Raw genomic sequence first — 50,944 nt, 5'->3', positions numbered from 1 at the left:
TGCGGTGACACCCATCTAGGTAAACCACCCCAACCCGTCAAACCCTTTTTGCAACTTTCTTACACACACCCCCAAAACCAACGCTTTCCCACCGGTTTTGGGATCCGCAGTAGGGCCAACCGGCTTTGTCCCCCGCCCGAATCATACGAATCGGAGCCCTGGTCGAGGCGGCGTGTGCCGCTCACGCCCCGCAGAGGCAGCTTTGTGCCGCCCGTCGAGTTTGCGCTCAGGCACCACCTCGCTATCCGTGAGATTGCTCCGGCGTCTCACACGCCCGAGGTGGCCTATGGAGGAAGAACGATGATATCAGCGGAGGCTAAACATGCCTGAACCGCGCCGGCCGGCGGTGAGCACCTAGTTAACAGCCCGCAGGTGTGGACGCCGCGAACCACATCAGGGACGCACGGACGGATCAGCCATCCGTCTCAAAGCACATTCGCCAGCGATGGATCGCAATCGCTCGGGAAGACAGAGCCTAAGTCATCGATGCTTTGCTATTTGGGGCGCTCGCCAAAGCATTCAGTGCTGTATGGACGTCGTTTCTACGGCAGACGTGCATCCGTGCTCAAAGAGCCGGCGGCGAGCCTACCGCCTCCAACGACGCAAGCGGACTGGAACACTCTATATAGGGCGCGCTTGCTCCCGACTTGTGGAACGGCAACATCTACGACCGAACGGGAGCGGCGAACACGCAACCGGCGAGCCAGAACAGCATCGCGCCCGGCATCTCAATGTGTCTGACGGTCTCGCTAGATCGCCCGCACGTCGCGAGCAGCACGGCATATGGAAACACCGTGGCGGAGAGGGTGGGATTCGAACCCACGGTACCCGTAAAGGCACAACGGTTTTCGAGACCGTCCCAATCGACCACTCTGGCACCTCTCCGCGAGGCAACCGGGCGTGCCAGATGGCGGGCCCGGTGGATCGAGGGCGCGCCTCTAACGTGGTTGTGGTGGCGGCGCAAGCGGCTGCTTGTGCAGCGCGCAAGAGCAACTAGATTGGCCACATGTCCGCCGAACCCACCACCGCGATCCCCGCTGACGCGCCCGTCGCGCCGCCGATCGCCCATGCCCGCTTCACGATCGGCGATATCGTGCGGCACCGCATGCTCGATTTCCGCGGCGTCATCTTCGATATCGATCCGGTCTTCGCCAATACCGAGGAATGGTATCTGTCGATTCCCGAGGGGCTTCGCCCGCGCAAGGACCAGCCGTTCTACCATCTGCTCGCCGAAAACGCCGAATCGACCTATGTCGCGTATGTGAGCCAGCAGAATCTCGTCCATGACGAAAGCGACGAACCAGTGGATCATCCGGCGATCGCCGGTCTCTTCACTGGGCTCACCGACGGCCGCTATCGCCTGCGCCGCGAGCATCGTCACTGATAGATCAGGTGGAGATCGGGCCGGCAGCGCGATTCATCTTCGCTGCCGCCCCGCTCAACATTGACAAGCGACGGCGACTCTACTAGCTGCGCCGTTCCTCCTGGCCCGGTTTCCGGTCCGGGCACAGACATTTGGGTAGAGTGACAGGGCCATGTTCGCAGTCGTGCGCACGGGCGGCAAGCAGTATCGCGTTGCCGCCGGAGACAAGATCGTCGTCGAAAAGCTGGAGGGCGATGCCGGCGCCTCCGTTACGCTGAGCGACGTGCTCCTCGCCGGCGAAGGTTCGGAGCTGAAGCCGACCGACGGGCTGACCGTCGCGGCTGAAATCATCGCGCAGGCGAAGGGCGAGAAGGTTATCGTCTTCAAGAAGCGCCGCCGTCACAACTATCGCCGCCGCAACGGCCACCGCCAGAACCACACGATCCTCAAGATCGTGTCGATCGGCGCGTCGGCCTAACCGCGAAGCGTAAGGAGCAAGCACCATGGCACATAAGAAAGCAGGCGGCTCGTCGCGTAACGGTCGTGATTCGGCCGGTCGTCGTCTTGGCGTGAAGAAGTTCGGCGGTCAGGAAGCGATCGCGGGCAACATCCTCGTCCGTCAGCGCGGCACCAAGTTCTATCCGGGCCGCAACGTCGGCATCGGCAAGGACCACACCCTTTTTGCGCTCGTCGACGGCCGCGTGGTGTTCCACGAGGGCAAGCTCGGCCGCAAATTCTGTTCGGTCGACATGATTGCCGAAGCGGCAGAATAACATCGGGTAACCATCCGGGTTGCCCACCAGGGCGATCCGGAGCCTCCATCAGGGAGGCCAGCCAGAAACAAGGGAGCCGGGTCCGCCCAGGCTCCCTTTTTTCATGCTCCCTCAACACGCATGTCGCCGGCTCGTCATGACGAGCGGCTAACGGCGCACGGGAGGAGAGCGCACCATGTTCGCGCGGACGAAGAGACTGACGCTGCGGCCAAGCTGGCCGGAAGAAGCGGAGACGCTGACGCAAGCCATCGCCCATGAAGAAGTGGCGATGAAGCTCGCGCGGCTGCCGTGGCCCTATAGCGTGGGCGATGCCGAGGCCTTCCTCGCGGTGCCGCGGGGCCCCACCGACGCGCGCTTCTTCATCCTGGCGCATGACGGCTCCTATCCGCGGATGGTCGGCGGGATCGGCCTCAACGCCACCGGCCGCCACACCGCCGAACTCGGCTATTGGCTGACCCCCCAGGCATGGGGCCGCGGCTATGCCACCGAGGCCGGGCGCGCGGTGATCGACATGGCGCGGCACGCGCTGCCGCTGCGCCGGATCGAGGCGAGCCATCATCTCGATAACCCGGCCTCGCGCCGGGTGCTGGAGAAGCTCGGCTTCCGCGAAGTGCGGCGCCAGCCGCTCTATTCGCTCGCCCGTGGGGGAGAGGTGGACTGCGCGGTGCTCGCGCTCGATCTCGAGGGCGAGGCGGAACCGGCCCGAATGCGGATCGCCGCGTAGCATCGCAGGCCCCTACGCAACGGCCGGGCGCCTCCCCCGTCCGGCCGTTCGCATCCCTGTGCGCCCGCGTGCCACCCCGTGGCGCCGCGGATGTCGCGGATTGCAAAATCGTGGCGAACGGCCGACAGCGCGGCCATGTCCGTTGCCCCTCTCCGCCGTCGCCTCAGCCCGGAAGAATCGCGCGCCGCCGCGATGGAGGCGGCCAGCGAGCTGCTGGTCGAGGTCGGCCCGCAGGCGGTCACGCTAAAGGCTGTCGGGGCACGGATCGGCCGCACCCACGCCAATCTCCTGCATCATTTCGGATCCGCCGAAGGGCTGCAGAAGGCGCTGATCGAACACATGGCCTCCCGCATCGTCACCACGATCAAGGAAGCGGTGATTCGCTCGCGCGAGGCGGAGGATCCCGCCGAAGTCGTGGATCTCACCTTCGATGCGTTCGGCAAGAACGGCGCGGGCGCGCTGGCCAGCTGGATGATCCTCAGCGGCAATGAAAATGCGCTGGATCCGATCCTCACCGCAATCCACGATCTGGTCGAGGATCTCGCGCAGGACCAGCACGCCCCGGGCGCCCCGATCCGTGAAGAGACGCTGCAACTCGTCCTGATGGCGCTCGGCGATGCACTGCTTGGCGGCTCGATGGCACGCACGCTCGGCCTGCCGCGCGACACGGCCCGCCGCCTCGCCCGCGGCATGCTCCTCGCCGACCGGGGCAAGTAACCCGCCCGCGCACGCACAAATCAGTCGTCACCTCCGGCTCGATCCGAGGTCCCGCTTCTTCATCCTTGAAGACATGCCGTAAGCGCCCGCGGGCGAAACCAACGCGTCGCGATGGAATAGGGGGGAGGCAGGCGCGTCGCCCGTTTGGGCCGCGGCACCAGCACCGCTTCGCAGAACCGACACTGTCGGCGCGCTTTACACCTGCCGCTTGTGCGCGCGGCACGTTAACCTTCCGAACCCGCGCGTTTCCGCCGATCCTGCGCGGCTGGCACGCGCACTGCATCATGATCAGTGCACCGAGCGTGGTTACGCTTCAGCCGGGCGGGTGCGTCGCTTCTTCGATCTCGCGACGCCCCGCCCGCACCCGGTAATCTTCAGTGTCAGCCGGCCTTGGCCTGGTCCTTCAGCAGATCGGCAAGCTCGCCGCTCTCGTACATTTCCATCATGATGTCGGATCCGCCGACGAATTCGCCGCCGACATACAGCTGCGGGATGGTCGGCCAGTCCGAATAGGCCTTGATGCCCTGGCGGATCGCCTGGTCCTGCAGCACGTCCACGCTCTCGAAATCGACATTGAGGTGCTGGAGGATCGCCACCGCACGGCTGGAGAAGCCGCACTGCGGGAACAGCGGGCTGCCCTTCATGAACAGCACAACGGGATTGTTCTTCACCACCTCGTCGATGCGGGCGTGGGAGTCGTCGGTCATCTTCTTGATCCTCGCGGGGAAACTGCTGCGGACTATTTCGGTACCGACGTCGTCAACTGCAAGGCGTGGAGCACGCCGCCCATCCGCCCGCCCAGCGCGGCGTAGACGGCCTGGTGCTGCTTCACCCGCGGCATGCCGGCGAAGGAGGCGGACGTCACCTTCGCCGCATAATGATCGCCATCGCCGGCCAGATCAGTGATCTCGACCTCGGCGTCGGGGATGCCTTCGCGGATCAGCGCGGCAATCTCGTCCGCCGCCATCGGCATGTTACTTCAGCTCCATCAGCTGGCGGCGCGCGACGATCGTCTGCTCCTCCAGCGCGGCGCGCACTGCGGCCTCGTCGGTGTCGATCCCGGCGGCGGTCAGATCACCCACCACCTTGCGCACGACGTCTCCGTCGCCGGCTTCTTCCAGATCGGCGTGAACCACCGTCTTGGCATAGGCATCGGCTTCCTCGGGCGTCAGCTTCATCAGCTCCGCGGCCCACTGGCCGAGCAGGCGGTTCCGGCGTGCCACGACGCGGAACGCCATATCCTCGTCGTGCGCGAACTTGGCTTCAAAGGCGCGCTCGCGATCGTCGAAGGTAGTCATGGTTTTGCGTTGCTCCTGTTTGATGCCGGAATAGGTGGGCGGAGCACGCGACGCAACATGCGCCACATCGTTCGTGTCGCCTCATGCACCGACAGCGGATGCCGGGCCGCACCCGCGGTCCGCATCTGGCGATCCGCGGGACGGTCGATTGGCCGTCCCGCGTGCCGCTCAGTCGGCCACGCGCACCACGAGCTTCCCGATCGCGCCGCGGCCGGCCATCTTGGCGATCGCATCACCGCCCTTCTCGAACGGGAACACCTCGGTCACCTTCGGCGCGATCTTGCCCTCCCGCCATAGGTCGAACAGTTGCTTGATGCTGGCGCGGTTCTTCTCCGGCTCGCGCGCGGCATAGGCGCCCCAGAACACACCGCGAATGTCGCAGCTCTTCAGCAGCGTCAGGTTCAGCGGGATCTTCGGGATACCGGCCGGGAAGCCGATCACCAGATAGCGGCCTTCCCACGCCATCGATCGCAGCGCCGGCTCGGCATAGTCGCCGCCCACCGCGTCATAGACGAGGTCAAAGCCGTTCTTCCCCGCCTTCTCCTTGAACGTGTCGGCCAGCGCTTTGCTCTCGTCCTTGGAGAAGGGCGCGCGGCCATAGATGATCACGTCGTCGGCGCCCGCCTCGCGCACGGCCTGCGCCTTCTCTTCGCTCGATACGGCGCCCACCACGCGCGCGCCGAACGCCTTGCCCAGTTCCACCGCGGCCAGCCCGACGCCGCCCGCCGCGCCCAGCACCAGCAGGGTCTCGCCGGCCTTGATCTGCCCGCGATCGACCAGCGCGTGGATCGTCGTGCCATAGGTCAGCAGCAGCGCCGCGCCTTCCTCGAAGGAGCGCTCGTCCGGCACCGAATAGATATTGTCCGCCTTCATGGCGAGCTTCTCGACCAGCCCGCCCATGCCGGTGTTGCCCATCACCCGATCGCCCGGCTTCCATGCCGTCACGCCTTCGCCGACGCTCTCGACCACGCCGGCCACTTCGCCACCCGGGGCGAACGGGCGCTGCGGCTTGAACTGGTATTTGTCCTCGATGACCAGCACGTCGGGATAATTGATCGCGCAGGCCTTCACCGCGACGATGACTTCACCGGCCTTGGCGACGGGATCGGGAAGCTCCCCGATTTCCAGCGTTTCAGGTCCGCCCGGCGCTTTCGACAGCAGTGCTCGCATGTTTCTCTCCCGCGATCCACGGGCGATGCTCATCCAGCATCGCCTCGAATTTCGAAATCGCGGTATCCCTTGCCAGCGTCAGGCCGACTTCGTCCAGCCCCTCCATCAGGCACCGGCGACGGAACGCGTCCAGCGCGAAGACGAACCGGTCCTGATAAGGGGTGGTGACGGTCATTGTCTCCAGATCGATCGTGATCTCATCCGTCTTGGCGACCTCGATCAGCCGGTCCACCGCTTCCTGCGGCAGAACGACGGGTACGATTCCGTTCTTGAATGCGTTGCCGGAAAAGATGTCGGAAAAGCTCGGTGCGATCACCGCCTTGACGCCCATGTCGCCCAGCGCCCAAGCGGCATGTTCGCGGCTCGATCCGCAGCCGAAGTTGTCGCCGGCGATCAGGATCGGGCTGCCGGCATAGGCGGGATCGTCGAAGATGTTGCCCGGCTGCGCACGCACCGTCTCGAACGCGCCGCGGCCAAGGCCGGCGCGCGTGATCGTCTTCAGCCAGTGCGCCGGGATGATGACGTCGGTGTCGACGTTCTTCGCACCCCAGGGATAGGCCTTGCCCGAAACGTTGCGCACCGGCTCCATCAGCGGCCCCGCACCTTCGCCAGGACGGAGGGCTTGGCGATCGCAGCATAAGCCGCGACGCCGCTCAGCATCGATCCCGCGACCAGCAGCACCAGAATCTTCTTCATGTCGTCCTCCCCTTACGCCATCAGCTCGCGCACGTCTGCCAGCCGCCCGGTCACTGCCGCCGCGGCCGCCATCGCTGGCGACAGCAGGTGCGTGCGCGCCCCCGGCCCCTGCCGGCCGACGAAGTTGCGGTTGGAGGTGGAGGCGCAGCGCTCGCCCGCCGGCACCTTGTCCGGGTTCATCGCCAGGCACATCGAGCAGCCCGGCTCGCGCCATTCGAATCCGGCGGACAGGAAGATCCGGTCCAGCCCTTCCGCTTCCGCCTGCCGCTTCACGAGCCCCGATCCCGGCACCACCATCGCGCGCACGCCATCCGCCACGTGGCGGCCGTCGGCGACGGCGGCGGCGGCACGGAGGTCCTCGATCCGGCTGTTGGTGCACGATCCGATGAAGACATGCTGCACCGGCACGTCCTGCAGCCGGGTCCCCGGTGTCAGGCCCATATAGTCGAGCGACTTCTGCGCCGCTTCGCGCTTGGACGGGTCGGCGAAGCTCTCCGGCGCCGGCACGGTGCCGGTGATCGACACCACGTCTTCCGGGCTCGTGCCCCAGGTCAGGGCTGGCGCGATCTCGCTTGCGTCAATGATGACGGTGCGGTCGTACGTTGCGCCCACATCGCTCGCCAAGCTGCGCCACCAGGCGACCGCCTTGTCCCAATCCGCACCTTTCGGCGCCATCGGGCGACCTTTGATGTACGCGAATGTACGGTCATCAGGCGCGATCATCCCCGCCCGCGCGCCCGCCTCGATCGACATGTTGGCAACCGTCAGCCGCCCCTCGATCGACATCTCGCGGATGATGTTGCCAGTATATTCAATGACATAGCCGGTCCCGCCCGCGGCGCCGATGCGCCCGATGATCGCCAGGATCACGTCCTTGGGCGTCACCCCGAACCCCAGCGTCCCCTCGACCCGCACTTCCATCGTCTTCGACGGACTTAGCAGCAGCGTCTGCGTGGCGAGCACATGCTCCACCTCGCTAGTTCCGATGCCGAAGGCGAGCGCGCCCAGCGCGCCATGCGCCGACGTGTGGCTGTCACCGCACACCACCGTGGTGCCGGGCAGCGTGAAGCCCTGCTCCGGCCCGACGACGTGGACGATGCCCTGCTCGGCAGCGAGCGCATCGATGTAGGGGACGCCGAATTCTGCGACATTCTGGCGCAGCGCCGACAATTGCGTCGCGCTTTCCGCGTCAGCGATCGGCAGCTCGCGGCCCGCTGCGTCGACGCGCGGCGTGGTCGGCAGATTGTGATCGGGCACCGCCAGCGTCAGGTCCGGCCGGCGCACTTGTCGGCCCGCCGCGCGAAGCCCTTCGAAGGCCTGCGGGCTGGTGACCTCATGAACGAGGTGGCGATCGATGTAGATCAGGCACGTCCCGTCGTCGCGTCGTTCGACGACATGCGCGGCCCAGACCTTCTCATAGAGTGTGAGCGGACGGCTAGCCATGTTGCCGCGCCCTTACCCGAGATGGGCGTGGGAGGAAAAGGCCACTTTCCTCCTCGGGCAATAAAAGTTTTCTCCGCCCCGCCTCTCGAGACCGAACATTGCGTAACCGGACCCGAGGGCGCGCCCAAGGGACAACCTTAACCCAGCGCCACCTCGTAATAGGCCGTCGTCTTCGACGCGACGTCCTCCGCCGTCACCCCCGGCGCCAGCTCGATCAGCCGGAACGCGCTCTGGTGATCGGGACGCTGGAACACGGCGAGATCGGTGATGATCATGTCCACGACGTTCTTGCCGGTGAGCGGCAGCGTGCAGCTCGGGATGAACTTGGGGCTTCCGTCCTTCGAGACATGCTCCATCACCACGATGATCTTCTTCACCCCGGCGACGAGGTCCATCGCGCCGCCCATGCCCTTGATCATCTTGCCCGGGATCATCCAGTTCGCGATGTCGCCGTTCTCGGCCACTTCCATCGCGCCCAGCACGGTGAGGTCGATATGCCCGCCGCGGATCATCGCGAAGCTCTGCTCGCTGCCGAAATAGACGCTGTTGGGAAGTTCGCTGATCGTCTGCTTCCCGGCGTTGATGAGGTCCGGGTCCTCCTCCCCCTCATAGGGGAACGGCCCGATGCCCAGCATGCCGTTCTCGCTCTGCAGCGTCACCGTCATCCCTTCGGGGATGTTGTTGGCGACGAGCGTCGGGATGCCGATGCCCAGGTTCACATAATAGCCGTCGCGCAATTCTTTTGCGGCCCGGGCAGCCATCTGGTTGCGGTCCCAGCCCTTCGGCGTTTCAGACACGGGGGCAGTCTCGGGCATCAGTGGCTCCGTCCTTCGATCGGTGTGATGGTGTTGAATTGTTCGCGCAGTTCCTGGCCGACGCCGTCGACGATCGCCTGCAGCGCCTTGTTCTCGTTGACCGGCCAGACGGCGGCATAGGCCTTGGCGGCATGGCGGATGGTGTCGGCGATGAGATAGCCGAACACGCGCGGATCCTCGAGGACGCCGGGGTCGATCAGCACCGTGCTGCCGACCCCCTCGGTTACCCAGATCCGCGCCGCCTCGACCGAGCGATCGCCAAGCGCCGCCACGCCGTCGATATCAATTTCCCTCGGCTTGCTCATGGCCGCTCCGCCACCACCGCCGCGCCCGGGAGCGCGAACCAGGCAAGGCCGGTATAATCGCGCCGTTCCCCGCCGCCGCTCGCTACCACGCAGCCGCTGCGCGCGATCGGCCGCACCGCCGCCGCGGTCGAAACTTCGGCATCCGGCTCCGCCATTCCTGCGGCTGATAGGGCCTTCTTCGCCGCGACCGGATCGGCGGCGATGAAGGTCACGCTCGCCCCCATCGTGCGCAGTGCATTGAGCGAGGCAACCGCCGCATCCCGCTCCGCCGCTCCAGCCTTTGCGACGCTCGCATCAATCAGCACGGCAGTCTTGCCGTCGGGGCAGGACGCGCCCGACGTCATCGCCCGGGCGACATGGCGGATAAGGGCGCGCCAGCCAGCCTCAGGGGCCGGTGCGCCGGGCTTGCCGGACGTGCTGCCATCGGGGGCGGGAAGCGCGGAGCCGGCCGGCAACACCTGCAGCCTCGCGGTGGCGGGGATCTCGGTTCCCGGCAGCGGGGCGGCGGCCACCGCAGGCGCAGTGATCCGGGTGCGCTCCTTCTTGCGCTTGGGGCCATCCAGCTTGCGCTTTCCGATCGTGCCCGCTGCCGCGACCGGGATCACCGCCGCGACACAGCCGGACAGCATCCCGCCAAGCGCCAGCGCCGCCGCGATGGTCGCGTGCGGCCGGCCGGTCACGCTGTCACCTGCTCCGCTGCTTGGGCGGGCCGGGGGCGGGTCAGGCGGAACTCGATCTTCTTGTCGTACGGCGCGCCGACGATCATCCGCTTCACATAGATGCCCGGCAGGTGGATGTGGTCGGGATCGAGGCTGCCGACCGGCACCACCTCCTCGACTTCCGCGATGCAGACCTTGCCCGCGGTGGCCATCGGCTGGTTGAAGTTACGCGCCGTCTTGCGGAAGATGAGGTTCCCGCTCTCGTCCGCCTTCCAGCCCTTGATGATGCTGATGTCGGCCCGGATGCCCCGCTCGAGGATATATTCCTCCCCGTCGAACACCTTCACTTCCTTGCCCTCGGCCACCAGCGTGCCGACACCCGTCTTGGTGTAGAAGCCGGGGATGCCGGCGCCGCCCGCGCGGCAGCGCTCGGCGAGTGTTCCCTGCGGGCAGAATTCCACCTCCAGCTCGCCGGAGAGATACTGGCGCTCGAATTCCTTGTTCTCGCCGACGTAGGACGAGATCATCTTCTTCACCTGGTGCGACCGGAGCAGCTTCCCCAATCCCTCGCCGTCGATGCCGGCATTGTTGCTGGCGATCGTCAGGTCCTTCACGCCCGATGCCTGGATCGCGTCGATCAGCCGCTCCGGAATGCCGCACAGACCGAACCCGCCGGCGCAGATCGTCATTCCGTCATGCAGCAGGCCGTCCAGCGCCGCCGCGGCATCGGGATAAAGCTTGTTCATGCGGTGCCGCCTCTCGATTTCGTATCGGCGGTAACGATTAGCGGCTTGGCACCCGAGCTTCAAGCAAAGGTGAATGGTGGTTCAACTTTGCTCGTCCAGTCATTCCCGCCGTCAGAAGGTGGTTCGCGCCACCCCAAGGGCGTCGGCCAGATCGTCCAGCGCCTGCGCCTCGCCAGTAACCTTGATCGCGTGCATGCCCAGCGCCGCCGCCGGCTTGCAGTTGATCCCAAGATCATCGAGGTACACGCAGCTCGCCGCGGGCTTGCCGAGATAATCGAGCATCATCTGATAGATACGCGGATCGGGCTTGCGGATCCCCACCTTGCTCGATTCGATCACATGATCGAACCGCGCCAGCACCTCGGCCACCTTCGCCGCCTTCTCCGCGGAACGGGACATGCCCGCACCCTCCCCCGCCGGCACGTTGTTGGTGATGCACCCGAGGCGGTAACCATTGCTCTTCAGCCAGTCGATCGCGTGGACCATGCGCGGGCGGATATCGCCGGACAGCAGCGCCAGCACGTCCTCGCCGCGCAGCTCATGGCCAAGCGCACGCGCTTCTTCGGCAAACATCGTGTCGAAGCCACCAGCGTCGATCTCTGCGCGTTCAAACAAAGCCCAGGCGTTCGCGTCCGGGTTGGTGGCGTTGATCTGGCGGATCAGATCGTGCGGCAATCCGCGCTCGCGCTCCAGCCGATTGAACGCCTCGAACGGGGACGAGGTGACCACCCCGCCGAAATCGAAAATAACCGTGTCGCGCATCCGCTCCCGCTTTCTATTCTCGTGACAGGCGGCCATCGCCGTGCCTGCTGCGCCCGTCAATAGCGGCGCCAGCGATAGCGAACGTCCGGCAAGCGCTCCTCGTTGCCGCTTGTGCCGCGTGGTGGATCTGCGCCGCCTCAGCCAGGTCATCCTCGCGAAGGCGGCGCAGCGTGATCAATATTCCAGCTTCAGCCCCGGCCGGTTCCAGCGCGTCTTCACCAGCCGCCCGGTGCCCGACAACGTGAGGTACGCATCGCGCATGTCCTCGCCGCCGAAGCAGATGTTGGTGGTGAAGATATCGTCGGTCGCGACGAACTCGACCAGCTCGCCCTCCGGCGAGATCACGCTGATCCCGCATTCGCCGATCGTCGCCACGCACACGTTGCCCGACGCCTCGACGGCGAGGGAATCGAAGAACTTCCAGCCGGCAGGGCGATAGACCGGGATGCCCGGCCCGCCGACGCCGGCGGCCGCATCCACCTTGCCCGGCGCGGTCACGGCGAACTTCATCAGCCGGCAGGTGTAGGTTTCCGCCGCATAGAGCCACTTGCCGTCCGGCGAGAGGCCGCAGCCGTTGGGGTTGTTCGACGGGAAGACGACTTCTTCCAGATGGCTGCCGTCGGCCTTGGCGTAGAAGATGCCGACCACGTCATGGACGCGCTTCCTGTGGTCCACCTTGCCGTGGTCGGTGAACCAGAAGCCGCCGTGCTTGTCGAACACCAGATCGTTCGGCCCGCGCAGCACGCAGCCGAAATCGCCCGATTTGTACAGCACCTCGACCTGGCCGGTCGCCGGATCGATCCGCTCGATCCGCCCGCCGGAATAGTTGCTGGCGATCCCGCCCGGCGCCAGCATGCCGTTGTTCTCGTGCCAGTCGAACCCGCCGTTGTTGCAGCAATAGAGCATGCCATCGGGCCCGAGCGCGAGGCCGTTCGGGCCGCCGCCGGGCTCCGCGATCGTCTCCTTGCGGCCATCGGGATGGACCCGCGTGATCCGCCCCGGCTCGATCTCGACCAGCGCGATGCTCCCGTCGGGCATCATCACCGGCCCTTCCGGAAAGCGCAGGCCGTCCGCCACCAGTTCGAAATCCGCCATCATCCTCTCCCTCGCTGCCTGGCGCCTCCGCTCATCCGCGAATGTCCGCCGTGTCGACGGTTACATTCACGAGGGCGGCGCCAGAGGCAAGGGAAGGCGTGACGGGGGCCGTCAGTTGCGGAAGCTGGGATCGATCCGGTCGAGCTTGCGCAGCAGTGCCGGCCAGGCGAGCTTTTCGGCCAGCTTGCCCATGCCCGCCGGCGCGCTTTGCCCGGCGACCTTCTCCTCCACGCCCTGCGGCGGATTGTTGAGGTTCTCGCGCCCCGCCGACAGCATCAGCACCTGCGCCTCGCACGCGCGCTCGAGGAAGTAGAGCCGCAGGAAGCAGGACGCGACACTGTCGCCCACCGCCAGCGTGCCGTGGTTGCGCAGGATCATCGCGTGCTTGTCGCCAATGTCCGCCACCAGCCGCTCGCGCTCATCGAGGTCAGTCGCGATGCCCTCATAGTCGTGATAGGCGACATTGTGCTGCGCGATCATCGCCGTCTGGGTGTGCGGCAGAAGGCCGAATTCCATTGCCGACACTGCCTGGCCGTGCGGCGTGTGGAGGTGCATCACCGCCGCGGCATCCTCGCGCGCCATGTGGATCGCCGAGTGGATGGTGAAGCCCGCCGGGTTCACCGGGTGATCGGTATGGCCGACCGGATTGCCCTCGACATCGATCTTGACCAGGCTCGAGGCGGTGATCTCCTCGAACATCATGTCATAGGGGTTGATCAGGAAGTGATGCTCGGGCCCCGGCACGCGGGCGGACAGGTGCGTGAAGATCAGATCGTCCCAGCCGTACAGCGCGACGAGGCGGTACGCCGCAGCAAGATCAACCCGCGCCTCCCACTCGCCGGGGGCATATTGGGCGGTGTTGTCGACCGGTGCCAGCGTGGCCATGGCGTGCTCTCCTGATTGCGATTTGCGCGGGATCATAACGGCGCGCCGGGACAGGGGCAATCGAACCCGGATCGGGGCGCGAATCCCGGCGATAGCGCGACCGTTCGCGGACGATTGCAGAAAACGAATGTTGAGGAAGTTGAGGCGACAGCGCGTTTTTCTCCAACACCCTCAACATTGGCGGCGATCGGCAACAGGGCAGGCGTCAGGCGCATCATCATCGCCGCTTAGAACATGATCCGTGCCATGTAGGACAGACGCCGGCGGATCACTCCGGCGTCATCACCACCTTCAGCGCCTCGCGCCGGTCGAGGATGGCGTATGCCTCGGCGCCCTGCGACAGCGGCAGCCGGTGCGAGATGTAGCGTTCGGGCCTGAGCTGCCCCTTCTGCACCATCGGGATCAGTTCCTGCCACCAGTGCGGCACGGAGCAGGTGCCGGTGCGGAACGTCAGCCCGCTGGCGAAGGCGCGCTCCATCGGGAAGGGGAAGCGCCGCGTCTGGTTGACGCCAAGGCATGACACCGTGCCCCATTTGCCCACCAGCCGAAGCGACAGATCGATCGTCGCGTCGGCGCCCACCGCCTCGACGACGCTGCTGCACATCCGGCCCTTGGTGTCTTCGCGGATGAATTGCACTGCTTCTGCCGGATCGACGCCGACCGCGCCCAGCCCTTCAGCAATCGCGCGCCGCTCGGGCACCAGGTCGATCGCATAGACCCGCCCCGCGCCCATCGCGAAGCAGCCTTCCACCGCCATTAGCCCGATCGGGCCGAGCCCCACCACCGCGACGCTCGCGCCCGGCTTGATGTCGGCATTGCGCACCGCCATCCAGCTGGTCGGCAATGCATCGGTGAGCATCAGCGCCTGCTCGTCGCTGATTCCTTCGGGGATGCGTCGCGCATTGACGTCGCCCGCGGGCACGCGCACCGCTTCCGCCTGGCTGCCCTGCAGCGCCGCGGACAACCCGTAGCAGCCGGACCCGTTGTTTTCGCATTCGTGCACCCGGCCCATCAGGCAGCCGGGGCAGGCGCCGCAGCCGACCGCGGCGGAGATCATCACGCGGTCGCCTGATTTCAGGTTGCGCACCGCGCGGCCGATCTCGACCACTTCGCCCACCGCCTCATGACCGACGCAGAAGCCTTTATCCTCGGAAAAGCCGTGGCCGTGATAGATGTGGAGGTCGCTGCCGCAGATCGCGCAATGCTTCACACGGACCAGCACGTCGCGGTCGTCCTGCAGCGCTGCATCCTCGGTCGATCCGTACTGGATGTCGCGCGCGCCGAAATACCGCAATGCCTTCATGATCCGCTCCCTTATGCCTTCGCCCAAGGGGAGCGGAACGGCGGACGCGCGTCAACCGGCCTTCGGAAATCCCGGATAGCCGCGACGTGGCCCCCCTCCGACAAGGGTGGCGGAGTCGGGTGAATGAACGCCGGGCGTGTGCCTCTGGACGAGCCCGGGCAGCGTTGCCATCTTTCTTATAACGCTCTCTTGTGTGGCTAATCAGCAACACCACATGATGCTCGAAGGAAACAGGCACTACCCATGAACCTCGAGAAATTCACTGACCGCGCCAAGGGCTTCCTCCAGTCGGCGCAGACCGTCGCGATCCGCATGAGCCATCAGCAGATCGGCCCGGAGCATCTGTTGAAGGCGCTGCTGGAAGACGAGCAGGGCATGGCCGCCGGCCTCATCCAGTCCGCCGGTGGCGACGCCCGCCGCGCGGTGACGGAGACCGATGCCGCGCTCGCCCGCATCCCCGCGGTCAGCGGTTCGGGCGCGCAGTCGACGCCGGGGCTCAACAACGATGCCGTGCGCGTGCTCGACCAGGCCGAGCAGATCGCGCAGAAGGCCGGCGACAGCTACGTCACCGTCGAACGCCTGCTGGTCGCCCTCGCGCTGTCGCTCAACACCGCCGCCGGCAAGGCGCTGCAGGCCGCCGGCGTGCGCGCCGATGCGCTCAACACCGCGATCAACGACCTGCGCGGCGGCCGCACCGCCGACACCGCGACGGCCGAGGATCGCTATGACGCTCTGAAGAAGTTTGCCCGCGACCTCACCGAGGCGGCGCGTGACGGCAAGCTCGATCCGGTGATCGGCCGCGACGAGGAAATCCGCCGCACCATCCAGGTCCTCGCCCGCCGCACCAAGAACAATCCCGTACTGATCGGCGAGCCCGGCGTCGGGAAGACCGCCATCGCCGAGGGGCTGGCGCTGCGCATCGCCAATGGCGACGTGCCCGATACGCTGAAGAACAAGACGCTGATGGCGCTCGACATGGGCGCGCTGATCGCCGGAGCAAAATATCGCGGCGAGTTCGAGGAGCGGCTGAAGGGCGTGATCGACGAGGTGAAGGCCGCCGAGGGCGACATCATCCTCTTCATCGACGAAATGCACCAGCTGATCGGCGCCGGCAAATCCGAAGGCGCGATGGACGCGGGCAACCTGCTCAAGCCGGCGCTCGCGCGCGGTGAGCTGCACTGCGTCGGCGCGACCACGCTCGACGAATATCGCAAGTATGTCGAAAAGGACCCCGCGCTGCAGCGGCGCTTCCAGCCGGTGTTCGTCGGCGAGCCGACCGTTGAGGACACGATCTCGATCCTGCGCGGGCTGAAGGAGAAGTACGAGCTTCACCACGGCGTGCGCATCACCGATGGCGCGCTGGTCTCCGCCGCGACGCTGTCGAACCGCTACATCACCGATCGCTTCCTGCCCGACAAGGCGATCGACCTGATGGACGAGGCCGCCAGCCGCATCCGCATGGAGGTGGAATCCAAGCCCGAGGAGATCGAGACGCTCGACCGCCGCATCCTTCGCCTCAAGATCGAGCGCGAGGGGCTGCGCCGCGAGACCGACGAAGCCTCGCAGGACCGGCTCGAGAAGATCGAGGAGGAACTCGCCAATCTCGAGCAGCAGTCCGCCGAGCTGACCCAGCGCTGGCAGTCCGAGAAGGACAAGCTGGCCGGCGAGGCGAAGCTCAAGGAACAGCTCGACGCTGCCCGGCTGGAGCTGGAACAGGCGCAGCGCCAGGGCGATCTCGCCAAGGCGGGTGAGCTTTCCTACGGCCGCATCCCGGCGCTCGAAAAGCAGCTTGCCGAGGCGCAGGGCGCCGCGGCCAATGCGATGCTGCGCGAGGAAGTGACCTCGGAGGATATCGCCGGCGTCGTCGCCCGCTGGACCGGAATCCCGGTCGAGCGGATGATGGAGGGCGAGCGCGACAAGCTCCTCAAGATGGAGGAAGTGATCGGCAAGCGCGTGATCGGCCAGGCCGATGCGGTGCGCGCCGTCTCCACCGCCGTTCGCCGCGCCCGCGCCGGGCTGCAGGATCCGAACCGGCCTCTGGGCTCGTTCCTGTTCCTCGGCCCGACGGGCGTCGGCAAGACCGAGCTGACCAAGGCGCTCGCGGAATTCCTGTTCGACGATCCCAACGCGATGGTGCGCATCGACATGAGCGAGTTCATGGAGAAGCACGCGGTCGCCCGGCTGATCGGCGCCCCTCCCGGCTATGTCGGCTATGAGGAAGGCGGCGTGCTGACCGAGGCGGTGCGGCGCCGGTCCTATCAGGTCGTGCTGTTCGACGAGGTGGAGAAGGCGCATGGCGACGTGTTCAACGTCCTCCTCCAGGTGCTCGACGACGGCCGCCTCACCGACGGCCAGGGCCGCACGGTCGACTTCTCGAACACGCTCATCATCCTGACGTCGAACCTCGGCAGCCAGTATCTCGCCAATCTCGGCGAGGGCGAGGACGTCGAAACGGTCGAGCCGCAGGTGATGGAGATCGTCCGCGCGCACTTCCGCCCGGAATTCCTCAACCGGCTGGACGAGATCATCCTCTTCCACCGGTTGGGTCAGGCGCACATGGGGCCGATCGTCGACATCCAGGTGGCGCGCGTCGGCAAGCTGCTCGCCGATCGCAAGGTCACGCTCGACCTCACCGACGCCGCGCGCGCGTGGCTCGGCCGCGTCGGCTACGATCCGGTCTATGGCGCCCGCCCGCTGAAACGCGCGGTGCAGCGCTATCTGCAGGATCCGCTCGCCGATCTCATCCTGCGCGGCGAAGTGAAGGACGGCAGCACGATCAAGGTCGACGAAGGCGACGGGAAGCTCGTGCTTTCCGTTGCCGGCTGACATTGCAACTTTCTTTTGCTATGCAGCAATCGAACCCTTTGCAGGATCTTGCCTGATGCGCTTCGTGAACTTGGCTCTGGTTGCTTCGCTTCTTGCCACGCCAGTCGTGGCGCAAACCCAGCCGACGAGCGCGGCGCCGGCAACCGAGAAGGGCTCGAAGGACCCGAACCGAATGGTGTGCCGCACTGTGGAGACGACCGGCAGCCGGCTCGGCAGCAAGAAGATCTGCCGCACGGCGGCCGAATGGGTCGAGGTTCAGGCGATCGAACGGCGCGATATCGAGCGGATGCAGGCCGGCCGCGTCAAGAGCAACTGATCGTCAGCCGTCATAGCCCATCCGCTCCACCCACGGGCGCAGGATGGGCATGACGGGGGCGAGCTCGTCGCGATACCGCTGCCAGCGTGCCACCGCGCGCTGGTACAGCGGCTCGGTGACCTGCGCGTAGCTGGCGGTGCGCACCGTGCCGCGCTGCTGCGCCCCGGCGACATTGTCGATGAGCTCTGGCGTATAGTCCGCACCGATGAAGTCGAGCGCCGCGCGCAGCTCTGCCGCGGGATCGGCGACCAGCCGCTCGTAGCGGACGCGATGAACCGTCAGCGGCAACCGCGCCTCCGCCTGCGACCAGGCGGTGAACACCGCATCATAGGTGCGCGCCGCTTCCTCGAGATCGGTGAAGCTCAGCATTGCCTGGTTCGGGCGGAAATTCGCCATGAAGCAGCTTAGCACCACGTCATACGGGTGGCGTTCGACCAGCAGGATGCGCGCCTCCGGGAACAGCCGGTGGATCAGCGGCATGCGCGCCATGTGCAGTGGATGCTTGTCGACCGTGAGGTCCGCCGTCGCGCTCGCCCCCAGATCCTCCACCATCGCCCAGTAGCGCGCGCGCAGATCGGCGAGCGCGTCAGGCGCCAGCGCGGGCACGCTCGCCAGCCCCCCGATCGCCTGTTCCAGCGTCGGGATCATCGGCTGTTCTTCCAGCACCTGTGCGCCCGACAGGCGGCCGACCATCGTGTCGAGCAAGGTCGTCCCCGAACGCGGGAAGCCGACGATGAACAGCGGCGCCGGCCGGTCGGTGGCGGGGCCGTCGACCGTGGGCGGCGCCCAATCGCGCAGCGCCTCGGTCTCGCCGATGATCTTGGCGCGGTAGCTGCCCACCGCTGACGGCCGCGCCGTCTCCCTCACCTTCGCGTTCATCTCGGTGAACAGCGCGAAGGCCGCCTCTGTTTCACCCATTCGATCCGCGATCAGCGCCCGGATGTGTGCGCGGCGATGCGCGCTGATCGTCTCAGGGATGCGCTGCGCATGCGTGGCCGCTTCCTCCAGCCGCCCCCGCCGAAAGGCCGCCCACGCCTCGAGCAGCGCCAGCTCGTCCCCGATCCGCTGCCGCGCGACGGCAATCAGCGCGTCGAGCAGATCGAGCGCATTGTGGTTCTCCAGCAGCAGACCGAGCTCGAGGTAAGCGGCCGGGTCCTCCGGTGCGAGCGTGATCGCGCGGCGCAGCGCCTCCTCGGCGGCATTGACGTCCTCTGCGGCGGCTTCCGCCAGGCCGAGGGCCAGCTGCACCCGGGCATCGTCCGGCTCGATCCGCGCCACGTCGCGCGCCACCCGTCGACGCGCCTCCGGCCGGTCGAGCGCTTCGAGCACCTCGATCAGCGCAAGGTAAAAGTCCGTTCCCTGCCGCCGCTGGGTGATCGCCATCTCCAGCGAGGCGACGGCCGCATCGCCCTCACCCAGCTGCATCTGCGCCTGAGACAAATTTGCCCAGCTGTCCGCGTCCTCGGGCCATGCCGCCACCACGTCGCGGTACAGCGCCGCGGCCGCCAACGCATCGCCGCCTTGCAGCGCGACGAATGCCGCCAGCCGGTCGACCTTCGGTTCGCGCGGCAGCGGCGCGAGCAAATCGGTCACCCGCTCGAGCCGACCCGTCGCGATCAGCGCCTGCGCCAGGTTGAAGCGGGTGGCGCGATCGTCCGGGATAAGGGCATGAAGCGCCTCGAGATGCCCACGCGCAGCCTCCGGATCGCCTGCCCGGCTCGCCAGCATCGCGGCGAAGGCGAGCCGCGGCTCGCTCGGCTGGTCTACGACGGCAGCCTCGGCCTGCTCGCGAGCCTCCGCAATCCGCCCGGCTTGCGCCAGTTGCGCGATGCCGCGCAACACCGTCTCGTCATTGGTCATCGTATTCACTTCGGTTGCGCCACGTCGAACGCGACGGTCAGCCGCTCACCGGCAGCGAAAGGTCGCGTGCCGTGCCACATGGTCGAGGGAAACAGGACGAGCTGGCCCAACTTGGGTTCGATCTCGCGGAAGGGGGCAAGGTCCGGCACCAACGTGTCGCACGCCCCCAGCGTCAGCCATCCATCGCGCTGCTCGCCGCCAAGCGAGGGCGGCAGCGCGACGTAGAGCGCCGAGCTGATCCAGCCATGGCTGTGGACATGATCGGCATGATGCCCGCCATCGGTCAGCCGCACCGACCAGGAGCCGGCGAAGCGGATCGGCGCGCGCGGCCCGGCCAGTAGCGGATGCGCCGCATCGGCTGGCGGCAGTGCGGAGATATAGCGCGACACCGCGCCGCGGATCGCATCGCGCAGGCGAATGATCTCGGGCTCGATCCGCGCCAACAACGGCCCGTCAGTCTGCGTGCCACGCCGCACCGATTGGTCGAGCGGCTGCTCGGCGGCGATGTGCAGCGAACGCAACCGCTCGGCGAGTTCGGTGAGATCGCCGAGCTCGCGGCTGATATCATGCACCTGGACGAACGCGGGATCGCCCTCCAGCCACGCCCAGCGCGGGTCGTCCGTCATCCGCCAGCCAAGCGCCACGTACGGCCACAGGATCCGCCCCCCCGGCGCCCTGGTGCCACGATGCGCGAGCGCCGCCGCCTCGGTGATGCGACCGCGGCGGATCATCGATCGCACGCGCCGCACCAGCGTGCCGGCCTCGACGGTATCGGACAGGCCGTCGAAGTATGCGCCAGCCGCGGCATGATCACCGGCCTCGTCCGCCGCGATCGCCGCGAACAGATCCAGGAATGGCTGCGCGCCGATCGCGCGCCGCGCGGCGGCGACGGTGGCGGTCACGTCCTCGAAGCGCTCGGCGAGCAACAAGGTGGATAGCCAGGCCTGCCACAGTGACGGATTATCCGGCGTGCGCGCTACGGCCTCGCGATAGCTGCGCAGATCATCGGGATCGCCCATCATCCGCCGCAGCCGCGCAAGCGTCGCATGGCCGTCGAGCCACAAAGGCTGCTGCGTGACGATCTGCTCGATCCCGGCAATCGCCCCCGCGGCATCGCGCTCGGCGAACTGTGCGCCGGCCAGCCCGAGGAATAGCGCGCCATCCACGGCCGATAGCCGGCGCGCGAGCAGGAAATCCTCCACCGCCGGCAGCCCGGCCTCAAGCCTGGCGCGCGCCGCGCCATGCGCGATCAGCCCGTCGGTCGGCGCAAGGGATCGTGCGCGCGTCAGCGCGTCGACGGCGATCTTCAGGTCACCGGTATTTCGCGCTGCCAGCCCATAGACCTGCCACAGCCGCGCATCGCGGGAATGGCGTTCCGCGGCGCGACGAAGCAGCGGCACCGCGGCCTCGTCCTGACCCTCGCGCATGGCCAGCAGCCCGGCGCGATAGGCGCCCTCGGCATCATTCGGCACGGCGCGCCGAAGCATCGCAATCGCGTCCCCAGCCGGCGCTTGGGGTAAGGCGGACGTCACGCGCATCACCAGCGTCTTTAACGCCCCCGCCACAAAAGAAAACGGCGGGCATCGCTGCCCGCCGTTCGAGTTCCTGGTTGTGAGTGAGACTTAGAAGTCCAGCGTCACGCCCGTGTAGATGTAACGACCGATGGCGTCGTACACGCCCGGCCAAGTGTTGCCGTTGCACGGACCAGCCGGGCAGTTGGCAGCCGCGGTCAGGCGCGGCGACTTGTCGAGGATGTTGTTCGCACCGAGACGGAAGTTGAAATTGTCCCCAACCTTCGCGGTGAACGACAGGTCGAAGTAGCTCGTCTCTTCCAGACGACGGTTCACCGGGGTGACCGTACCGCCCAGCTCGACAGTGTCGAGCGTCACCGGGCCCATGTAACGCCAGCGGAGCGAGAGACCCATGCCGTTCGGCGCGGTGTAGCTCGCACGCGCCTGGTGGCGCCACTTCGGGTTCGGCGTGCCGCAGATGTTGCCGTACAGGTTCGAGCAGTCATACGGATCCGACACACCCGGATCGGTGATCAGCTCGTCCAGGTACGTACCAACGAAGCTGAGGCCGACGCTGCCGGCTTCGCCAAGCGGCACGGTGTAGCTGGCGTTGACGTCGATACCCTTGGTCGACAGGCCACCGATGTTCTGCGTCGTATCGACAACGTAACCGCCGTTCGACCGCCACAGCGAACCGAACTGGTCACGGTTGATCAGGCCGCAGAAGAACGGGTTCGCGGTCTCGGTGCAGATCTGCAGGGTGGTATCCTGACCGATGCTGCTGACGGCGCCCTCGAGCTTGATGCTGAACCAGTCGACCGACAGCGCGAACCCACGCAGGAAGCGCGGCTGGATGATCACGCCTGCCGTGTAGGTGTCGGCGACTTCCGGCGCGAGGTTCGAGTTGCCGCCGATCAGGCCGTTGTACTGCTCGGACGGATTCGGCGCGACCACCTGGCCAATGGTCAGGCCCTGCGCCAGACAGCCGACGTCAGCTGCCGTGATGGCGAAGCCGGCGCACGGATCAGTCGAGCCGTTCAGCGCGACGCGGTTCGGCGCGAACAGATCCTGGACGGTCGGCGCACGGACGGCGCGATTGTAACCGCCGCGGAAGCGGATGTCGCGGATCGGCGCGAATTCACCCTCGATCTTGTACGTGTCGGTGTTGAACTTGCCACCAGCCGAGTTCTTGTACGACGAATAGCGGTAGCCGCCGGTGAGCGACAGATCGTGGAAGAAGTTGTCCGAAACCAGCGGCAGGCGGACTTCGGTGAACACTTCCTTGACGTCGAAGCTGCCTGCGACCGGCAGCGTCGGCGCGCCCTGACCCGCGAGATCGCCGGTCTGGAACGTCACGTCCGAGAAGAAGTCCAGCTTCTCCTTGCGGTATTCACCACCGATCACAATGCCGAGCCCTTCGTCGGCCCACGGCGACTTCACGCCATACTCGCCCAACGAGCCGCTGATCGAAGCGTTGGCTACCTGCTCGGTGTTGATGCCGCGCTGGAAGCCCGGAACCTGCAGGTAATCGAGCGCCGCAGCGCTGACGCCGCCACCGAAGATGTTGTACGGCACGCAGTTCGGATCGCTGCCGCCAGCCTGAGCCGAACGGCAGATCGGGGTACCGTCCGGTCCCGTGATGACGTCGAGCGCGTTGGTCAGACGGCTCACCGAGAAGTCGTTGAAATACGTCTCGGCGAAGTTGGTGCGGCCATACTGGTAGTAAGCGTCATAGTTCCACGCCGAACCCAGATCGCCGCGAACGCCGGCCACGAAGCGGTAGCTGGTGTGCTGGAGATCGTCACGACGCGGGCCACCTTCAACGTTGCGGCGCAGGATCTGCAGCGCACCGCGATTGTAGGTCCCACCGCTCACCGGATCGGTGAATACGAACGGCGCTTCGCCCGCGATGACCGAATTGTCGGGACGCGTAAGCAGGTTGCCTGGTGCGCACACGATCCCGGCCTGCTGCGGGGACAGCAGCGGGTTGTCGCAGTTGATGGAGAACGTATTGCCGAAGTTGCCCGACGGCGCGATCTGCGCCACGGTACGATCGTCCATGAACATGAACTCGGCGTACGGCTTGATCGCCTCCGAGATCTCGTAGTTCGCGAAGAAACCGGCCGTGTAGCGCTCATCCGGACGCTGGAAGTAGTTCGTCGGCGCGAAGTTGTACGGCGTCGAGCCCGGGATGAAGGTGTTGCCGGGGCCGATCTGCAGGGTCGCATCGTTCGTGAAGAACGTGCCGTTGGCCGAGGTGGCCGAACCGCCGCAGTTGTACCGTCCGAGGCCGGCCGCCTGCTGCGCCGCGGTCGACTGACCGAGCGCGCACGACGAATAATCGCGGCGATCCTGCGTCACCGCGTCGATCTTGCGGTAGCCGGCATAGGCAGTGATGTGGCCGCGGCCGTCATCAAAGCTGGTGCCGAATGCGGCCGACACGTCGACCGTGCCGCCGTCCGCAACCTGCCCACGCGGCGCGCCGAAGCCGCGCGCACCAAGCGCATCACGCACGTCCGAGCCCGCGCGGTTCGTGTGGTTGTAGAACGAATACTGGCCGTCGAGGCGGAAGCCCTCGAAATCGGTATCCATGACGAAGTTGACGACGCCCGTCACCGCGTCCGCGCCGTACACCGACGAGGCGCCGCCCGTCAGCACGTCGACACGCTTGATGATCGAGCCCGGGATCGTGTTGATGTCGGCAGCCGACGAGCTCGGGTCGCCCGGCATCAGGCGGCGGCCGTTGACGAGGACGAGGTTACGCTCCGAACCGAGGCCACGAAGGTTAATCGTCGCGGTGCCGGTCGACGCGTTCGAATAGCCCGAGTTCTGGCCAGCGAACACCTGCGGCAGCGAGTTGACGAGATCCTCGACGCGGGTCGTGCCGGTCTGACGGAGCTCGGCGGAGGTCAGCACCGTGATCGGGCTGGCGCTCTCGAGGTTCGGCGAACGCAGGCGCGAACCGGTGACGACGATGTCGCTCGCACCACCCGAGGTGGCGGGCTCCCCGTCCGACGAGGCCTGATCCAGCTGGCCTTCGATCGGGCCGGTGCCGGCCTGTTCTGCAGTGGACTGGACTTCGGATTGCGCCAGTGCCGGGGTCGCAAGGATTGCGACACCGAACACGACCGGCGCAACACCGCGCAGCAATGCGCTCTTGGTCTTGCTAACCACGTTTCGATTCCTTCCCTCTTTTTCCTGTCCGGGGCCTCCCTCAGCCCAGATTACGGACAGAATAGGCTTTGCTTGCAACGCAGACCTGTCATTGTAAACGTGTGTCAGGGCGGGATGAGGCACAATCACTGTCGCATGTAGCACAATTGCAACAGCACCTAATTACGGGCAAGGAACGGGCGATGGCGGGGCGCTTCACGATCGGATTGTTGCTGGTTTCGCTGCTGGGCTGCGGCCCGGCCGCTGCGCAAGGGGACAAGCGGAAAAGTCCTCCCGAATCCGTGGCAAAGCTTGCGGCATGCCGCCAGATCACGGAGGATACTGCGCGGCTCGCGTGTTTCGACCGCGAAGTGGCTGCCTTCGACGTCGCGGTGCGTGACCGCAAGGTCGCGGTCGTGGATCAGGAGGAAGTGCGCAAGACGAGGCGCACGTTGTTCGGCATTGCCTTGCCCCGGATCAAGCTGTTCGATGATGCGGACGATGGCGAACCGGAGATCAAGCAGCTCACCGCGGTCATCAAGTCCACCAGCCAGGGCGAAGGGGGGCGGATCGTCTTCACGCTGGACGATGGCGCGGTCTGGGCACAGACGGATGACTATCCGGTCTATTATGCGGTAAAGCCCGGCCAGAAGGTGACGATCAAGCGCGGCGCCCTCAGCAGCTATTTCGCCGATTTCGAGAAGACCGTCACCGTTCGCGCCAAGCGGCTGCGTTAATGCACCCAGCCGAGCGCGAAGCAGACACTTTCGCGGCGCGCGGCGATCTTGCCGGGGCAGAACCGTTGCTGGAAAAGGCGCTGGCCGCACAGCCAAATCGCGCCGAAACCTGGTTGAAGCTCGGCTCCGTGCGCCGCGCGCTCGGCAACGCGAGCGGCGCCATGGCTGCCGTCTCCGAAGCGCTGCGGCTCGAACCGTTGAACTTCATGGGGCTGATGAGCCGCGCCCGGCTGAAGGAAAGTGCAGGCGACGCGGTGGAAGCCGCACGCGATTATCTCCGCGCCCTCGCCCAGCTACCGCCCGATCAACCTGTCTCGCCCCATCTGCGCGCGATGGTGGCCCATGCGCAGCGGCAGGGCGAGGCGTTCCGTGATCAGGTCGCGGCGCGGTGGGAGGCCGTGACGCAGGCGGTGCCCGGCCTCGATCCGGACATGCGCAAGCGCGCGCAGCGCTTCACCAGCAATGCGCTCCACCGTACGCGCGTCTACCATTCCGAGCCGACGCACTACCATTATCCAGGGCTCATCGAGCGCGAGTTCCACGATCGAAGCGCCTTCCCGTGGCTGACGCAGCTCGAGGCGCAGACCGACGCGATCCGCGCCGAATATCTCGCCATGCAGCAGCGCGGCGCCGGCGTCGGCCAGCCGTATGTCCAGTACGAGGCCGGCCTGCCGGTGCGGCAATGGGCAGCGCTCAACCACTCGCTTGACTGGACGGCGTTTCACCTGACGCAGAACGGCGGGACGATTTCGGTCAACGCCGATGCCTGCCCCGCCACCATGGCCGCCCTCGCCCCGATCGATCAGCCGCAGGTGAAGGGCCGATCGCCCAACGCAATGTTTTCGCTGCTGAAGCCGCGCACGCGCATTCCGGCGCACACCGGCGTCGCCAATACCCGGTTGGTCTGCCACCTGCCACTGATCGTGCCGGACGGCTGCTGGTTCCGCGTCGGCGCCGAGACGCGGCAGTGGCGGGAGGGCGAGGCATTCGTGTTCGACGACACGATCGAGCATGAGGCCGCGAATGACAGTGATGCGCCGCGCGTCGTGCTGATCTTCGACGTGTGGCACCCGGGCCTTGCTCCGCCCGAGCGCGAGGTCGTGGCCCGGCTGATGGAGGCGGGCGGTCTCGACGAGGGGACGCCGCTCTAGGCGCCTATTGCGGCATCGGCCCGGCGATCAGCAGCGGATCAATCCGCGCGTCGCGCCACTTCATCGCCCAGTGGAGATGCGGTCCCGAGGCACGCCCCGTCGCGCCGATCGCACCCACCACATCGCCCTGTCGCACCCGCGCGCCCAGCGGTACGTCGATCCGCGACAAGTGGAGAAAGGCGCTGTTCAGCCCCATGCCGTGATCGATGATCAGCAGATTGCCCTCGAGCGTGAAGGGCGACGCGGCGGCGAGCGCCACCACGCCATCCGCCGGCGCTTTGACGGGCGTGCCCGCCGGCCGTGCGACGTCGACGCCGGAATGATAGCTCCCCGGCTCACCGCGATAGATGCGCTGCGCCCCGAACAGGCCGGAAATGCGCCCCGTCACGGGCCAGGTGAAGCGCTGGCGCCATCCTTCCACATCCGATGATTGCGAGCGCGCCGCGGCGATCTGCGCCAGCTCGTCCGGTCGGCGGCGCTGGAAGTCCGCGCTCGGCACCGGATATTTCGCCACCCGGTCGAGCCGCTCGATCCGCCAGGCGCGCGGCGCGACGGAAATGCTGCGCGTGACGGTGCGGCCGTCGCGCAACACCGCTTCCAGTGTCGATGTCGGCCCGGCGTCCCGGTCAAATGCAACGACGAACCGGCCGTCCGCCGCCACCGGCACTGCCTCGCCATCCTTGCGCAGTTGCGTGGTTCCGGTGGGCGCCGCGCCGAGCAGCAGCCCGCCCTGGCTGGCGGTGCCGTCGATCCTGATCGCCGCGGGCGGCAAGGGAGCCTCAGGCGCGGGCGCGGCAGCCGGCAAAGCGCGAGGTGGTGGCGGCGGTGAAGCAGGCGCCACCGCCGGCGCCATCGCCGGGGGCGCCACGCAGCCCGCGATCATCACCAGGAGCGCGCCCGCCACCAGCGCCCGCACCGTCATTTCGGCGCCATCGCCTCCGATGCCAGGGCAGCGCTGGCGAAGGCACGCTGGGTCGCCACGTCCCAATAGCGCAGATCCTCGATCGGGATTCGCGCCCCGCTGATCGCGCAGGTCACATGGTCCCCCGGCGTTAGCACGCGAAAGCCATTGGCCATGTAATGAAGCCGCGCGGGGCGATCGGTATTCGACATCAGCATTCGTTCGTCTTTCACTCTAGCCGACTATAGCAACGTCGGCTGATCGGCTTTGGTGCCCGAATAGGCCCGCCCCCGGGCACCCTCAACCTTCGCATCGACCGTCCCGTCGGCGAACTTGAGCGTCAGCGCTCCTGCCGCGCGCGCCGCCGCCGCGCTGGTAAGCGTGCCCCCGCCGCGCGCCGTGACGCGGGCATAGCCGCGCGCCAGCGGCGCATCGGGATCGACCGATGCGAGCAGCCGGCCGAGATCCTCCAGCCGCTGCCGCGCGCCCTCGATGCGCCGCGCGAGCAGGGCGGGCCGAAGCACCGCCGCGGTACGATCCAGTTCGCCGCGGGCACGCACCACCCGACGCTCCAGACCGCGATCGAGCCGCCCGCCAAGGTCGTCGAGCCGCTGGCGTTGCGGACCCAGCAGCCGGTCGCGCGACGGCAGGTGCCGCGCCAGCGCTGCCAGCCGCTCCCCGCCACGCTCGACATAGCGCCGCGCGCAACGCTCCATTCGCTGCCCCTGCGCCGCCACCGCCAGCCGGATGTCGGCAAGCACCGGCACGGCAAGCTCGGCGGCAGCGGTGGGCGTCGGCGCGCGCAGATCGGCGGCATAGTCGCACAGCGTGGTGTCAGTCTCGTGCCCGACGGCGGAGATGATCGGGATCGAGCAGGCGGCGACGGCGCGCACCACGGCTTCCTCGTTGAACGCCCACAGATCCTCGATCGAACCGCCGCCGCGCGCGACGATGACGAGATCGGGCCTCAGATCCTCCGGCAGCGCATCGAACCCACGCACCGCCGCCGCGACTTCCGCCGCCGCGCCCTCGCCCTGCACCTTCACAGGCCAGACCAGCAGGTGGCTGGGGCAACGATCCTCCAGCCGGTGGATGATGTCGCGGATCACCGCCCCGGTGGGCGAGGTGACGACGCCGATCCGCCGCGGCAGGAAGGGCAGTGGGCGGCGCGTCTTGGATTTAGCGAACAGACCCTCGGCATCGAACCGCGCCTTGTTGCGCTCCAGCAGCGCCATCAGTGCGCCGGCGCCGGCCAGTTCCATCCGCTCGATGATGATCTGATATTTGGAGCGGCCCGGATAGGTCGTCAGCCGGCCGGTCGCGATCACCTCGATCCCGTCTTCCGGGCGAAAGGCGAGGCTTGCCGCCTGTCCCTTCCAGATGACGCCGTCGATCACCGCGGCATCATCCTTCAGGCACAGATAGCAATGGCCCGACGCAACGCGCTTGTAGCCGGAAATCTCGCCGCGCAGGCGCACATGGCCGAATTCGCCCTCCACGAAGCGCTTCAGCTTGGCCGACAGTTCGCCGACCGACATCGCGGCTGCGTTGTCCCCCGGGACAGGGTCCGCTACGAGCCGCGCCGGAACATCGAAGAAGGGGTCGGGCATGAACGTCCTGCTGATCGGATCGGGCGGGCGCGAGCACGCTCTGGCATGGAAACTCGCGCAATCTGAGCGTCTAGATACGCTCTATGCTGCCCCCGGCAACCCCGGGATCGCGCAGCACGCGACCATCGCGGCACTGGATACGGCGGATCACCGCGCCGTGATCGATTTCGTGCGCCGGAACGCCATCGGCCTTGTTGTCGTGGGGCCGGAGGTGCCGCTCGTGGCGGGGCTTGCCGACAATATCCGCACCATCGGCGTGCCGGTTTTCGGCCCGGGGCGTGAGGCCGCGCGGCTCGAAGGATCGAAGGGCTTCACCAAGGATCTGTGCGCCCGCGTCGGCATCCCGACTGCGCGCTATTTTCGCGTCACCTCACGCGATGGCGCGATCGCCTGCCTCGATGACTTCGCCACCGGCGCTGATCTTCGCTGCGTGATCAAGGCAGATGGCCTCGCCGCGGGCAAGGGCGTCGTCGTCGCGATGAGCCGCGCCGAAGCGGAAGAGGCGATCCACGCGCTGTTCGCCGAGGGCCCGGCCGAGGCGGTAATCGAGGAATTCCTGGAGGGCCAGGAGGCGAGCCTTTTCGTCCTGTCCGACGGCACGGTCACCGCCAGCTTCGGCAGCGCGCAGGATCACAAGCGCGTCGGTGACGGCGATACCGGGCCGAACACCGGCGGCATGGGCGCCTATTCTCCCGCCGCGGTGCTGACGCCCGAACTGGAAGAGCAGGCGCTGGGCGAGATCGTCCGCCCGACGATCGACGCGCTCGCCGCTGCCGGCACGCCGTACGTCGGCGTGCTCTACGCCGGGCTGATGCTGACCGCGGATGGCCCCAAGCTGATCGAATACAACGTGCGCTTCGGCGATCCCGAATGCCAGGTGCTGATGGCGCGCTTCGAGGGCGACCTCCTCGAAACGCTGCTGGCGGTGGCCGAAGGGCGGCTTGCCGACCTGCCGGAGCCGGCCTTCGCCGATAATGTCGCGCTGACCGTGGTGATGGCCGCCAACGGCTATCCCGGGACGCCGGAGACGGGCGGCACCATCACCGGCATCGACGCCGCGGAGGCGACCGGCGCAATCGTGTTCCAGGCCGGCACGCGCGATGACGGTGGCAAGCTCGTCGCCGCCGGCGGCCGCGTGCTTGCGGTGACGGCAACCGGCGAGAGCGTCGCCGAGGCACAGGCCGCCGCTTATAAGGCGGTCGACGCGATCGACTTCCCGACCGGCTTCTGCCGCCGTGACATCGGCTGGCGGGCGATCGGCTAGATGGCACCCGGCAATCCCTCACCCCCGTTGCGGGAACCATGTGCCGTCCCTAAGGCTTGGCGCTCGGCGTAGCGGAGCGTTTCATGGAGCCTACCTCAACGGACGGCACGTTGGTCACGATCGTGCTGGCGATCATTGCCCTGCTGGGCGTGCTGACAGTGGTCGCGATCATCGTCGGTGCGCGCAAGAAGCGGCTGCGTGCGGCCGCCGATCGCAGCGAACAGGAACGCCTGGCGCGCAGTGCCAAGCGGCCGACGCCGGTGCGCCCCTCTTCGACGCGCCCAGGCACGCGCGCTGCGCCGGCCCCCATTGCCGGTGCGCCGGATCAGCCGGCACCGGTGGCGCCGCCCCCCGTGGCGCCGACCGCGCTGGACAGCGCGGCGCTCGGCACTGCCCCCGCACCCGCGCCGGTCACGCCGCCCCCGCCGCCGCTCACCGATCTGCCGGAAGTGATGCCCGCCGCGCCGGAGCAGCCGGCCGAGCCGATGCCACTCGCCGACGAGCCGATCGCCGCCGCCGCGCCGCTTGATGCGTCGCCCGCCGCCGAAGCACAGCCGCCGCAGCAGAAACCGCCGGTCGAAGCGCCGCCTCCGCCGCCTGCCGCGCCCGCAGCCCCTGTCGGCCCGCCGCCGGGTGAGGCGCCGGTCACCACGATCAAGGGCCTCGGGCCAAAGGTCGCCGGACGGCTCGCGGAACTCGGCATCCACACGGTCGGGGATCTTGCCGCGCTCGACCAGCGCGCCGCGGAGGATCTGGACGCGCGCCTCGGGCCGTTTACCGGCCGCATGGGCCGTGATCGCTGGCTCGAACAGGCGCAGCTCCTCGCCAGCGGCGACATCAAGACGTTCGAGGAGCGGTTCGGGAAGCTCTGAGGGCTGATCCGGATCGATTGACGGCCGCGCCGGCGCCGCGCAAGGCGCGGAACATGCGCTTCTTCTCGGACAACGCCGCCCCCGTCCACCCTGCCGTGCTCTCCGCAATGGCAGAGGCGGATGTGCTCGACACCGCTTACGACGGCGATCGCTGGTCAAAAGCGCTCGACGAGCGGCTGTCCGAGCTGTTCGAGACGCAAGTCGAGGCCTTGTGGGTGCCGAGCGGCACGGCGGCCAATTGCCTCGCGCTCGCCGCGCTGTGCCCGCCGCACGGCGCGGTGCTGTGCCACCATGACGCGCATATCCAGAACGACGAATGCGGCGCGCCGGAATTCTACACCCATGGCGCCAAGCTGCTGCTCGCGGAGGGCGCCGGCGCGAAGCTGACGCCGGAGACGCTCGCCGCGCTGCTCGGCACGATCCGCAACGACGTGCACCAGGTGCAGCCGCACGCCATCTCGATCACCAACGCGACCGAATATGGCCTGGTCTATTCCCCCGACGAGGTGGCGGCGATCGGCGCGCTGGCGGCGGACCGCGGCCTCGCGCTGCACATGGACGGCGCGCGCTGTGCCAATGCGCTGGTCCACGCCGGTTGCTCGCCCGCGGACATGACGTGGCGGGCAGGCGTCACCGCGCTCAGCTTCGGCTTCGTCAAGAACGGCGGGATGAACGCCGAAGCGCTGGTGTTCTTCAAGCCCGGGCTGGTCGAGGCGACGCGTTATCGCCGCAAGCGCGCCGGGCTGCTCTTCTCCAAGGGCCGCTATCTCGCGGCGCAGATCCTGGCGCTGCTCGAGGAGGACCGCTGGCTGGCGAATGCCCGCGCGGCCAATGAAGGCGCGGCGCTGATCGCCGCCGCAGCGGGCACGCGGCTGGTCCACCCGGTCGAGGCGAACGAGGTGTTCCTGCGCGTTTCACCCGACGAAGCGGCATCGCTGCGCGCGAAGGGCTTCGACTTCTACGACTGGGGCGTCGGCGAGGCGCGGCTCGTCATTTCGTGGAACCAGCGCGCGGAGGATATCCGCCCGCTGGCCGAGGCGATCGCAGCGCTCGGCTAGGCGCTTCACCCGCCGCCCGATCCGCTCTACGCGGCGCCATGACCACCGCCCCGCCGCCGCAATCGACTCGCGCCCGCGTGCTGATCCCGTTCGGGATCGTCACGCTGATCTGGGGATCGACCTGGCTGGTGATCCGCGATCAGCTGGGCGTGGTGCCGCCGTCCTGGTCGGTCAGCTACCGCTTCCTCGTCGCCGGCGCGGTGCTGCTCGCCTGGGCGCTGATCCGGCGCGAACCCGGCCGGCTGGACGCACGCGGCTATGCCTTTGCCGCCGCGCTCGGCCTTGCGCAGTTCGTGCTGAACTTCAACTTCGTCTACCGCGCGGAGCAGTTCATCACCTCCGGCCTCGTCGCCGTCGTCTTCGCGCTGCTGCTGATCCCCAATTCCCTGTTCGGCCGCATCTTCCTTGGCCAGCGCTTGGGGCGGCAGCTGGTGATCGGATCGGCCATCGCCATGGCCGGCGTCGCCTTGCTCTTCGTCCATGAGATCCGCAGCGATCCCAAGGGGCCGACTGCCTCACTGGTCGGCATCGGCCTGACGTTATGCGCGATCCTCTCCGCCTCCAGCGCCAATGTGATGCAGGGAACCGAGGTGGCGCGCGCTTACCCCATGCTGCGCACCACCGCGATCGCGATGCTGCTGGGCGGCGCGTTTGACGCGGCCTGGGCGTGGATGACGGTCGGCGCACCAGTGATGGAATGGCGGCTCGGCTATATCGCCGGGATCCTGTACCTCGGCATCTTCGCCTCGGCGCTCGCCTTCCCGCTCTATTTCGGCGTGATCCGCATCATTGGGCCGGCGAAATCGGCCTATTCCAGCGTCATCGTGCCGGTGATCGCGATGGCACTGTCGACGATGTTCGAAGGCTATCGCTGGTCGCTGCTCGCCGCGGGCGGCGCAGCGCTCGCCGCCGCCGGGCTGGTGGTGGCGCTCACCGCACGCAGGCCCAACCGGTAGTCGGGATAGAGCGGCGTCCAGCCGAGTACCCGCTTGGCCTTGCCGTTCGCGACGCGCCGGTTCTCGGCATAGAAAGCGCGCGCCTGGGGTGACAGGCTGTCCAGCGGCACGATCGGCGGCGGCGGCCGCCCGAGCAGCGCCGCCGCATAGTCGATCACATCATCCTGGCTCGACGGATAATCGTCAGCGAGATTGTACGCCCCCGCCGGCGCGGTGAACCCCGCCACCACGCCGCGCGCGATGTCGTGGACATGGACACGGCTGAACACCTGGCCGACGAGCCCCGTGCGATGCGCCTTGCCCGCCGCGACGCGGTCGAGCGCAGATCGGCCGGGACCGTAGATGCCGGGAAGCCGGAAGACGCGCGCGCCGAGTGCCAGCCACGCCGCGTCGGCCGCATTCCGCGGTGCGCGCCGCCCGGTGATCGGCGCGCTTTCGTCCACCCACGCGCCACCCGCGTCGCCATAGACCCCGGTGGAGGAGAGATAGCCGAGCCACCTCCCCTCCAGCAGCGCGCCGTATTGCACCAGCACCGGATCGTCGGCACCATCGGGCGGCACGGAGGAGAGGACGTGCGTTGACGCCGCAATCCCCGCTCGCACCGCATCATCATCGTCGAAGCGGATCGTGCCGCCGCGCCCGTCGCGCGTCGTGGCGAGCACCGGGCCGCCCGCGGCATCGGCGATCGCACTGGCGGCATAGCCGAGCCCGAAGATGAAGAGCCGGCTCACTTCGCGAGCGTTGGCTTGGCCATGGTGGCGCCGGGCACGTGATCTTTCTTCCACTGCATCGACATCCGAACGCGCGTCGCGCCCGAAGGGTGATCGAAGAACACGAATTCCTCGAATCTGCCCGGCTCGAGCTTCCGATATTCCGACAATCGGATCGCCGCGGTGGCAAAGCCATCCGGCGCGCGCGCGGCGTCGAGGCCGAAGCGATCGGCCTCGCTCTCGCTCGAGCGGATCACCGTGCTGATGTACGGTGTCGCCAGTGCGGCCAGCACGCTCGCGACCGCCAGCAGCAGCGGCGCGCCGGCGGGGTCCGCCACGTCACGCACGCCCCAGCGCGCGTGGCGCGCGATCAGCCGCGGCGCAATCCGCGAAAGCGCCAGGAAGACGACCACCACGAACAGGCCGAACCACAGGAGCAGCCACCAGATGTGGCCGAGCACATAATGGCCCATCTCGTGCCCCATCACCGCGGCGACCTCATCGGGCGGGGTGCGGTTGAGCAGATTATCGTTCAGCGCGATGCGGATCGTGGGGCCGAGCCCCGCGACGTTGGCGGAGATCCGCTTCGACTGGCGCGACTCGTCCGCGACGTAGATGTGTTCGGCGGGAATGCCGTTCGCCTTTGCCATCGCCACGATCCGGTCGCGCAGCGGGCCGGCGGGCATTTCGGTATAGCGGTTGAACAGCGGCTCGATGAACACCGGCCCCAGCAACAGCCCGATGGTGAGGAAAGCGATCACCACCCCCGCGCCGATGGCCCACCAGGCGCGACGGAACCGGCGGATGACGGCGTAGATCGCGGTGAACAGCAACGCATTCACCACCAGCGACACGCCCAGCATCTTCAGCTGATCGATGAACCAGGCACCGAACGTCTGGCTCATCAGGTCATATTGCGCCTCGCGCACGAAGTCGGTGTAGATCGTCCACGGCAGGAACAGCAGGAAGCTGACGAGCGTGAAGAGCACGCCGTAAAGGCCGGGAACCAGCCAGCGGCGCTTCACCCGGCGTTCGGCGAGTTCGCGCATCCGCGCCGAGAAGCCGCTGGCGAGCAGCGCGCCATAGACCAGCACCGCAACCACGGCATTCCACAGGATCAGCCAGTACCCGCCCTCGAAATAGGCGTCCGACTTCGCCCGTGCGGGCCCCTGCAGAAGATCGAGGTAGGCGCGGGTGGCCGCGTCGACATCGAAGCCCGGATTGGCCACTTGCGCCTGCGCGATGGCAGGCAGCAGCGCCGCTGCCCCCAGCAGCGCTGCCCCGATTGCCTTCCTCATCCCCTGTCCCCCCCGGTTATGGGGCCATTGGCCCCTTGAACAACGTGCCGAAATAATCGCCCTTGTTCCATACCGGACGCGTGGCTGCGTCGGCGATGTCGCGGGCGATGCGATAGTTGACGTCGACGAAGCGGACGCCCTGTTCCCATTCGATCGGCTGCGACAGATCGTCGCTGGGCTTGTGATAGTTGGTCGACATGAAATGCTCGACCGCGGCCTTGCCCGGCCCCTTCTGGCCCGGCCACAGGAACACCGAGGGCACGCCCTTCTGCACGAAGCGGAAATGGTCGGAGCGCACGAAAATCCCCTCGTCCGGCATCGGATCCGGCGACAGCGTCACGCCCGCGCTCTGCACGGCGCGCTCGATGATCGGCCCCAAGGTCGAACGATCGCCGCCGAACGCCACCATGTCCTCGAACTTGTAGGTCAGGATCGGCATGTCGAGATTGACGTTGGCGATGATCGACGATGCCGGAACCGTGGGGTGATTGGCGAAATAGTCGCTGCCGATCAGCCCCTTCTCCTCGGCGGTGACGGCCAGGAACAGCACGCTGCGCTTGGGCGCGCCTTCCTTCTGGAAACGCTTGGCCTCCTCGATCAGGCTGGCGATGCCGATCGCATTGTCGAGCGCGCCATTGTGGATCTTGTCCTCGCCCTTGCCGCTGTTGCCGACATGGTCGAGGTGCGCCGAGAGGACGACCACTTCCTTGGCGAGCGTCGGATCGCTGCCGGGCAGCATCGCGATGACGTTGGACGAGCGCGCGGGCGTGAAGCTCGTCTTCACCGACGCGGAAAGCGTTGCCGGCAATGCCTCGGGCGTGAAGCGGGCGTCGGCCTTGTTCGCTTCCCTGGCGATCTTCGTCCAGCCCGTCCGCGCACCGGCGAACAGCTTTTCCGCGCCGGTCAGGCTCAGCGTCGCAAGCGTCGGGATGCCGCCTTCCTCGACATGGCCGGTGCCATCCGGATTGGCCCAGGTCATGCGGCTGTGGCTGTTTGCTTCCGCCAGCTTGGCGAACGGGCGCTGCTTCTCGCTGCGCGGGGTGTAGAGCGTGACCGTGCCGATCGCCCCGCGCTCGGCGGCGAAGCGCGCCTTGGTGGTGGGGGAGCCGAGCCACGCACGCTCCTCACCCGTCATCTTGGACGGCGAGCCGCTGACGAAGGCGACGATCTTCCCCTTCACGTCCACGCCGCTGTAATCGTCGCGGCCATATTGCGGCGCGACGATGCCATAGCCGACGAACACCACGGGGGCGGACAGGTCCGTCTCCTTTGCACGCGGGTTCGCCGAGGGGACGTAATCGACGCCGTAGGTGAGCGGCAGCGTGGTGCCGCCGCGCGTAACGCTCAGCTTGCCCTCGCCATCCGTCTTGAACGCCACCAGCGGCACGTTCTGCAGATAGCTACCCTTGTCGCCGGCCGGCTTCAGCCCGGCGGCAAAGAACTGCGAGGCGACATATTCCGCCGCGATATCATATTCCGGGCTGCCCGCCTCGCGCCCCTTCATCGCGTCCGATGCAAGGAACATGACATGCCCCTTGATCGCCGAGGCACCCGGCGACAGCGGCGCTGCCTCCTGCGCGATCGCCGTTACCGGCAGGGTGGAGAGAAGAAACGCAAGAACGACACGACGCATTGGTGGATTGATCCGAAAGAAACCGTTCGTCGCGGCCATCGGGATGCGGCACGCCGGCACGGACGGGAAGGTTGAGCGATTTCTTCGAACTAGCAGCCCGCCGCGCCATCGCAAGCACCCCGTCCCGCCGCGGCAAGCCGCCTTCAGCTAATACGGATGGAACCCAAGGCGCCCCCGGCTATATCTCCCCTCATGCTCGACGTTCTCAACGCACCCGCCGTCCCCGCCGTTCACCGGCGCCAGGATTATCGTCCGCCGGCCTGGCTGGTGCCGCAGCTGTCGCTCGATTTCGCACTCGATCCCGCCGCTACCCGCGTCCGCGCCCGGCTGGAGGTCACGCGCAATCATGAGGGTGACGAGCCGCTGCGCCTCGACGGGGAGGAACTGACGCCGCTCTCCGTCAGCGTCGACGGCGTCGCGATCAACGACTGGCGGATGGAGGGCGACCAGCTCGTCATCCCGCTGACCGGCAAGGATCATGTCATCGAGACCGAGGTGGAGATCGCGCCCGATCGCAACACCCAGCTGATGGGCCTCTATTCCTCGGGCGGGAACCTGTGCACCCAGTGCGAGGCGGAAGGCTTCCGCCGCATCACCTTCTTCCCCGATCGCCCCGACGTGCTCGCCACCTATCGCGTGCGCATGACGGCCGACAAGGCACGCTATCCGGTGCTGCTGGCCAATGGCGATCCCGTCGCGTCCGGTGATAACGGCGACGGCACCCACTGGGCGGAATGGCACGATCCCTTCCCCAAGCCCTCGTATCTGTTCGCGCTGGTCGCCGGCGATCTCGCGTGCAACCGCGGCACCTTCACCACCCGCTCGGGCCGCGAGGTGGAGCTTGGTATCTGGGTGCGCGAGGCGGACCTGCCAAAGACCGATCACGCGCTCCACGCGTTGAAGACGTCGATGGCGTGGGACGAGCGCGTCTATGGCCGCGAATATGATCTCGACGTGTTCAACATCGTCGCGGTCGACGATTTCAATTTCGGCGCGATGGAGAACAAGGGGCTTAACATCTTCAACAGCCGCTACATCCTCGCCGACCCCGATACCGCGACGGACTACGACTATGACGCGATCGCCTCGGTCGTGGCGCACGAATATTTCCACAACTGGTCAGGCAACCGTGTCACCTGCCGGGACTGGTTCCAGCTCTCGCTGAAGGAAGGCTTCACCGTCTTCCGCGATCAGGGCTTCTCGGCCGATCAGGGCTCGGCCGCGGTCAAGCGGATCGAGGACGTACGCGGCCTTCGTGCCAGCCAGTTCCCGGAGGATGCCGGCCCGCTCGCCCATCCGGTGCGCCCGGAAAGCTATATCGAAATCTCGAACTTCTATACCTCGACGATCTACAACAAGGGCGCCGAGCTGATCCGCATGATGGCGACGATCCTCGGACCCGTCGATTTCCGCGCCGCGTGCGATCTCTATTTCGAACGGTTCGACGGCACGGCGGCGACGTGCGAGGATTTCGTGCGCTGCATGGAGGATGCGGGCAACGTCGATCTTGCCCGCTTCCGCCTGTGGTACAGCCAGGCTGGGACGCCGCGCGTCTCGGTCAGCCTCGATCATGACGGTGGCCGCGCCACGCTGCGCCTCGCGCAGCACGTGCCGGCGACGCCCGGGCAGGTCGACAAGCAGCCGATGGTGCTACCGCTCAAGATCCGCCTGTTCGGCGCGGAAACCGGCGCCCCGCTCGGCCCCGAACAACTCGTCCTGTTCAGCGAGGTGAGCGAATCGATCGTGTTTGACGGCATCACCGAACGCCCGGTGCTGTCGATCAACCGCGGCTTCTCCGCGCCGGTGACGATCGAAAGCGATCGCACTGCGGATGATCTCGCCTTCCTCGCCCGGCACGACGATGATCCCTTCGCCCGCTACGAGGCGATGCAGCAGCTGATGCTCGACACGCTCGTCGCCGGGACCATCGAAGGGCGCGCGGATCATCAGGCGGTGATCGATGCGGTCGCCGACACGCTCGACAATCCCGCGCTGGACGCTGCGTTCATCGCGGAGGCAGTGCTGCTGCCATCCGAGGCCTTCATCGGCGACCAGCTGAGCACGGTCGATCCGGAGGCGGTGTATCGCGCGCGCGAGGCGCTGCGCGCCGATCTCGGCCGCGCGCTCGCCGACCGCTGGCGCGAGGTGTACGAGGCGCACACCACCGACAAGCCGTATGAATATACGCCTGCCGCCAAGGCGTCGCGCCGGCTGCGCAACGTGGCGCTCGGCTATATCGCGGCTTCGGGCGCGGCCGATGCGGCGGCGCTTGCCTTCCGCCAGTTCGAGCGCGCCGACAACATGACGGATCGCCAGGGCGCGCTCACCACGCTCGTCAACGGTGACAGCGATCTGCGCGAGGCGGCGCTCGACATCTTCTACAATCGCTATGCCGGCAATTCGCTGGTGCTGGACAAATGGTTCCAGACGCAGGCGCTCTCGACACGCGACGATACGCCCGCCGCCGTCGCGGCGCTGGCGCAGCATCCCGATTTCACGCTCGCCAACCCGAACCGGGCGCGCAGCCTGATCGGCGCCTTCGCGGTGAACCAGCGGGCGTTCAACCAGCCGGATGGTGCGGGTTATCGCTTCCTCGCCGATCAGCTGATCGCGCTGGACCGGCTCAATCCGCAGACGGCGGCGAAGCTGCTGCCGCCGCTGGGGCGCTGGCGCCGGTTCGATCCGGCACGCGCCGCGCTGATGAAGGCCGAGCTCGAGCGGATCGTCGCGACGCCGGGCCTGTCCAAGGACGTGTTCGAACAGGCGTCCAAGAGCCTGGAGGGCTAGGCGCCCTCGCACCCGCCCGCCCGGCGCTGCGCCGGGGCGGGCGGGTGCCGGTGCATCACGCGGTGCGGGTGCCCGTCACCGGGAAGCTGCCGAACGCGCCCGCGCCCACGGTGCCGCTCACGCTGTCGCCGTCGATGGTGACGGACATGTCGAGCGTCATCGGCATCGGCACGGTCATCTGCTGCTTCCACGTCAGCGTGTTGCCGTTCACTTCGCCCGACACGTCGGACGAGCCCATCGCGCCGGAGTTGGTGCCGGTGAAGGTATTGCCGTCGCTCTTCACGGTCAGCGTCGACTTCTGGTCACCCAGCGGCGACTTCACGGTGACGTCGTAGGTTCCGTCGACTCCAGCCATCACTTTCTCTCCTCAGGTGCGCCCGCTGCGGACGCTGCACTCATCACCTCGACTGGCAGTCCCAGCGTGTCAAGCTGGGGCCGGACGGTCTTGGCATCGCCGATTACCACCCAGACGAATCGGTTCGGATCGATGACGCTACGGATCGCGCCCTCCAGTTCCTGGCGGGTCATCGCGCGGTAACGCTGGGTGATCGTCGAATAATAATCGTCCGGCCGCTGGTAGAGGTCGTTGGCCTGCATCGCGCCCAGCACGTCGCCGGCGGTCTCGAACTCCCCGGCCAGCGATCGCGTCGCGCCGGTGATGGTGCGGTCGAACTCCGCCTGGGTCATCGGCTTCGGCCCCAGGAACGCGCTGATCTCCTGCCGCAGCGATGCGATCGCCGCGCCGGTCTTGTCGGCCTGCACCGGCGCCACGATCACATAGGGCGCGGCTTCCGCATTGCGGTTGAAGTTGCCGAACGCGCCATAGGACCAATGCTTCGTCTCGCGCAGGTCCATGTTGATCCGGCCGAGGAAGTCCCCGCCCAGCGCATCATTGGCGGTGATCACCGGCAGCAGGTCCTGCGTGCCGCGCAGGTTCGTGCGCAGCGCGCCGGTGATGCGCGACTGCGGCGAATCCGGCCGGTCGACCAGCACGATGCGCGGCGCGGGCAGGCTGCGATCCTCGCGGAACACCTTGGTGCCCGCCGGGCCCTGCGCCGTCCAGCCGGTCAGCGCACGATCCAGCGCGCTCTTCACCTCCCCCATCGGCCGATCGCTGACGACGAAGATCTTCACCTTGTCGGGACGGAACCAGGCGCGGTGGAACGCGATCAGGTCGTCGCGGGTCAGCGACTGCACCGCCGCCGCATCGCCGCTGCCGCGTGCCTTGGCGTAGGGGCTGCCCGCGCCATAGAGGATCGGCGGCACGACGCGCTGGGCGATGCCGGCGGGATCGGTCAGCTCCTGCGCGATCTGCGCCAGCAGCTGCGTGCGCACGCGCGGCAGCTCGCTTTCCGGGAAGGCTGGCGCGCGCAGGATATCCGCCCACAGGTCAAGCGCCGGCGTCAGGTTCGCGCTCGGCACGCGGAAGCTGACGGTGGTGCGATCTGCCGAGGAGCCGGTGTAGATGTCGAGCCCCAGTCGCTCCTTCGCCTCGGCGAGCTGGATCGAGTTGAGCGACTTGGTGCCCTCGTCGATCATCGCCAGGGTCATCGCCTGCGTGCCCAGCTTGTCCGCCACGTCGGCCGCAGTGCCGGCGTCGAAGCTTGCCACCATCTGCGTCACAGGCACGGTCGCCCGGTTCGCGTAGACCAGCTCGATCCCGTTGGTCAGCTTCGCCCGCTGCACCGTCGGGAAGGCAAGCGCGCCCACGTCGGCAACGTCCGGCATCGGCCCGCGCGTGCCCTTGGGCGCCGGATCCGCCGCCAGCGTGCCCGGTGCTTCGGCCGGCACCTGCGCCTCGTCATATTTGTCGCGCTCGCCCGGCACGACGGTCAGCGAATAGGCGGGCTTCGTCAGCCAGCGCTGCGCCGCCGCCTTCACGCTCGCTGGCGTCTGCGCCGCCAGCGCCGCCAGCTGCTTCTTGTAGAAGCCCGGGTCGTTCGAATAGAGCGCGCCTTCCGCCAGCGACACGGCCTTGCCGCCGAACCCGCCGACCGATTCCAGCCCCGCAATGCGGCGCGAAACGGTGGAGGTCAGCGTGCGCTGCACTTCGTCCTGCGTCGGCCCGGTACGGATGAAGTCGGCGACGAGTTCATCGAGCCGCTTCGCCACCACCGCCGGATCGACGTCCGGGCGCACCAGCGCCTGGATGGTGAAGGTGCCGACCTGCGCATAATCGGAATAGCCGGCACTCACCTGCACCGCCGTCTTGTCGCCCTTCACCAGCGCATTGTCGAAGCGCGAGCTGGCGAGGCCGCCAAGCACCGATGCCGCAACCTCCAGCGCCGGCGCGTCGCGATCGTTCAGCCCCGGCACCGGCCAGCTCTTCACGATCAGCGGCGCGGCGACGCGGTCCTTCATCACTTCCGCCTTGGGCGCGGGCAGCGTCGGTACCGGTGCCGGCGGCGCGACGCTTTTCGGCCCCGGCTTGATCGCGCCGAAATACTTCTCGGTCAGCCGCTTCGCGGTCGGCACGTCGATGTCGCCGGCCAGCACCAGCACGGCATTGTTCGGCCCGTAATGATCGCGGAACCAGTCCTTCACGTCCTGCAGGCTGGCGCGATCGAGATCCGCCATCGAACCGATCGTGCTGTGGCCGTAGGGGTGGCCATCGGGGAACACGTTCTCGATCAGCTTGTAGCTGACGAGGCCGTAAGGCTGGTTGTCATTCTGCCGCTTCTCGTTCTGGACGACGCCGCGCTGCTCATCCAGCGCCGACTGGGAGACGGCCCCGGCCAGCCACCCCATGCGGTCGCTCTCCAGGAACAGCGCCCGCTCCAGCGCGGCGGTCGGCACCGTCTCGAAATAATTGGTGCGATCGAAATAGGTCGTGCCGTTGAGGTCGGTGGCGCCGACCTGCTTCAGCGGCTCGAAGAAGTCGCCCGGCGCATTCTCGCTGCCGTTGAACATCAGGTGCTCGAACAGGTGCGCGAAGCCGGTCTTGCCCTCCGGCTCATGCTTCGAGCCGACGTCATACCAGACGGAGACCGCCACCACCGGCGCCTTGCGGTCGGTGTGCACCACCACGCGAAGGCCGTTCTTCAGCGTGAACTGCTCGTAGGGAATGTCGATCGCCTTCACCAGGTCGGCGACCGGCGCGGCCTTCTGCGCGCCGGGGATGGCAGCGGTTGCGGTCGCCGCCTGCGGCGCGGCGTAGGCGGGGGCGAGCGGGACGAGTGCGATCGCCGCGACGCTGGCGGCCAGTGAAATCGACAGACGCAATGGGAGACTCCTCAAGGATCATGCCAGCCTAGTGGCGCTTCGCCGAACTGTTAAGACCGCAACACTTCGTTACATGATTGACTGCCACGGCAACCATTGCCTAAGCAACGATCATGGCGTTCACCGACTCGACCTTCTCTCCGGAAACGTCACCGGGTTATCTCGTCCGGCTGGTCCACCAGATGAATGTCGCCGCGATCGACCGCACGCTGGCCGAAGACGGCCTCACCGCGACGCAATGGACGACGCTCGTCTCGCTTCATTTCCAGCATGCCGACACCTGCGTCGGGCTCGCCCGCAAGCTCGGCCACGACAAGGGCGCGATGACCCGGCTGATCGACCAGATGGAAGCACGCGGCTGGGTGGTGCGGCAGCGCGACGACGAGGATCGCCGCCTGATCCGCCTGTCGCTCACGCCGGAGGGCACCGCAACGGCGATCGCCGCGAAGCGCAAGGTGATCACCTGCTGGAACGGCATCCTCGCCGACTGGAGCGATGCCGAGGTCGCCGAGCTGATCGCCATGCTGCAACGGCTGCGCCGCACGATGGAGGAAAAGATGGCGGAAGAGAGCGACCCATGCGCCGCCTGAAGAGCCTGTTCCGGCCTGCCACTACCCGCGCCGCCGGCACCGCCGCGCTCGTCGCGCTGCTCGCCGCCTGCACCCCGCCGGACACCGCGCCGCAACTGAGCCAGCGCGCGCCGGCGGACCTCGGCCTCACCGGCGCGCCAATGCCGTCGATCGATCCCAGCTGGTGGACGGCGTTCGGCGATCCGCAACTCGACCGCATCGTCGCCGATGCGCTTGCCGGCAGCCCGGATCTCGACGCCGCCCTCGCCCGCGTGCGTCAGGCGCAGGCGGTGCTCGCCCGGCGCGACGCGGAAACCGGCCCCGACATCACGGGGGACGCGAACGCGCAGGTGTCGCGCCTTTCCGGTCGTTACACCATTCCGCCGCCCTATGGCGGCAGCGTGCGCTTCCTCGGCACCGCACAGGCGAACCTGTCGTGGAACCTCGACCTGTTCGGCCGCCAGCGCGCCGCGATCGAAGGCGCCCGCGCCTCGCTCGCCGCCGCCAGCTATGACGTCGACGCCGCGCGGCTGATGCTCGCCGGCTCGATCGTCTCCACCTATGCCGAGGTCGCCCGCGCCGAGCGCGTCGCCGGCATCGCCCGCCAGACCATCGCGACGCGCGAGCGCGCCGTCCGCCTCGTCAACACGCGCGTGCAGAACCGCCTCGCCAGCGAGCTCGACGTGCAGGCGGCGAGAACCCTGCTCGCTCAGGCCCGCGTCGCGCTGACCCGGGCGGAAGCCGCGCGCGTCATCGCGGTCGACGCGCTTGCTGCGCTCGTCGGCCGCGGATCGGATTATGCCGCGGGCATCGGCGTGACGCGGCTGGCCCCGCCGACCAGCCTTGCCCTCCCCACCAGCATCCCGGCGGATCTCCTTGCCCGCCGCGCGGACATCGCCGCCGCCGCTGCGCGGGTCGACGCTGCCGCCGCTGGCCGCCAGGTGGCGCGCCGCGCTTTTTACCCGAACGTGAACCTCATTGCGCTCGCCGGGCTCCAGGCGGTCGGCATCGGCAACCTCTTCAATGCCGATGCGGGGACGGCGGGTGCCGGCGGCGCCTTCCATCTTCCGATCTTCGATTCCGGCCGGCTGAAGGCGGATCTCGCCGGCGCCACCGCGCAGGTCGATCTTGCCATCGCCGATTACAACCGCACCGTGGTTGGCGCCGTGCGCGAGGCCGCCGACGCGCTCGCCGCGATCCGCGCCAACGCCGCCGAGGCGAACGCCCAGGCCGAAGTCGTCCGCGGCTTCACCGAGACCAACCGGCTGAACGCCGTGCGCATCAACGCCGGGCTCGAATCGCGCCTGACCGGCATCGACACCGACATTCGCCTGCTCGACGCGCAGCTTGCCTCCGCCACCCTCGCCGTCGACGCGCTCGCCGCCCGTGCCCGGCTTGCGCAAGCGTTGGGCGGCGGCTTCGATCCCTCCCGGAACCCTGCATCATGAGCGATACCGCCGTTCCTGCCCCCCCGCCCGCCGGCCGCCCGGCGCTTCGCCGCCGGCTGCTGCTGGGGCTGGCGATCGTCGTCATCGCGGCGCTCGCCATCTGGGCGGTGTTCCACTTCCTGCTCGCCCCGCCGGCGGAGGAAACCGATGACGCCTATGTCGCCGGCGACGTGGTGGCGATCACAGCCCGTGATCCGGGCACGATCATCGCCATCCATGCCGACAACACGCAGGCGGTGAAGGCCGGCCAGCCGCTGATCGATCTCGATCCGCTGACCGCCGACGTGAACCTCGCTGCCGCGGAGGCCGAGCTTGCCCGCGCGGTGCGCGGCACCCGCGCCGATTTCTCCCGCGTCAGCGAAGCGAACGCCGCCGTCGTCCAGGCCGAGGCGCAGCTCGCCGCCGCGCAGGGCGATTACGCCCGCCGCCGCGGCGCCGCCGACGAAGGCGCCGTCTCGGGCGAGGAACTGAGCCACGCCGCGGATCAGGTGAAGGTCGCGCGCGCCGCGCTGAACCTCGCGCGCAGCCGCCGCACCCAGGCGCAGAGCACCGTTGCCGGCACGGCGGTGGGCACCAACCCCGCCGTCCTTTCCGCCATCGCCAATTATCGCCGCGCTGCCATCGTGCGCAGCCACATGCACATCGTCGCGCCGATCGACGGCGTCGTGGCGCAGCGCAATGCGCAGGTCGGCCAGCAGATCGCCGCCGGCACGCCGTTGATGGCGGTCGTCCCGCTGCAGCGTCTGTGGGTGGATGCGAACTTCCGTGAAACGCAGCTGAAGGACCTTCGCATCGGCCAGCCCGCGACCGTCGTGGCGGACGCTTATGGGGACGATGTGGTCTATCACGGCCGGGTCGTCGGTCTGGCGGCGGGCAGCGGCAATGCCTTCGCGCTTCTTCCGCCGCAGAACGCCAGCGGCAACTGGATCAAGATCGTGCAGCGCGTGCCGGTGCGGATCATGCTGGATCCCAAGGATCTGAAGGCGAACCCGCTGCGCGTCGGCCTGTCGGTATTCGCCACGGTGGACACCGCGAACACCAGCGGCCCGCGCCTCGCCGCGCCCGCCGCCCAGCCCTATCGCGGCAATGTCGCGGAGGCCGATCCCGCCGTCGAGGCGAAGATCGCCCAAATCATCGCGGCGAACCGCTGATCCCATGGCGCGCGCGCACCCTGCCGCCCCTTCACTGATCGCCGCCCCGGTGATGGCACGCGTGCATGGCTAGCGCGGCCGCGCCCGCCGGCGCCCGCCCGGGCAGCCCGCCTGCGCAGCCGGTGCCGCTCTCCGGCGCGCGCCTCGGGCTCGTCGCCTTCGCATTGGCACTCGGCACGTTCATGATGGTGCTCGATACCACCATCGCCAACGTCTCCCTGCCCACCATTGCGGGCAACCTCGGCGTCAGTGCCGACAATTCGACCTGGATCGTCACGGCGTTCGCGGTCGCCAACGGTATTTCCGTGCCGTTGACCGGCTGGCTGATGCGCCGCTTCGGCGTGGTGCGCACCTTCTGCACCTCGCTCGCGCTGTTCACGGTCGCCTCCTTCCTGTGCGGCATCGCGTGGAGCCTGCCGTCGCTCATCATCTTCCGCGTGCTGCAGGGCGCCGTCTCGGGCCCGATGATGCCGGGCAGCCAGGCGCTGCTGATCTCGGTCTTCCCGCCCGAAAAACGCGCCACCGCGCTCGGCATCTGGTCGATGACCACGTTGGTCGCGCCGATCATGGGGCCGATCCTCGGCGGCTACATCTCCGATAATTACCATTGGAGCTGGATCTTCCTGATCAACGTGCCCTTCGGCATCTTCACCATCGCGATCTGCTGGACGAACCTGAAGGATCGGGAGACGCCGACCGCCAAGGTGCCGATCGACACGATCGGCCTTGCGCTGCTGGTGCTATGGGTCGGCTGCCTTCAGGTGATGCTCGATCTCGGCAAGAACGCGGACTGGTTCAACGATCCGACGATCGTGGTGCTGACGGTGATCGCCGGGATCGGCTTCGTCGCGTGGCTGATCTGGGAGCTGACGGACGCGCATCCGATCGTCGATCTGTCGCTGTTCACCAACCGCAATTTCGCGATCGGCAGCCTGGCCTTCTGCCTTGGCTATGCGGTGTTCTTCGCCAACATCCTGCTGCTGCCGCTCTGGCTGCAGACCCAGCTCGGCTACACCGCCACCTGGGCCGGGCTGGTCGCCGCGCCCAGCGGCATCGTCGCGGTGCTGCTCACGCCATTGAGCGCGCGCCTGTCGGGCAAGATCGACGCGCGGATCCTCGCCAGCATCTCGTTCGTCGCGTTCGCGATCAGCTACTGGATGCGCTCGGGCTACACCACTTATGCCGGCTTCTGGGATTTCGTGATGCCGCTGCTGGTGCAGGGCGTCGCCATGTCCACCTTCTTCCTCGCGATGCTGACGATCTCGCTCGATCGCATCCCGCCGGAACGGATACCCTCGGCGACCGGCCTCTCCAACTTTACCCGCATCGTCGCGGGTGCCTTCGCCGCGTCGATGATCACCACCGCGTGGGACCGGCGCGAGGCGCTGCACCAGGGCCGCCTGGCCGAGGCGATCGGCAACGGCGTGCCGTATCAGATGGCCAGCGAGGGACTGATGAACCTCGGCATGAACGCGACTCAGGCGGCCGCTGTGATCACGCGGCAGATGGTCGGCCAGGCGTATCTTCTCGCCTCCACCGATCTCTTCCGCCTCTCCGCTTGGCTCAGTGCCGGGCTGCTGATCATCGTCTGGTTCTGCCGTCGCCCGTCCGCCAACGGCGCAGGCCCCGTCGCCGCCGACTGAGCCTTGCGTCCTCCCCCGCGCCAATTCATAGCGTGTTCCAAGAATAGAACGGGAGAGGGCCATGGATCTTTCGCTCAGCGACGAGCAGGCGATGCTCCGCGACACGCTGACGCGCTATCTGGCGCAGCATTTCGCCTTCGATCCGCACCGCCCACGTGACGGCAAGGCGCTATGGCGCGCACTTGGCCAGGATCTCGGCGTGCTCGGCGCGACGCTCCCGGCGGAGGCCGGCGGCCTTGGCGGCGGCGCGGTGGAGGCGATGGTCGTCGCCGACGCGCTGGGCGAGGCGCTTGCTCCCATCCCCTATATCGACGGCGTGGTGATCGCCGGCAGCTTGCTTCAGGCGGCGGGCGGTGAGCGCGCCGCTGCCCTCCTGCCGCAGATCGCTGATGGCAGCACGCGCGCAGTGCTCGCCGCCGGGGAAGCCGACAGCCGACAGGCGCTCGAAGCCGTGACAACGAAGGCGGAGAAGAGCGGCAACGGCTGGGTGCTGACCGGCGAGAAGATCGTCGTCGCCGGCGCGCCGGACGCCGACTGGCTGCTCGTCACTGCCCGCACCTCGGGCGCCCCGCGCGACGTGCGCGGCGTCTCGCTGTTCCTCGTGCCAACGGACGCGGCCGGCGTGTCGCGCCACGATTATCGCCTGATCGACGGGCTTCCCGCGGCCGACATCACGCTCGCCGGCGTGTCGCTGCCGGCCGACGCGCTGCTGGGCGAAGAGGGCGCCGCGCTCCCGCTGCTGGAACGCGCGCGGGACGCCGGCATTGCCGCGCTCTGCGCCGAGGCAGCCGGCCTTGCCCGCAAGATGCTGGGTGACACGGTCGCCTACACCAAGGAGCGCAAGCAGTTCGGCCAGCCGCTCGCCAGCTTCCAGGCGCTGCAGCACCGCATGGTCGACATGTTCATCGCTGCCGAACAGGCGACCTCGGCGGCCTATCTCGCCGCGCTGAACGTGGATGCGGCGGCTAATGTGCGCGCCCGCGCGATCGCCGCTGCCAAGGCTACCGTCGCCGATGCGATCCGCTTCATCGGCCAGAATGCCGTCCAGCTGCACGGCGCGATGGGGATGACCGACGAGCTCGCCGTCGGCCATTATTTCCGCCGCGCTACGGCAATCGAGCAGCAGTTCGGCGCCGCCGACCACCATCTGAAGCGCTACGCCGCGCTGATGCGCGCCGAGCTGGCGATCTGAGAAGGCCCCCTCCGCACGACGCGGAAGGGACCTCTCGCGTTACAGCACGAAGCGGCTGAGGTCGGTGTTGCGCGCGACGCCGGCGAGGTGCTGCTCGACATAAGCCGCATCCACCGTCACCGAGCTGCCCGCGCGATCCTCGGCGTCGAAGCTCACTTCCTCAAGCAGCTTCTCCATCACGGTCTGCAGCCGGCGGGCGCCGATATTCTCGATCTCGCCATTCACTTCGGCCGCGATCCGCGCGACGGCGCGAATGCCGTCCTCGGTGAAGTCGACGGTGACGCCTTCGGTACCGATCAGCGCCTTGTACTGCGCCGGCAATGACGCCTTCGTGTCGGACAGGATGGCGACGAAATCATCCTCGGTCAGGCCCTTCAGCTCGACGCGGATTGGCAGGCGCCCCTGAAGCTCAGGCAACAGGTCGCTCGGCTTCGCCACATGAAACGCGCCCGACGCGATGAACAGGATATGGTCCGTCTTCATCGGGCCGTACTTCGTCGAAACCGTGGTGCCCTCGATCAGCGGCAGCAGGTCGCGCTGCACGCCCTCGCGGCTCACCGAACCGCCGCGCACGTCGCTCACCGCGATCTTGTCGATCTCGTCGAGGAAGACGATCCCGTTCGCCTCCGCATCGGCCAGCGCGACGCGGCTCACCTCATCCTGGTCGAGCCGCTTGTCGGCCTCTTCCTCGACCAGCTTTTCCCATGCCGCGGGCACCAGCAGCTTGCGCCGCTTGGTCTGCCCGCCGCCCAGCTTGCCGAACATTTCGCCCAGGTTGATCATGCCCATCTGGCCGCCACCGGGCATTTCGAACGGCATCTGCGGCGCGACCTGAAGCTCAAGCTCGATCTCGGTCTGGTCGAGATGCCCGTCGCGGAAGCGCTGGCGGAAGCTTTCGCGCGTTGCCTGGCTTGAATCCTTGCCGACCAGCGCATCGAGCAGCCGGTCCATCGCCGCTTCCTCGGCCTTGTCCTTCACCGCGTTGCGGCGACGTTCCTTTTCCAGCCGCACCGCTTCCTCGACCAGGTCGCGCGCGATCTGCTCCACGTCGCGGCCGACATAGCCGACCTCGGTGAACTTGGTCGCTTCCACCTTCACGAACGGCGCATCGGCCAGCTTCGCCAGGCGGCGGCTGATCTCGGTCTTGCCGCAGCCGGTCGGCCCGATCATCAGGATGTTCTTGGGCGTGACCTCGTCGCGCAGCTCAGGCGCCAGCTTCTGCCGGCGCCAGCGGTTGCGCAGCGCCACCGCCACGGCACGCTTCGCGTCCTTCTGTCCGATGATATGTGCGTCGAGGGCGGCGACGATCGCCTTGGGGGTAAGTGTGTCCTTCATCGCGCCCGCATATCGGGGCCGATCGGCGGGGGATCAAGCGGCGCGCGTGCCTTCACCCCTCCCGCACGATCCCTTTCAGGCGATACAGCTGGTCCAGCGCCTCGCGCGGTGACAGCGCATCGACATCCAGCGCCTCCACCGCCGCACGCAACGGGTCCACCGTCTCCTCCGGCACGGCCGCCGCAGCAGCGGCGAACAGCGGCAGGTCGTCCAGCCCCGCCGCCAGCCCGCCGGTCTTGGCGCGCCCCGCCTCCAGCTTCGCCAGCACCGCCTTCGCCCGCGCCACCGTTGCCGGCGGCATGCCGGCGAGCCGCGCGACGGCAAGACCATAGCTGCGATCCGCCGGCCCATCAGCCAGTTCGTGCAGCAGAACCAGTTCGCCCTTCCACTCGCGCGCCCGCACATGGTGCAGCGACAGCGCGTCGCATCGCTCCGCCAGCCGCGTCAGCTCGTGATAGTGCGTTGCGAACAGGCAGCGGCAGCGATTGTCCTCGTGAATCGCCTCCACCACCGCCCAGGCGATGGCGAGCCCGTCATAGGTCGATGTGCCGCGCCCCACCTCGTCGAGGATGACGAAGCTCTGCGGCGTCGCCTGCGCCAGGATCGCCGCGGTCTCGACCATCTCGACCATGAAGGTCGATCGTCCGCGCGCCAGATTGTCCGACGCCCCGACGCGGCTGAACAGCCGGTCGACCAGCCCCAGCGTCGCACTGGTGGCCGGCACATAGCTTCCCGCCTGCGCCAGCACCGCGATCAGCGCATTCTGCCGCAGGAACGTCGACTTGCCGCCCATGTTCGGGCCGGTGACGAGCCACAGCCGCGAGCTTTCGGACAGCGTGCAATCATTGGCGACGAACCGCTCGCCCGCCTTGGCAACCGCCGCCTCCACCACCGGATGCCGACCGCCGATGATCTCGAAGCATGGATGCTCCACAAGGCTCGGCCGCGCCCAGCCGCCCTCCGCGGCGCGCTCCGCCAGCCCGGCCG

The 50,944-nt window shown here is 67.7% G+C and carries 46 protein-coding genes and 1 tRNA gene (1 of these 47 cut by a window edge); 19 read left to right on the top strand and 28 right to left on the bottom strand.

What is annotated here, in order from left to right; translation table 11 throughout:
- Positions 1–795 precede the first annotated feature (795 nt).
- Positions 796–885: transfer RNA gene (locus tag ACH0CP_RS06100), tRNA-Ser, on the bottom strand.
- A gap of 121 nt (positions 886–1,006) precedes the next feature.
- Here ACH0CP_RS06100 and hspQ point away from each other — a divergent pair.
- The 5 genes from hspQ to ACH0CP_RS06075 all read left to right on the top strand — a co-directional run bounded on the left by hspQ (position 1,007) and on the right by ACH0CP_RS06075 (position 3,577).
- Positions 1,007–1,384 (top strand): heat shock protein HspQ, encoded by a 378-nt coding sequence (gene hspQ, locus ACH0CP_RS06095; protein ID WP_406888330.1) that lies wholly within the window; start codon positions 1,007–1,009, stop codon positions 1,382–1,384.
- 151 nt (positions 1,385–1,535) lie between these two features.
- The gene (gene rplU, locus ACH0CP_RS06090) at positions 1,536–1,841 is read left to right on the top strand and encodes a 50S ribosomal protein L21 (RefSeq protein ID WP_046406359.1); all 306 of its coding nucleotides are present in this window, start codon (positions 1,536–1,538) and stop codon (positions 1,839–1,841) included.
- A gap of 25 nt (positions 1,842–1,866) precedes the next feature.
- Positions 1,867–2,136 (top strand): 50S ribosomal protein L27, encoded by a 270-nt coding sequence (gene rpmA / locus ACH0CP_RS06085; protein WP_066780771.1) that lies wholly within the window; start codon positions 1,867–1,869, stop codon positions 2,134–2,136.
- Positions 2,137–2,311: 175 nt separating this feature from the next.
- Positions 2,312–2,860, top strand: coding sequence for a GNAT family N-acetyltransferase (locus ACH0CP_RS06080; RefSeq protein ID WP_294444874.1), 549 nt, complete (start codon positions 2,312–2,314; stop codon positions 2,858–2,860).
- A 135-nt stretch (positions 2,861–2,995) separates the two neighbouring features.
- Positions 2,996–3,577 carry a TetR/AcrR family transcriptional regulator gene (locus ACH0CP_RS06075; RefSeq protein WP_294444875.1) on the top strand — a complete coding sequence of 194 codons (582 nt, stop codon included), beginning with the start codon at positions 2,996–2,998 and terminating at the stop codon, positions 3,575–3,577.
- Between the two features lie 380 nt (positions 3,578–3,957).
- Here ACH0CP_RS06075 and grxD read toward each other — a convergent pair whose 3' ends face one another.
- The 14 genes from grxD to ACH0CP_RS06005 all read right to left on the bottom strand — a co-directional run bounded on the left by grxD (position 3,958) and on the right by ACH0CP_RS06005 (position 14,754).
- Positions 3,958–4,284, bottom strand: a complete 327-nt coding sequence (gene grxD / locus ACH0CP_RS06070) for a Grx4 family monothiol glutaredoxin (protein WP_294444876.1) — start codon at positions 4,282–4,284, stop codon at positions 3,958–3,960.
- A 32-nt stretch (positions 4,285–4,316) separates the two neighbouring features.
- Positions 4,317–4,550 (bottom strand): BolA family transcriptional regulator, encoded by a 234-nt coding sequence (locus ACH0CP_RS06065; RefSeq protein WP_294444877.1) that lies wholly within the window; start codon positions 4,548–4,550, stop codon positions 4,317–4,319.
- A gap of 1 nt (position 4,551) precedes the next feature.
- On the bottom strand, positions 4,552–4,875 hold the full coding sequence (locus tag ACH0CP_RS06060) for a DUF1476 domain-containing protein (RefSeq protein WP_294444879.1): 324 nt from the start codon (positions 4,873–4,875) through the stop codon (positions 4,552–4,554).
- A 168-nt stretch (positions 4,876–5,043) separates the two neighbouring features.
- Positions 5,044–6,045: an NADPH:quinone oxidoreductase family protein gene (locus ACH0CP_RS06055; protein ID WP_294444880.1), complete on the bottom strand. Its 1,002-nt coding sequence runs from the start codon at positions 6,043–6,045 to the stop codon at positions 5,044–5,046.
- Positions 6,008–6,634 carry a 3-isopropylmalate dehydratase small subunit gene (leuD, locus tag ACH0CP_RS06050; RefSeq protein WP_294444881.1) on the bottom strand — a complete coding sequence of 209 codons (627 nt, stop codon included), beginning with the start codon at positions 6,632–6,634 and terminating at the stop codon, positions 6,008–6,010. Before leuD ends, ACH0CP_RS06055 begins: the two co-directional genes overlap by 38 nt.
- Before the next feature lie 119 nt (positions 6,635–6,753).
- On the bottom strand, positions 6,754–8,184 hold the full coding sequence (gene leuC / locus ACH0CP_RS06045) for a 3-isopropylmalate dehydratase large subunit (protein ID WP_294444882.1): 1,431 nt from the start codon (positions 8,182–8,184) through the stop codon (positions 6,754–6,756).
- Positions 8,185–8,321: 137 nt separating this feature from the next.
- Positions 8,322–8,999 (bottom strand): CoA transferase subunit B, encoded by a 678-nt coding sequence (locus ACH0CP_RS06040; protein WP_294444883.1) that lies wholly within the window; start codon positions 8,997–8,999, stop codon positions 8,322–8,324.
- Positions 8,999–9,304, bottom strand: a complete 306-nt coding sequence (locus tag ACH0CP_RS06035) for a DUF5076 domain-containing protein (RefSeq protein ID WP_294444884.1) — start codon at positions 9,302–9,304, stop codon at positions 8,999–9,001. Before ACH0CP_RS06035 ends, ACH0CP_RS06040 begins: the two co-directional genes overlap by 1 nt.
- Positions 9,301–9,984, bottom strand: coding sequence for a hypothetical protein (locus ACH0CP_RS06030; protein ID WP_294444885.1), 684 nt, complete (start codon positions 9,982–9,984; stop codon positions 9,301–9,303). Before ACH0CP_RS06030 ends, ACH0CP_RS06035 begins: the two co-directional genes overlap by 4 nt.
- Positions 9,981–10,709, bottom strand: coding sequence for a CoA transferase subunit A (locus tag ACH0CP_RS06025; protein WP_294444886.1), 729 nt, complete (start codon positions 10,707–10,709; stop codon positions 9,981–9,983). Before ACH0CP_RS06025 ends, ACH0CP_RS06030 begins: the two co-directional genes overlap by 4 nt.
- A 111-nt stretch (positions 10,710–10,820) precedes the next feature.
- Complete coding sequence (locus ACH0CP_RS06020; protein ID WP_294444887.1) at positions 10,821–11,471, bottom strand: HAD-IA family hydrolase; 651 nt, start codon at positions 11,469–11,471, stop codon at positions 10,821–10,823.
- 174 nt (positions 11,472–11,645) lie between these two features.
- On the bottom strand, positions 11,646–12,566 hold the full coding sequence (locus tag ACH0CP_RS06015; RefSeq protein WP_294444888.1) for an SMP-30/gluconolactonase/LRE family protein: 921 nt from the start codon (positions 12,564–12,566) through the stop codon (positions 11,646–11,648).
- 111 nt (positions 12,567–12,677) lie between these two features.
- Complete coding sequence (locus ACH0CP_RS06010; protein WP_227772205.1) at positions 12,678–13,451, bottom strand: class II aldolase/adducin family protein; 774 nt, start codon at positions 13,449–13,451, stop codon at positions 12,678–12,680.
- A gap of 268 nt (positions 13,452–13,719) precedes the next feature.
- Positions 13,720–14,754 carry an alcohol dehydrogenase family protein gene (locus ACH0CP_RS06005; protein ID WP_294445232.1) on the bottom strand — a complete coding sequence of 345 codons (1,035 nt, stop codon included), beginning with the start codon at positions 14,752–14,754 and terminating at the stop codon, positions 13,720–13,722.
- Positions 14,755–14,997: 243 nt separating this feature from the next.
- Between ACH0CP_RS06005 and clpB the strand changes: the two genes are divergently transcribed.
- A complete protein-coding gene (gene clpB / locus ACH0CP_RS06000) occupies positions 14,998–17,580 on the top strand; it encodes an ATP-dependent chaperone ClpB (RefSeq protein WP_406888332.1) in 2,583 nt (860 codons plus the stop codon).
- 55 nt (positions 17,581–17,635) lie between these two features.
- The gene (locus ACH0CP_RS05995) at positions 17,636–17,896 is read left to right on the top strand and encodes a hypothetical protein (protein WP_294444175.1); all 261 of its coding nucleotides are present in this window, start codon (positions 17,636–17,638) and stop codon (positions 17,894–17,896) included.
- Between the two features lie 3 nt (positions 17,897–17,899).
- On the opposite strand, the gene ACH0CP_RS05990 is transcribed toward ACH0CP_RS05995, so the two are convergent.
- The 3 genes from ACH0CP_RS05990 to ACH0CP_RS05980 form a co-directional block, all read right to left on the bottom strand.
- Positions 17,900–19,756, bottom strand: a complete 1,857-nt coding sequence (locus tag ACH0CP_RS05990) for a tetratricopeptide repeat-containing sulfotransferase family protein (RefSeq protein WP_294444177.1) — start codon at positions 19,754–19,756, stop codon at positions 17,900–17,902.
- Positions 19,757–19,761: 5 nt separating this feature from the next.
- Entirely contained in the window at positions 19,762–21,243 is a 1,482-nt protein-coding gene (locus tag ACH0CP_RS05985) for a putative 2OG-Fe(II) oxygenase (RefSeq protein WP_406875817.1), read from the bottom strand.
- Positions 21,244–21,378: 135 nt separating this feature from the next.
- Positions 21,379–24,441 carry a TonB-dependent receptor domain-containing protein gene (locus ACH0CP_RS05980; protein WP_294444173.1) on the bottom strand — a complete coding sequence of 1,021 codons (3,063 nt, stop codon included), beginning with the start codon at positions 24,439–24,441 and terminating at the stop codon, positions 21,379–21,381.
- Between the two features lie 182 nt (positions 24,442–24,623).
- On the opposite strand from ACH0CP_RS05980, the gene ACH0CP_RS05975 reads away from it, so the two are divergent.
- Positions 24,624–25,157: a hypothetical protein gene (locus ACH0CP_RS05975; RefSeq protein WP_294444172.1), complete on the top strand. Its 534-nt coding sequence runs from the start codon at positions 24,624–24,626 to the stop codon at positions 25,155–25,157.
- On the top strand, positions 25,157–26,308 hold the full coding sequence (locus ACH0CP_RS05970) for an aspartyl/asparaginyl beta-hydroxylase domain-containing protein (protein ID WP_406875818.1): 1,152 nt from the start codon (positions 25,157–25,159) through the stop codon (positions 26,306–26,308). The genes ACH0CP_RS05975 and ACH0CP_RS05970 overlap by 1 nt, the downstream gene beginning before the upstream one ends.
- A gap of 4 nt (positions 26,309–26,312) precedes the next feature.
- Here ACH0CP_RS05970 and ACH0CP_RS05965 read toward each other — a convergent pair whose 3' ends face one another.
- The 3 genes from ACH0CP_RS05965 to xseA are packed head-to-tail and all read right to left on the bottom strand — an operon-like array spanning position 26,313 to position 28,819.
- Complete coding sequence (locus tag ACH0CP_RS05965; protein WP_294444170.1) at positions 26,313–27,230, bottom strand: M23 family metallopeptidase; 918 nt, start codon at positions 27,228–27,230, stop codon at positions 26,313–26,315.
- A complete protein-coding gene (locus ACH0CP_RS05960; protein ID WP_294444169.1) occupies positions 27,227–27,427 on the bottom strand; it encodes a DUF2093 domain-containing protein in 201 nt (66 codons plus the stop codon). Before ACH0CP_RS05960 ends, ACH0CP_RS05965 begins: the two co-directional genes overlap by 4 nt.
- A 24-nt stretch (positions 27,428–27,451) precedes the next feature.
- Positions 27,452–28,819, bottom strand: a complete 1,368-nt coding sequence (xseA, locus tag ACH0CP_RS05955; protein WP_294444167.1) for an exodeoxyribonuclease VII large subunit — start codon at positions 28,817–28,819, stop codon at positions 27,452–27,454.
- Between xseA and purD the strand changes: the two genes are divergently transcribed.
- The 4 genes from purD to ACH0CP_RS05935 all read left to right on the top strand — a co-directional run bounded on the left by purD (position 28,818) and on the right by ACH0CP_RS05935 (position 32,969).
- Positions 28,818–30,083: a phosphoribosylamine--glycine ligase gene (gene purD, locus ACH0CP_RS05950; protein ID WP_294444165.1), complete on the top strand. Its 1,266-nt coding sequence runs from the start codon at positions 28,818–28,820 to the stop codon at positions 30,081–30,083. The genes xseA and purD overlap by 2 nt on opposite strands.
- An 83-nt stretch (positions 30,084–30,166) precedes the next feature.
- Positions 30,167–30,955 carry a hypothetical protein gene (locus tag ACH0CP_RS05945; protein ID WP_294444164.1) on the top strand — a complete coding sequence of 263 codons (789 nt, stop codon included), beginning with the start codon at positions 30,167–30,169 and terminating at the stop codon, positions 30,953–30,955.
- 53 nt (positions 30,956–31,008) lie between these two features.
- Positions 31,009–32,013 carry a low specificity L-threonine aldolase gene (locus ACH0CP_RS05940; protein WP_294444163.1) on the top strand — a complete coding sequence of 335 codons (1,005 nt, stop codon included), beginning with the start codon at positions 31,009–31,011 and terminating at the stop codon, positions 32,011–32,013.
- Between the two features lie 38 nt (positions 32,014–32,051).
- Entirely contained in the window at positions 32,052–32,969 is a 918-nt protein-coding gene (locus tag ACH0CP_RS05935; RefSeq protein ID WP_294444162.1) for a DMT family transporter, read from the top strand.
- Here the strand turns inward: ACH0CP_RS05935 and ACH0CP_RS05930 are convergent.
- From ACH0CP_RS05930 to ACH0CP_RS05920, 3 genes are read right to left on the bottom strand one after another with little or no spacing between them, the layout of a single operon-like run.
- Entirely contained in the window at positions 32,879–33,700 is an 822-nt protein-coding gene (locus tag ACH0CP_RS05930) for an NAD(P)-dependent oxidoreductase (protein WP_294444161.1), read from the bottom strand. The genes ACH0CP_RS05935 and ACH0CP_RS05930 overlap by 91 nt on opposite strands.
- Positions 33,697–34,977 carry a M48 family metallopeptidase gene (locus ACH0CP_RS05925; protein ID WP_294444160.1) on the bottom strand — a complete coding sequence of 427 codons (1,281 nt, stop codon included), beginning with the start codon at positions 34,975–34,977 and terminating at the stop codon, positions 33,697–33,699. The genes ACH0CP_RS05930 and ACH0CP_RS05925 overlap by 4 nt, the downstream gene beginning before the upstream one ends.
- A 16-nt stretch (positions 34,978–34,993) precedes the next feature.
- Positions 34,994–36,610: a M28 family metallopeptidase gene (locus tag ACH0CP_RS05920; RefSeq protein WP_294444159.1), complete on the bottom strand. Its 1,617-nt coding sequence runs from the start codon at positions 36,608–36,610 to the stop codon at positions 34,994–34,996.
- A gap of 192 nt (positions 36,611–36,802) precedes the next feature.
- Here ACH0CP_RS05920 and pepN point away from each other — a divergent pair, with 192 nt between their 5' ends.
- Complete coding sequence (pepN, locus tag ACH0CP_RS05915; RefSeq protein WP_406875820.1) at positions 36,803–39,397, top strand: aminopeptidase N; 2,595 nt, start codon at positions 36,803–36,805, stop codon at positions 39,395–39,397.
- 55 nt (positions 39,398–39,452) lie between these two features.
- On the opposite strand, the gene ACH0CP_RS05910 is transcribed toward pepN, so the two are convergent.
- Positions 39,453–39,752 carry a hypothetical protein gene (locus ACH0CP_RS05910; RefSeq protein WP_294444775.1) on the bottom strand — a complete coding sequence of 100 codons (300 nt, stop codon included), beginning with the start codon at positions 39,750–39,752 and terminating at the stop codon, positions 39,453–39,455.
- A complete protein-coding gene (locus ACH0CP_RS05905) occupies positions 39,752–42,619 on the bottom strand; it encodes a pitrilysin family protein (protein WP_294444776.1) in 2,868 nt (955 codons plus the stop codon). Before ACH0CP_RS05905 ends, ACH0CP_RS05910 begins: the two co-directional genes overlap by 1 nt.
- Before the next feature lie 113 nt (positions 42,620–42,732).
- Here ACH0CP_RS05905 and ACH0CP_RS05900 point away from each other — a divergent pair, with 113 nt between their 5' ends.
- The 5 genes from ACH0CP_RS05900 to ACH0CP_RS05880 all read left to right on the top strand — a co-directional run bounded on the left by ACH0CP_RS05900 (position 42,733) and on the right by ACH0CP_RS05880 (position 48,622).
- The gene (locus tag ACH0CP_RS05900) at positions 42,733–43,209 is read left to right on the top strand and encodes a MarR family winged helix-turn-helix transcriptional regulator (protein ID WP_294444778.1); all 477 of its coding nucleotides are present in this window, start codon (positions 42,733–42,735) and stop codon (positions 43,207–43,209) included.
- Positions 43,197–44,636 (top strand): efflux transporter outer membrane subunit, encoded by a 1,440-nt coding sequence (locus tag ACH0CP_RS05895; protein WP_294444779.1) that lies wholly within the window; start codon positions 43,197–43,199, stop codon positions 44,634–44,636. The genes ACH0CP_RS05900 and ACH0CP_RS05895 overlap by 13 nt, the downstream gene beginning before the upstream one ends.
- Positions 44,633–45,787 carry an efflux RND transporter periplasmic adaptor subunit gene (locus ACH0CP_RS05890; RefSeq protein ID WP_294444781.1) on the top strand — a complete coding sequence of 385 codons (1,155 nt, stop codon included), beginning with the start codon at positions 44,633–44,635 and terminating at the stop codon, positions 45,785–45,787. The genes ACH0CP_RS05895 and ACH0CP_RS05890 overlap by 4 nt, the downstream gene beginning before the upstream one ends.
- Positions 45,788–45,852: 65 nt before the next feature.
- Positions 45,853–47,430 (top strand): DHA2 family efflux MFS transporter permease subunit, encoded by a 1,578-nt coding sequence (locus tag ACH0CP_RS05885; RefSeq protein ID WP_294444783.1) that lies wholly within the window; start codon positions 45,853–45,855, stop codon positions 47,428–47,430.
- A gap of 61 nt (positions 47,431–47,491) precedes the next feature.
- Positions 47,492–48,622 carry an acyl-CoA dehydrogenase family protein gene (locus ACH0CP_RS05880; protein ID WP_294444784.1) on the top strand — a complete coding sequence of 377 codons (1,131 nt, stop codon included), beginning with the start codon at positions 47,492–47,494 and terminating at the stop codon, positions 48,620–48,622.
- Between the two features lie 39 nt (positions 48,623–48,661).
- Here ACH0CP_RS05880 and hslU read toward each other — a convergent pair whose 3' ends face one another.
- The gene (gene hslU / locus ACH0CP_RS05875) at positions 48,662–49,957 is read right to left on the bottom strand and encodes an ATP-dependent protease ATPase subunit HslU (protein ID WP_088333870.1); all 1,296 of its coding nucleotides are present in this window, start codon (positions 49,955–49,957) and stop codon (positions 48,662–48,664) included.
- Positions 49,958–50,009: 52 nt separating this feature from the next.
- Positions 50,010–50,944, bottom strand: partial view of a DNA mismatch repair protein MutS gene (gene mutS, locus ACH0CP_RS05870; RefSeq protein ID WP_406875884.1) — the 3' end only. The gene runs 1,660 nt beyond the window's last position; only the last 935 of its 2,595 coding nucleotides appear in the window; its start codon lies beyond the right edge, outside the window — the gene reads right to left on this strand; it ends in the stop codon at positions 50,010–50,012.

The organism is Sphingomonas sp. 179-I 2A4 NHS (genome assembly GCF_045369135.1).
Lineage (GTDB): Bacteria > Pseudomonadota > Alphaproteobacteria > Sphingomonadales > Sphingomonadaceae > Sphingomonas.
This window is presented reverse-complemented; position numbering and strand designations above follow the sequence as displayed.

Coding starts and splice junctions, on each gene's coding strand:
- hspQ (WP_406888330.1), top strand. CDS start 1,007: ATGTCCGCCGAACCCACCACCGCGATCCCCGCTGACGCGCCCGTCGCG.
- rplU (WP_046406359.1), top strand. CDS start 1,536: ATGTTCGCAGTCGTGCGCACGGGCGGCAAGCAGTATCGCGTTGCCGCC.
- rpmA (WP_066780771.1), top strand. CDS start 1,867: ATGGCACATAAGAAAGCAGGCGGCTCGTCGCGTAACGGTCGTGATTCG.
- ACH0CP_RS06080 (WP_294444874.1), top strand. CDS start 2,312: ATGTTCGCGCGGACGAAGAGACTGACGCTGCGGCCAAGCTGGCCGGAA.
- ACH0CP_RS06075 (WP_294444875.1), top strand. CDS start 2,996: ATGTCCGTTGCCCCTCTCCGCCGTCGCCTCAGCCCGGAAGAATCGCGC.
- grxD (WP_294444876.1), bottom strand. CDS start 4,284: ATGACCGACGACTCCCACGCCCGCATCGACGAGGTGGTGAAGAACAAT.
- ACH0CP_RS06065 (WP_294444877.1), bottom strand. CDS start 4,550: ATGCCGATGGCGGCGGACGAGATTGCCGCGCTGATCCGCGAAGGCATC.
- ACH0CP_RS06060 (WP_294444879.1), bottom strand. CDS start 4,875: ATGACTACCTTCGACGATCGCGAGCGCGCCTTTGAAGCCAAGTTCGCG.
- ACH0CP_RS06055 (WP_294444880.1), bottom strand. CDS start 6,045: ATGCGAGCACTGCTGTCGAAAGCGCCGGGCGGACCTGAAACGCTGGAA.
- leuD (WP_294444881.1), bottom strand. CDS start 6,634: ATGGAGCCGGTGCGCAACGTTTCGGGCAAGGCCTATCCCTGGGGTGCG.
- leuC (WP_294444882.1), bottom strand. CDS start 8,184: ATGGCTAGCCGTCCGCTCACACTCTATGAGAAGGTCTGGGCCGCGCAT.
- ACH0CP_RS06040 (WP_294444883.1), bottom strand. CDS start 8,999: ATGCCCGAGACTGCCCCCGTGTCTGAAACGCCGAAGGGCTGGGACCGC.
- ACH0CP_RS06035 (WP_294444884.1), bottom strand. CDS start 9,304: ATGAGCAAGCCGAGGGAAATTGATATCGACGGCGTGGCGGCGCTTGGC.
- ACH0CP_RS06025 (WP_294444886.1), bottom strand. CDS start 10,709: ATGAACAAGCTTTATCCCGATGCCGCGGCGGCGCTGGACGGCCTGCTG.
- ACH0CP_RS06020 (WP_294444887.1), bottom strand. CDS start 11,471: ATGCGCGACACGGTTATTTTCGATTTCGGCGGGGTGGTCACCTCGTCC.
- ACH0CP_RS06015 (WP_294444888.1), bottom strand. CDS start 12,566: ATGGCGGATTTCGAACTGGTGGCGGACGGCCTGCGCTTTCCGGAAGGG.
- ACH0CP_RS06010 (WP_227772205.1), bottom strand. CDS start 13,451: ATGGCCACGCTGGCACCGGTCGACAACACCGCCCAATATGCCCCCGGC.
- ACH0CP_RS06005 (WP_294445232.1), bottom strand. CDS start 14,754: ATGAAGGCATTGCGGTATTTCGGCGCGCGCGACATCCAGTACGGATCG.
- clpB (WP_406888332.1), top strand. CDS start 14,998: ATGAACCTCGAGAAATTCACTGACCGCGCCAAGGGCTTCCTCCAGTCG.
- ACH0CP_RS05995 (WP_294444175.1), top strand. CDS start 17,636: ATGCGCTTCGTGAACTTGGCTCTGGTTGCTTCGCTTCTTGCCACGCCA.
- ACH0CP_RS05990 (WP_294444177.1), bottom strand. CDS start 19,756: ATGACCAATGACGAGACGGTGTTGCGCGGCATCGCGCAACTGGCGCAA.
- ACH0CP_RS05985 (WP_406875817.1), bottom strand. CDS start 21,243: ATGCTTCGGCGCGCCGTGCCGAATGATGCCGAGGGCGCCTATCGCGCC.
- ACH0CP_RS05975 (WP_294444172.1), top strand. CDS start 24,624: ATGGCGGGGCGCTTCACGATCGGATTGTTGCTGGTTTCGCTGCTGGGC.
- ACH0CP_RS05970 (WP_406875818.1), top strand. CDS start 25,157: ATGCACCCAGCCGAGCGCGAAGCAGACACTTTCGCGGCGCGCGGCGAT.
- ACH0CP_RS05965 (WP_294444170.1), bottom strand. CDS start 27,230: ATGACGGTGCGGGCGCTGGTGGCGGGCGCGCTCCTGGTGATGATCGCG.
- ACH0CP_RS05960 (WP_294444169.1), bottom strand. CDS start 27,427: ATGCTGATGTCGAATACCGATCGCCCCGCGCGGCTTCATTACATGGCC.
- purD (WP_294444165.1), top strand. CDS start 28,818: ATGAACGTCCTGCTGATCGGATCGGGCGGGCGCGAGCACGCTCTGGCA.
- xseA (WP_294444167.1), bottom strand. CDS start 28,819: ATGCCCGACCCCTTCTTCGATGTTCCGGCGCGGCTCGTAGCGGACCCT.
- ACH0CP_RS05945 (WP_294444164.1), top strand. CDS start 30,167: ATGGAGCCTACCTCAACGGACGGCACGTTGGTCACGATCGTGCTGGCG.
- ACH0CP_RS05940 (WP_294444163.1), top strand. CDS start 31,009: ATGCGCTTCTTCTCGGACAACGCCGCCCCCGTCCACCCTGCCGTGCTC.
- ACH0CP_RS05935 (WP_294444162.1), top strand. CDS start 32,052: ATGACCACCGCCCCGCCGCCGCAATCGACTCGCGCCCGCGTGCTGATC.
- ACH0CP_RS05925 (WP_294444160.1), bottom strand. CDS start 34,977: ATGAGGAAGGCAATCGGGGCAGCGCTGCTGGGGGCAGCGGCGCTGCTG.
- ACH0CP_RS05920 (WP_294444159.1), bottom strand. CDS start 36,610: ATGCGTCGTGTCGTTCTTGCGTTTCTTCTCTCCACCCTGCCGGTAACG.
- pepN (WP_406875820.1), top strand. CDS start 36,803: ATGCTCGACGTTCTCAACGCACCCGCCGTCCCCGCCGTTCACCGGCGC.
- ACH0CP_RS05910 (WP_294444775.1), bottom strand. CDS start 39,752: ATGGCTGGAGTCGACGGAACCTACGACGTCACCGTGAAGTCGCCGCTG.
- ACH0CP_RS05900 (WP_294444778.1), top strand. CDS start 42,733: ATGGCGTTCACCGACTCGACCTTCTCTCCGGAAACGTCACCGGGTTAT.
- ACH0CP_RS05895 (WP_294444779.1), top strand. CDS start 43,197: ATGCGCCGCCTGAAGAGCCTGTTCCGGCCTGCCACTACCCGCGCCGCC.
- ACH0CP_RS05890 (WP_294444781.1), top strand. CDS start 44,633: ATGAGCGATACCGCCGTTCCTGCCCCCCCGCCCGCCGGCCGCCCGGCG.
- ACH0CP_RS05885 (WP_294444783.1), top strand. CDS start 45,853: ATGGCTAGCGCGGCCGCGCCCGCCGGCGCCCGCCCGGGCAGCCCGCCT.
- ACH0CP_RS05880 (WP_294444784.1), top strand. CDS start 47,492: ATGGATCTTTCGCTCAGCGACGAGCAGGCGATGCTCCGCGACACGCTG.
- hslU (WP_088333870.1), bottom strand. CDS start 49,957: ATGAAGGACACACTTACCCCCAAGGCGATCGTCGCCGCCCTCGACGCA.